General features: G+C 50.6%; 59 protein-coding genes and 2 riboswitches (2 of these 61 only partly in view). Of the genes, 41 read left to right on the plus strand and 18 right to left on the minus strand.

The genetic code is table 11. The features are described 5' to 3' along the window. The 18 genes from C508_RS0102005 to C508_RS0102090 form a co-directional block, all read left to right on the plus strand. Positions 1 to 268: the final stretch of a peptidylprolyl isomerase gene (locus C508_RS0102005; RefSeq protein ID WP_018701862.1), read on the plus strand. It extends 344 nt beyond the left edge of the window; only the last 268 of its 612 coding nucleotides appear in the window; the start codon falls outside the window, past its left edge; the stop codon is at positions 266 to 268. Between the two features lie 8 nt (positions 269 to 276). Next, positions 277 to 912 (plus strand): YigZ family protein, encoded by a 636-nt coding sequence (locus tag C508_RS0102010; RefSeq protein ID WP_018701863.1) that lies wholly within the window; start codon positions 277 to 279, stop codon positions 910 to 912. A 94-nt stretch (positions 913 to 1,006) separates the two neighbouring features. Then, entirely contained in the window at positions 1,007 to 1,309 is a 303-nt protein-coding gene (locus tag C508_RS0102015) for a DUF6506 family protein (protein WP_018701864.1), read from the plus strand. 127 nt (positions 1,310 to 1,436) lie between these two features. Beyond that, positions 1,437 to 2,240, plus strand: coding sequence for a helix-turn-helix domain-containing protein (locus C508_RS19285; RefSeq protein ID WP_018701865.1), 804 nt, complete (start codon positions 1,437 to 1,439; stop codon positions 2,238 to 2,240). Between the two features lie 39 nt (positions 2,241 to 2,279). Further along, positions 2,280 to 3,149 (plus strand): DMT family transporter, encoded by an 870-nt coding sequence (locus C508_RS0102025; protein ID WP_018701866.1) that lies wholly within the window; start codon positions 2,280 to 2,282, stop codon positions 3,147 to 3,149. A 112-nt stretch (positions 3,150 to 3,261) separates the two neighbouring features. Further along, positions 3,262 to 3,348, plus strand: a riboswitch (cyclic di-GMP riboswitch). Positions 3,349 to 3,441: 93 nt separating this feature from the next. Then, a complete protein-coding gene (locus C508_RS17600) occupies positions 3,442 to 3,624 on the plus strand; it encodes a hypothetical protein (protein WP_018701867.1) in 183 nt (60 codons plus the stop codon). 228 nt (positions 3,625 to 3,852) lie between these two features. After that, positions 3,853 to 5,061, plus strand: coding sequence for an SEC-C metal-binding domain-containing protein (locus tag C508_RS20780; RefSeq protein ID WP_018701868.1), 1,209 nt, complete (start codon positions 3,853 to 3,855; stop codon positions 5,059 to 5,061). A gap of 46 nt (positions 5,062 to 5,107) precedes the next feature. After that, entirely contained in the window at positions 5,108 to 5,836 is a 729-nt protein-coding gene (locus C508_RS0102040) for a 2-phosphosulfolactate phosphatase (protein ID WP_018701869.1), read from the plus strand. Positions 5,837 to 5,936: 100 nt separating this feature from the next. After that, on the plus strand, positions 5,937 to 6,509 hold the full coding sequence (locus C508_RS17605; protein ID WP_018701870.1) for an RNA polymerase sigma factor: 573 nt from the start codon (positions 5,937 to 5,939) through the stop codon (positions 6,507 to 6,509). Further along, entirely contained in the window at positions 6,506 to 7,435 is a 930-nt protein-coding gene (locus C508_RS0102050) for a hypothetical protein (RefSeq protein ID WP_018701871.1), read from the plus strand. The genes C508_RS17605 and C508_RS0102050 overlap by 4 nt, the downstream gene beginning before the upstream one ends. 120 nt (positions 7,436 to 7,555) lie before the next feature. After that, on the plus strand, positions 7,556 to 7,810 hold the full coding sequence (locus tag C508_RS0102055; protein ID WP_018701872.1) for a hypothetical protein: 255 nt from the start codon (positions 7,556 to 7,558) through the stop codon (positions 7,808 to 7,810). 21 nt (positions 7,811 to 7,831) lie between these two features. After that, entirely contained in the window at positions 7,832 to 8,308 is a 477-nt protein-coding gene (locus tag C508_RS0102060; protein ID WP_018701873.1) for an acyl-CoA thioesterase, read from the plus strand. After that, positions 8,305 to 9,657, plus strand: a complete 1,353-nt coding sequence (locus tag C508_RS0102065) for an MATE family efflux transporter (RefSeq protein WP_018701874.1) — start codon at positions 8,305 to 8,307, stop codon at positions 9,655 to 9,657. Before C508_RS0102060 ends, C508_RS0102065 begins: the two co-directional genes overlap by 4 nt. Positions 9,658 to 9,683: 26 nt before the next feature. Next, complete coding sequence (locus C508_RS0102070; protein WP_018701875.1) at positions 9,684 to 10,589, plus strand: PucR family transcriptional regulator; 906 nt, start codon at positions 9,684 to 9,686, stop codon at positions 10,587 to 10,589. A 63-nt stretch (positions 10,590 to 10,652) separates the two neighbouring features. Further along, the gene (locus tag C508_RS0102075; RefSeq protein ID WP_018701876.1) at positions 10,653 to 10,835 is read left to right on the plus strand and encodes a helix-turn-helix domain-containing protein; all 183 of its coding nucleotides are present in this window, start codon (positions 10,653 to 10,655) and stop codon (positions 10,833 to 10,835) included. A 189-nt stretch (positions 10,836 to 11,024) separates the two neighbouring features. Further along, a complete protein-coding gene (locus tag C508_RS0102080) occupies positions 11,025 to 12,146 on the plus strand; it encodes an iron-containing alcohol dehydrogenase family protein (protein ID WP_026319301.1) in 1,122 nt (373 codons plus the stop codon). Positions 12,147 to 12,159: 13 nt separating this feature from the next. Beyond that, the gene (locus C508_RS0102085) at positions 12,160 to 13,494 is read left to right on the plus strand and encodes an aminotransferase class III-fold pyridoxal phosphate-dependent enzyme (RefSeq protein ID WP_018701878.1); all 1,335 of its coding nucleotides are present in this window, start codon (positions 12,160 to 12,162) and stop codon (positions 13,492 to 13,494) included. A gap of 161 nt (positions 13,495 to 13,655) precedes the next feature. Next, a complete protein-coding gene (locus tag C508_RS0102090; protein WP_018701879.1) occupies positions 13,656 to 14,804 on the plus strand; it encodes an ABC transporter substrate-binding protein in 1,149 nt (382 codons plus the stop codon). A 101-nt stretch (positions 14,805 to 14,905) separates the two neighbouring features. Here C508_RS0102090 and nudC read toward each other — a convergent pair whose 3' ends face one another. Further along, positions 14,906 to 15,718: an NAD(+) diphosphatase gene (nudC, locus tag C508_RS0102095; RefSeq protein WP_018701880.1), complete on the minus strand. Its 813-nt coding sequence runs from the start codon at positions 15,716 to 15,718 to the stop codon at positions 14,906 to 14,908. A 243-nt stretch (positions 15,719 to 15,961) separates the two neighbouring features. On the opposite strand from nudC, the gene C508_RS0102100 reads away from it, so the two are divergent. From C508_RS0102100 to C508_RS19295, 6 genes are all read left to right on the plus strand, one after another. Continuing rightward, positions 15,962 to 16,168, plus strand: a complete 207-nt coding sequence (locus tag C508_RS0102100; RefSeq protein ID WP_018701881.1) for a hypothetical protein — start codon at positions 15,962 to 15,964, stop codon at positions 16,166 to 16,168. A 79-nt stretch (positions 16,169 to 16,247) separates the two neighbouring features. Then, positions 16,248 to 16,505 carry a hypothetical protein gene (locus C508_RS0102105; protein ID WP_018701882.1) on the plus strand — a complete coding sequence of 86 codons (258 nt, stop codon included), beginning with the start codon at positions 16,248 to 16,250 and terminating at the stop codon, positions 16,503 to 16,505. A 96-nt stretch (positions 16,506 to 16,601) separates the two neighbouring features. Beyond that, entirely contained in the window at positions 16,602 to 16,814 is a 213-nt protein-coding gene (locus tag C508_RS0102110) for a DUF1653 domain-containing protein (protein WP_018701883.1), read from the plus strand. Between the two features lie 61 nt (positions 16,815 to 16,875). Continuing rightward, on the plus strand, positions 16,876 to 17,745 hold the full coding sequence (locus tag C508_RS19290; RefSeq protein WP_018701884.1) for a prephenate dehydratase: 870 nt from the start codon (positions 16,876 to 16,878) through the stop codon (positions 17,743 to 17,745). A 157-nt stretch (positions 17,746 to 17,902) separates the two neighbouring features. After that, a riboswitch (glycine riboswitch) is annotated at positions 17,903 to 18,004 on the plus strand. A gap of 212 nt (positions 18,005 to 18,216) precedes the next feature. Continuing rightward, the gene (locus C508_RS0102120) at positions 18,217 to 19,356 is read left to right on the plus strand and encodes an ABC transporter substrate-binding protein (protein WP_210162515.1); all 1,140 of its coding nucleotides are present in this window, start codon (positions 18,217 to 18,219) and stop codon (positions 19,354 to 19,356) included. 366 nt (positions 19,357 to 19,722) lie between these two features. Beyond that, positions 19,723 to 22,830: a bifunctional diguanylate cyclase/phosphodiesterase gene (locus C508_RS19295; RefSeq protein WP_018701886.1), complete on the plus strand. Its 3,108-nt coding sequence runs from the start codon at positions 19,723 to 19,725 to the stop codon at positions 22,828 to 22,830. Positions 22,831 to 23,186: 356 nt separating this feature from the next. Here the strand turns inward: C508_RS19295 and C508_RS0102135 are convergent, their stop codons facing one another. Then, positions 23,187 to 23,939, minus strand: coding sequence for an exodeoxyribonuclease III (locus tag C508_RS0102135; RefSeq protein ID WP_018701888.1), 753 nt, complete (start codon positions 23,937 to 23,939; stop codon positions 23,187 to 23,189). Between the two features lie 10 nt (positions 23,940 to 23,949). Continuing rightward, the gene (locus C508_RS0102140) at positions 23,950 to 24,363 is read right to left on the minus strand and encodes an OsmC family protein (RefSeq protein ID WP_018701889.1); all 414 of its coding nucleotides are present in this window, start codon (positions 24,361 to 24,363) and stop codon (positions 23,950 to 23,952) included. 134 nt (positions 24,364 to 24,497) lie between these two features. Here C508_RS0102140 and C508_RS0102145 point away from each other — a divergent pair, with 134 nt between their 5' ends. Beyond that, positions 24,498 to 25,511 (plus strand): NADPH dehydrogenase NamA, encoded by a 1,014-nt coding sequence (locus C508_RS0102145; RefSeq protein WP_018701890.1) that lies wholly within the window; start codon positions 24,498 to 24,500, stop codon positions 25,509 to 25,511. Between the two features lie 30 nt (positions 25,512 to 25,541). Here the strand turns inward: C508_RS0102145 and C508_RS0102150 are convergent, their stop codons facing one another. From C508_RS0102150 to C508_RS0102180, 7 genes are all read right to left on the minus strand, one after another. After that, on the minus strand, positions 25,542 to 26,678 hold the full coding sequence (locus C508_RS0102150) for a M20 family metallopeptidase (RefSeq protein WP_018701891.1): 1,137 nt from the start codon (positions 26,676 to 26,678) through the stop codon (positions 25,542 to 25,544). After that, positions 26,668 to 27,630, minus strand: coding sequence for a S66 peptidase family protein (locus tag C508_RS0102155; protein WP_018701892.1), 963 nt, complete (start codon positions 27,628 to 27,630; stop codon positions 26,668 to 26,670). Before C508_RS0102155 ends, C508_RS0102150 begins: the two co-directional genes overlap by 11 nt. Before the next feature lie 260 nt (positions 27,631 to 27,890). After that, positions 27,891 to 29,483 carry a peptide ABC transporter substrate-binding protein gene (locus tag C508_RS0102160; RefSeq protein ID WP_018701893.1) on the minus strand — a complete coding sequence of 531 codons (1,593 nt, stop codon included), beginning with the start codon at positions 29,481 to 29,483 and terminating at the stop codon, positions 27,891 to 27,893. Then, positions 29,483 to 30,271 carry a serine hydrolase gene (locus C508_RS0102165; RefSeq protein ID WP_018701894.1) on the minus strand — a complete coding sequence of 263 codons (789 nt, stop codon included), beginning with the start codon at positions 30,269 to 30,271 and terminating at the stop codon, positions 29,483 to 29,485. Before C508_RS0102165 ends, C508_RS0102160 begins: the two co-directional genes overlap by 1 nt. 12 nt (positions 30,272 to 30,283) lie before the next feature. Further along, complete coding sequence (locus C508_RS0102170) at positions 30,284 to 31,153, minus strand: ABC transporter permease (protein WP_018701895.1); 870 nt, start codon at positions 31,151 to 31,153, stop codon at positions 30,284 to 30,286. After that, positions 31,153 to 32,085, minus strand: a complete 933-nt coding sequence (locus C508_RS0102175; protein ID WP_018701896.1) for an ABC transporter permease — start codon at positions 32,083 to 32,085, stop codon at positions 31,153 to 31,155. Before C508_RS0102175 ends, C508_RS0102170 begins: the two co-directional genes overlap by 1 nt. A 326-nt stretch (positions 32,086 to 32,411) precedes the next feature. Further along, positions 32,412 to 33,614, minus strand: a complete 1,203-nt coding sequence (locus C508_RS0102180; protein ID WP_018701897.1) for a pyridoxal phosphate-dependent aminotransferase — start codon at positions 33,612 to 33,614, stop codon at positions 32,412 to 32,414. A gap of 190 nt (positions 33,615 to 33,804) precedes the next feature. On the opposite strand from C508_RS0102180, the gene C508_RS0102185 reads away from it, so the two are divergent. From C508_RS0102185 to C508_RS0102210, 6 genes are all read left to right on the plus strand, one after another. Continuing rightward, entirely contained in the window at positions 33,805 to 34,404 is a 600-nt protein-coding gene (locus C508_RS0102185; protein WP_018701898.1) for a nitroreductase family protein, read from the plus strand. Positions 34,405 to 34,802: 398 nt separating this feature from the next. Beyond that, entirely contained in the window at positions 34,803 to 35,846 is a 1,044-nt protein-coding gene (locus tag C508_RS0102190) for a TIGR00266 family protein (RefSeq protein WP_018701899.1), read from the plus strand. A 199-nt stretch (positions 35,847 to 36,045) separates the two neighbouring features. Next, on the plus strand, positions 36,046 to 36,603 hold the full coding sequence (locus C508_RS0102195) for a GNAT family N-acetyltransferase (RefSeq protein WP_018701900.1): 558 nt from the start codon (positions 36,046 to 36,048) through the stop codon (positions 36,601 to 36,603). 283 nt (positions 36,604 to 36,886) lie between these two features. Beyond that, a complete protein-coding gene (locus tag C508_RS19300; protein ID WP_018701901.1) occupies positions 36,887 to 38,449 on the plus strand; it encodes a sensor domain-containing diguanylate cyclase in 1,563 nt (520 codons plus the stop codon). Positions 38,450 to 38,491: 42 nt separating this feature from the next. Beyond that, entirely contained in the window at positions 38,492 to 39,346 is an 855-nt protein-coding gene (locus tag C508_RS0102205; protein ID WP_018701902.1) for a carcinine hydrolase/isopenicillin-N N-acyltransferase family protein, read from the plus strand. 83 nt (positions 39,347 to 39,429) lie between these two features. Further along, entirely contained in the window at positions 39,430 to 39,942 is a 513-nt protein-coding gene (locus C508_RS0102210; RefSeq protein WP_018701903.1) for a hypothetical protein, read from the plus strand. A 254-nt stretch (positions 39,943 to 40,196) separates the two neighbouring features. Here C508_RS0102210 and C508_RS0102215 read toward each other — a convergent pair whose 3' ends face one another. Together C508_RS0102215 and C508_RS0102220 are read right to left on the minus strand one after the other, a co-directional pair. Further along, a complete protein-coding gene (locus C508_RS0102215; protein ID WP_018701904.1) occupies positions 40,197 to 41,564 on the minus strand; it encodes an N-acyl-D-amino-acid deacylase family protein in 1,368 nt (455 codons plus the stop codon). Between the two features lie 28 nt (positions 41,565 to 41,592). Then, entirely contained in the window at positions 41,593 to 42,240 is a 648-nt protein-coding gene (locus C508_RS0102220) for a YczE/YyaS/YitT family protein (protein WP_018701905.1), read from the minus strand. A 189-nt stretch (positions 42,241 to 42,429) separates the two neighbouring features. Here C508_RS0102220 and C508_RS17625 point away from each other — a divergent pair, with 189 nt between their 5' ends. After that, positions 42,430 to 43,626 (plus strand): DEAD/DEAH box helicase, encoded by a 1,197-nt coding sequence (locus C508_RS17625; RefSeq protein WP_018701906.1) that lies wholly within the window; start codon positions 42,430 to 42,432, stop codon positions 43,624 to 43,626. 137 nt (positions 43,627 to 43,763) lie between these two features. Here the strand turns inward: C508_RS17625 and C508_RS20230 are convergent, their stop codons facing one another. From C508_RS20230 to C508_RS0102245, 4 genes are all read right to left on the minus strand, one after another. Next, on the minus strand, positions 43,764 to 43,916 hold the full coding sequence (locus C508_RS20230; protein ID WP_018701907.1) for a hypothetical protein: 153 nt from the start codon (positions 43,914 to 43,916) through the stop codon (positions 43,764 to 43,766). 13 nt (positions 43,917 to 43,929) lie between these two features. Next, positions 43,930 to 44,859, minus strand: coding sequence for a LysR family transcriptional regulator (locus tag C508_RS0102235; protein WP_018701908.1), 930 nt, complete (start codon positions 44,857 to 44,859; stop codon positions 43,930 to 43,932). A gap of 287 nt (positions 44,860 to 45,146) precedes the next feature. Then, positions 45,147 to 46,463 carry an ammonium transporter gene (locus C508_RS0102240; protein WP_018701909.1) on the minus strand — a complete coding sequence of 439 codons (1,317 nt, stop codon included), beginning with the start codon at positions 46,461 to 46,463 and terminating at the stop codon, positions 45,147 to 45,149. 170 nt (positions 46,464 to 46,633) lie between these two features. After that, positions 46,634 to 46,999 carry a P-II family nitrogen regulator gene (locus C508_RS0102245; RefSeq protein WP_018701910.1) on the minus strand — a complete coding sequence of 122 codons (366 nt, stop codon included), beginning with the start codon at positions 46,997 to 46,999 and terminating at the stop codon, positions 46,634 to 46,636. Positions 47,000 to 47,235: 236 nt separating this feature from the next. On the opposite strand from C508_RS0102245, the gene C508_RS0102250 reads away from it, so the two are divergent. The 9 genes from C508_RS0102250 (at position 47,236) to C508_RS0102290 (ending at position 54,229) form a co-directional block, all read left to right on the plus strand. Beyond that, positions 47,236 to 47,889, plus strand: a complete 654-nt coding sequence (locus C508_RS0102250) for an amino acid ABC transporter permease (RefSeq protein ID WP_018701911.1) — start codon at positions 47,236 to 47,238, stop codon at positions 47,887 to 47,889. A gap of 13 nt (positions 47,890 to 47,902) precedes the next feature. Beyond that, positions 47,903 to 48,661 carry an amino acid ABC transporter ATP-binding protein gene (locus tag C508_RS0102255; RefSeq protein WP_018701912.1) on the plus strand — a complete coding sequence of 253 codons (759 nt, stop codon included), beginning with the start codon at positions 47,903 to 47,905 and terminating at the stop codon, positions 48,659 to 48,661. A gap of 23 nt (positions 48,662 to 48,684) precedes the next feature. Continuing rightward, complete coding sequence (locus C508_RS0102260) at positions 48,685 to 49,458, plus strand: IclR family transcriptional regulator (protein ID WP_018701913.1); 774 nt, start codon at positions 48,685 to 48,687, stop codon at positions 49,456 to 49,458. 193 nt (positions 49,459 to 49,651) lie between these two features. Beyond that, positions 49,652 to 50,716, plus strand: a complete 1,065-nt coding sequence (gene buk, locus C508_RS0102265) for a butyrate kinase (RefSeq protein ID WP_018701914.1) — start codon at positions 49,652 to 49,654, stop codon at positions 50,714 to 50,716. A 25-nt stretch (positions 50,717 to 50,741) separates the two neighbouring features. Next, positions 50,742 to 51,647 carry a phosphate acyltransferase gene (locus C508_RS0102270; RefSeq protein WP_018701915.1) on the plus strand — a complete coding sequence of 302 codons (906 nt, stop codon included), beginning with the start codon at positions 50,742 to 50,744 and terminating at the stop codon, positions 51,645 to 51,647. A 2-nt stretch (positions 51,648 to 51,649) separates the two neighbouring features. Then, entirely contained in the window at positions 51,650 to 51,853 is a 204-nt protein-coding gene (locus C508_RS0102275; protein ID WP_018701916.1) for a 4Fe-4S dicluster domain-containing protein, read from the plus strand. Between the two features lie 12 nt (positions 51,854 to 51,865). Then, a complete protein-coding gene (gene vorB, locus C508_RS17630) occupies positions 51,866 to 52,936 on the plus strand; it encodes a 3-methyl-2-oxobutanoate dehydrogenase subunit VorB (RefSeq protein ID WP_018701917.1) in 1,071 nt (356 codons plus the stop codon). A gap of 4 nt (positions 52,937 to 52,940) precedes the next feature. After that, positions 52,941 to 53,693 (plus strand): thiamine pyrophosphate-dependent enzyme, encoded by a 753-nt coding sequence (locus tag C508_RS0102285; RefSeq protein ID WP_018701918.1) that lies wholly within the window; start codon positions 52,941 to 52,943, stop codon positions 53,691 to 53,693. Next, complete coding sequence (locus C508_RS0102290; protein ID WP_018701919.1) at positions 53,690 to 54,229, plus strand: 2-oxoacid:ferredoxin oxidoreductase subunit gamma family protein; 540 nt, start codon at positions 53,690 to 53,692, stop codon at positions 54,227 to 54,229. Before C508_RS0102285 ends, C508_RS0102290 begins: the two co-directional genes overlap by 4 nt. Positions 54,230 to 54,519: 290 nt before the next feature. Here C508_RS0102290 and C508_RS0102300 read toward each other — a convergent pair whose 3' ends face one another. Together C508_RS0102300 and C508_RS0102305 are read right to left on the minus strand one after the other, a co-directional pair. Next, positions 54,520 to 54,822: a zinc-ribbon domain containing protein gene (locus C508_RS0102300; RefSeq protein WP_018701921.1), complete on the minus strand. Its 303-nt coding sequence runs from the start codon at positions 54,820 to 54,822 to the stop codon at positions 54,520 to 54,522. 228 nt (positions 54,823 to 55,050) lie between these two features. After that, positions 55,051 to 55,714: the 3' portion of an IclR family transcriptional regulator gene (locus C508_RS0102305; protein WP_018701922.1), read on the minus strand. 110 nt of this gene lie beyond the right edge of the window; the window shows 664 of its 774 coding nt (coding positions 111-774); its start codon lies off the right edge, out of view — the gene reads right to left on this strand; the stop codon is at positions 55,051 to 55,053.

Consider the following 55,714-nt stretch of genomic DNA (forward strand, 5'->3'; position numbering starts at 1 on the left):
CTATGTGATTCCCGATGAATTTCATAAAGACTTGAAACACACCGGCGCGGGCATTTTATCCATGGCGAATGCCGGTCCCAACACCGGCGGCTCTCAGTTCTTTATCACGCTGGACGCCACGCCTTGGCTGGATGGCAAGCATGCCATCTTTGGCAAGGTAGTAGAAGGCTTGGATGTGGTCAAAGCCATTGGCAAGGTGAAAACAGGCGCCCAAGATCGGCCGCAGACCGATGTGGTTATGAAAAAAGTCACTATTGTTGCTCCTTGAGGGACGCTATGAGTGCATTACAGTCGTATCGATGTGTTAAAGGATATGGCGAAGCGCAGTTTGAGATCAACCGTTCGTTGTTTATTGGTTACGCTTCTAGGGCGGAGACGGTGGAAGAAGCAGTTGCCTTTATTCGGCAAATTCGGAAAAAGCATCCCGATGCTACTCATAATTGCGCCGCGTACATCGTTGGCAAGCACAGCGAGCAGCAGAAAGCCGATGATGACGGCGAACCGACGGGGACGGCGGGTAAACCGATGCTGGAAGTGCTGAAAAAACAAAACCTGACTGATACGGCGCTCGTCGTGACGAGGTACTTTGGGGGCGTTAAATTGGGCGCAGGCGGGCTGATCCGCGCCTACGGAAAAGCCGCCTCCGAAGGCGTAGCGGCGGCTGGCGTTGTTTCTTGCGAGCCCTATGCGTGCAGCGCCGTTTCTTGCGACTACGGTTTAATGTCGGTTTTGGAGCATCATTTGGGCCGGGATGGCTATGCAATCAAAGAGAAGGTCTTTGCGGAGCAGGTGACGCTATATGTATTGCACCGCCCGGAGGATACAGCTTTTTTTTCTAGGATTGCCGACTGGTCCGGCGGAACGGCCTGTATCAAAGAAGCTGGCGAGGAATATTGCGAAACTGAGCTTTAATGGCGGATTTTTACAAGCCGTCTCTGTTGCTCCGAGGTACTATATAAGTGAAGTTGCTGGTCAGTAAAAGGCAACTACTTAGGAGGGAACGGGCATGGCATTAAAAGCGGCATTTATATTCGTGGAGCCGGAGGCGGAAGCGTCAAAACATCGGACACAGGTCAAAACACCGCAGGTGGAGCTGACGGTTGTGGGAGTGGCGGACTATGCTGCGGCCGTAGCGGCGGCTCAGGAGCTGAAAACGCAGGGGATTGGGGCTATTGAGCTTTGCGGCGGCTTTGGCAGCGAGGGCGTGGCTCTGGTGCAAAAAGCCGTAGGTCCCGAGATTGCCGTCGGCGTTGTGCGCTTCGACAAGCATCCAGGCTTAGGACATCGCAGCGGGGATGAACTGTTTTAAGAACTCTTGAAACGAGTACAAGATGAAGTTACCTCTTCGTGCAGCGAGGAGGTAACTTCTTTGTTATAATAAGAGAAACTGTGCTTGTTATCATGCTGGGGCGTGTAGCAACAGAAAGGATAAGACCATGCGTTGCAATGAAATTGCGCCTTGTTCGGCGCTGCAGCCGTTTATTGATCGCTATTGGTGCTGGACCGAAGAGCCTTCTGCGCCGCGGCGCTTGCCTGGTACCGGCCATGAGTTGATGCTTCATTTTGGAACCCCTTGGCGGGCGCGCACTTCGGAACAAGAATTTTCTCTGCCTCGAGCGTATGTTGTGACGCCGCGAAGTAAAAGCTGGAAAAATGCAGTGCGCGGTTCAACCGGCTTTTTGGCTGTGCGTTTTCGGGCAGGGGCTTTCCGGCATTTTTGTGGTGAGTCCGTAGAGCTATTTGCAGATCAAATTAGCGAAACGTCACAGATATGGAAAGTAGGACGGACGGCTTGGCTGCGGCAAGCGATAGAGGCGGCGGATATGCCGGAACGTGTGGCGGCAGTAGAAGGCGGACTTTTAGCATTGCTAGACCAGTATCGGAAACCGGATGACTGGTTGGATGAGGCGGTGCGACGAATTTACGCCGGAACTCCCTTGGATAGGCTGCCTTCCTTAGTGTTTAGCAGTGAAAGAACCTTGTTGCGTAAATTTAAAGAGGGGGTTGGCGTAACGCCAAAGGTATTTCAGAGACTGGCGCGGTTTGAGCGAACGCTGCGCTCCTTAATGCTGGGAAGGACGCACGCATATTTGCCGCTGGCTTTGGCTGGAGGATACTATGACCAGGCTCATTTCAGCAAAGAATTTAAAAGGCTTGTAGGCGAGACGCCGCAAGCGTATTTATCGCTCGAAAATTTTCAAGCCCATTTTTACTTTTCACGGCGCAAAGCAGGCGTATGAAAGATAACGAAAGGGCATAGCTTTTTAGGGGGCTTTCGTTTGTTGGATAAGGAAAAAGCGTATTGGTATTTAACGCTGACGGTATGCGCATGGGGCAGCTTGTATGTTGTTAGCAAAGTAGTGCTGGCGCAATTGCCGGTAGTGACGACCTTGTTTATGCGCTACCTCATAGCCGGGGTAGCGTTGTTTTTTGTTGTGCGCAAAGTTGGTTTTGAACGTATTGAGCGTGCCGATTATAAGTACATTTTCTTTATTGGCTTTGTGGGGTATTTCGTGTCGATTGCGGCGCAGCTATGGGGAATTCAATTAGCGAATGCGTCCTTGGCGGCTTTAGTGAACGCTCTGAATCCGGTTTGTATTTTAGTCTTGGCCCTTATCTTTTTGCAAGAAAAAATACGGGCGTATCAGCTGGTGGCGGTAGCTGCTGCGATGGCGGGCATTTACATCGTGGTAGGCGGCGCTGCCGGAGAAGGTCAATTGGCGGGGGCCATGGCGTCGATGGCCTCTGTTTTGTGCTGGTCCTTGATGAGCGTGTTGGTGCGCAAAATTACTAGGAAATACAATCCGGTTGTTGTGACGGCGTATGGAATTTGGATTGCCTTGGCGTGTGCGTTGCCTGCCAGCTTGTATGAGCTGTCTCAGACGGAAACGCACTGGGATTGGGCCCTTGCACCCGCCTTGCTCTATCTTGGTTTGATTTGTACGGCGCTGCCTCATGTGCTTTGGAATCAAAGTTTGTCCCTATTAGAAGCGGGACGCTGCGCCTTATTTTATCCCTTGCAGCCTATGACGGCAGCGCTCTTGGGCTGGATGTTCTTGAACGAATCACTCAGTTTTAGCTTTTTGCTGGGAGCGGTTTTGATTGTTGGCGGAGTGCTGATTAGTGTGTTAGGAGAACGTTTTGCATGAGAGGAATGGACTATAGTCATGTTTGAAATGTGTAAAAATAAGGGAAAAAAGTACTAAGATAACTTGTAATATATAAAAAAATTGTGTAAAATAGAATTGTAAATACAAAAAATTACAAATTGGGCAAACTTGCTGAAAAGCAAGGACGCAAAGCCGTGGGTCTAAGGGCTGAAAAGTCTAGGATTGCCAGGTTGCTGCTTTTTGTGAAGCGTACGTAAACTGCAACAACCTTGGTTGATGCAGTTTTTATTTTTAGCATTACGGCTGATTTTTGTGAGAAAGGAGAGGGAACATGAAAAAGATCACGGTGGCCGAAGTGGAAAGCGGTATGGTGCTGGCGAAAGAAGTTGTTTCTTCACAGGGGATGATCTTGCTGGATAAAGGCGTGTGTTTGTCGGATTCTCAAATAGCTACGCTTAGAAAATGGGGGATTGTACATTTGTATGTACAAGCTTCCGCTACGGCGTGTTGTTAAATGAACTACAGGGTGATACAGCAAGTCTTATGAAAAAGGCTTGCTGTATTTTTTTATAGATTCATCAGGATTTTTACAGGATGCTGTATAAGGAGATTTGCCGGAGAGAGCCTTCAAGAGTAGACAAGAATCGGGAAATCATCTATGCTTATAAAAAGAACAGGCCTTTGTAAGACAAGAAGGCTGTTATATATTTAATCCCAGAATTGAAAGGAAAGAAGGAGAATAATGAAAGAAACAGCAAAGGAAAGCGAAGCGCAGTTGGGCTTGCAAGAGGAAGAGGCTAAAAAGGCGGAGCAGGAAGAGGCCAAGCAAGAAGAAAAACGTTGGCGTCATACGTATAGCGAAAGACCGGGACTGGCCGAAGCACTGTCAGCCAACACCATGCCGGAGCTTACTTTGCTTCGTCAAAATATGGGCCTTTCAGGCGTTAGCTCGCTGAAAAAGCAGGAACTGGTGCCTGTTTTGGCGGAGGCTTTGCTGTTGCGGGCGCCCGCGCTGTTTCAACTGTTAGACTTGGTGCAATACCAATGGCTGAAGAAGACGATTGCTGCCGGCGGCTTGCATGTCGTTGGAGAGGAAGAGGAGCCTCTTTGGCGGGAGTTGGAAACGGTTGGCTGGGTATTTCGCGGGACGTTTCCTGCGGGGAAAGCGGTATTTTTGCCGCAGGAGTTTGCGGAGCTGTTTGCGCGTTTTGATCAGGAAGGCTTGGGGCAGGTTGCCGCCCGCAATGAGCAATGGACCCGTTTGACAACCGGTTTGCTTCATTACTACGGCGTATTATCAACAGAAGAAATAAAGACGTTTTTAGAGGCTCTTACAGGCAAGGAAGTAGTGGAAGAAGAAGTATTGGGAGTTTTATCCTGGTACCGTTTATATAGTGACGGCGATATTGCTTGCGGAGAAGGTTTATGGTGGGACTGGCGCGTTGATGACGTGGAATCGGTTCGACAAGAGCAGGAATTGCGTAGTTCTTTGCCTTTTGCGACTTTTTCGTATGAGCAATTGTATGCGGCGGGGAAAGCGGACTTTGTGGAAGACTATCCGGCGTTCCAAGAGCTGCTGGAAGTATTTCAGAGCAATTGGGAGTTGGATCGGCAAGTGGCCCGAGAATTGGCCGCATATAGTGTAGAAATGATTCGCAACGACAAAGATGTGTCCTTGTTACTGCAGGAACTGGGCGAAGCCTTGGAATTTCCTAACATGGAAGTCGTACAGGGGCTTACAAAAGCATTGATTTCCCTGCATAACGAAACGCCGTTGTGGGTGCTGAAAGGCCATGCTCCGCAGGAATTGCGTCTTCAAGGAGTTGAAGATCCTCACTTGGAGCTGATCAAGAAGAAGCAGCCTGTTGTGAATACCAATAAAATTGGAAGAAACGAATTATGCCCTTGCGGCAGCGGCAAGAAATATAAAAAGTGCTGCGGCGCAAACTAAGGAACAAGTGAAAACCTCAAAAGAGGAAACTGGCGGAGGAACTAGGATGAAACTGGATGTGTGTTTTCGGCCAGCAGAAGTACAGGGGATGGATTTGAAGGAGACGCTCTGTATTGTGCTGGATATTTTCAGGGCGACGACTTGTATGACTACAGGCATGAAAAATGGCTGTAAAGCGATTATTCCGGTTCTTTCCTTGGAAGACGCCCGGCAGGTGGCGAAAGAGCAGAAGGAACCGGTTCTTTTAGCCGGCGAGCGGCAGTCGCTGCGTTTGGAAGGCTGTGAGCTGGGGAATTCTCCTTTTGATTATGCAGCGGAAGTTGTAAACGGACGTGTTGTTGTAGCTACGACGAGTAATGGTACTGTGGCTATTAAATCGACGGATGGCGCGTACCGGACGCTGATCGGCTCTTTTCTAAATGCCTCGGCGGTTTGCGAGGAGGCTGCACAAGCCGGCAAGGATGTACTTGTGGTTTGCGCCGGGACGGATGGGTTGTTTTCTTTGGAAGATTCCTTATGCGCCGGCCTGCTGTTGCAGCGTTTAGCCCAACTGCAGCCGGAGGCGGAGCTGACTGATGCAGCTCGAGCGGCCATGATGTTATACGCAGGCGCGGCGGCTTGTCTTTTGGAAACAGCGGTTGTTAGCCGCAACGGTCAGCGGCTGCAGGATATTAACCGCATGGAGGATGTACGTCGTTGCTTTGAAATTGATGCAGTTCCGGTAGTGCCGGAATACCGTGACGGCGTGATACGCTGTATAGGGTCTGGAAACTAGTACAAGCTGATTTTTGGATTTGAACAATGAAATAGCAAAGGGCTGTCCGCATACAACTGCCTGGACAGCTTTTTTGCTATACATAGAAGGAGGTGAGCTAGTGCAGGAAGAAGCGATTTTGATTGATAAGGCACAGGCGGGAGACCGTGAGGCGGTGAACGCTTTAGTGGCGCTGCACTGGCAGCCTTTATATCGTTATTTGGCCTACAAGTTGGGCGATATGGAGGAAGCCAAAGAGTTGTCGCAGGAAACCTGGCTGCGTCTTGTCCGCGCTTTGCCTCAATATCGGCAGAATGGAGCTTCGTTCAAAACCTTTTTGTACCGGATCGCAGGTAACTTAGTGGTGGATCATTGGCGTAAGAATGGCCGCAAGCCGGTGGTGCTAGAGCTGGAAGAATGCGAGCGCCAGTTAGCGGTTGAAGAGGGGCCGGAAGCTTGGACTTTAAGGCAAGAGAGGCAAAGAGTTTTACAAGAAGTGATGGGGGAGCTGCCGCTGGAACAGCGACAGACCTTAGAGTGGAGGTTGCTGGCAGGAGTTTCGGTTAAGGACACGGCGGCGGCGCTGGGGAAGTCCGAAGGAGCCGTTAAGATGCTGCAGCTGCGAGCATTGGAGCAGGTGCGGAAGCGGTTGGCGGCGAGAGGATTTTTAAATTCTGAGGGGGTGAGGAAATGAACCGGCAGCTAGAACAAGATGCTGAGAAGAAACAAGAAGCATTATCTGCGGCGTTGGATCGTCTAAATGCCGGAGAAGAAAAGCTGCAGGAATCAGAGGATTTGGCGGGCTTTTTAGAGACGGCGTGCTGGGTGCGGCAAAGCGTTGAACCCCCTCCGCAGTTGTTGCAAGAAACGCTGGAACGTTTGGAAGCGCAAGCTTCGTTGCCGGAGGATTCTTTGCCAGAGAAGACCGGATTGTTGCCGCCAAGGAAGCGGAGTTGGTTGTATGCGGGCGCGCTGGGCTTGGCGGCATCGGTGCTGCTGGCGTTGCAATTGCTTCCTTCCTCGCCTTTGCCGGTGGCGGTTGCGCCGGAAGAGGCCCAGCAAGCAGCGACTCCTGTGGCGTTAGCGCCGTTGCGCGACAAAGATGTGATGGTAGAACGGAAAGCGGAGCCTGTGCAGGAATCTATCCCCAAAGCAAGAGAAGAAGCGGCTGTAATGTCGGCAGCGCCGATTCTCGCGGCTGCGGCAGAGGTTGCCGAACAGGCTGCTCCCGATAGCGGTGAAGTCTTGATGGCTCGGGCGGAACCATTAGTGTCGTCACGGCGCGCTAAACTTTATGAAATGCGGGCTGTACGGCTGTTTGAAGGGCTGGAGCCATTGGTGTTGCCTGGAGAAGCGGCAGATGTAGTTTGGCATGACGGGCGGAACACCATATGGCGTCATGTATACCGCCAAGACACGCCGCAAGAAGTAGCCGTGACACAGTGGCGGCCGGAACGGCTGCAAGAAAAGGAAGCGCTGCAGCGAGCGGCCTCTGTCTTGGGAGGGAATCGCCTGGTGTTATTTCGTGAAGAGCGCGTGTTGGTGTTGGAAGGACAGGGCGGTGAAGCGGAACTGCGCAAAATTGCTGCGGCCTTAGTAGGACCGGGAGCTGAGAAGTGAGCTTCGGGATCGTGTAAAGCTCACGTTAAATACAGATCGCCAGGGAAGGCATTTGCAGGCGTATGGCGAAATATATGACAAGCGTTCTTTACGGTTAATGCAAAAAAGGAGGCGGCGACTATGGACTACCGTTATCAAGAGACCGTTGACTGGGGTATTATCAAACGGGAGTGGGTTGGCGAGGAAGCGGGATATAGCGTCATTTTGGAGCGGCACGAAGAAGGGCGCTTTACCGTTGAAGTTAAGGAGCAAGGCGGTTGGGAGTATTATTCCTATTGGAAAGCCAGCGGTCAAGTGACCTATGCGACCTTGGAAGAAGCGCAGCAGGCGGCGGCAGAAATAATTAGGCAGCATCAGTCCGCAGGCGCAAAATAAAGGGATTAGAGGAGGCAGTTTATGAGCAGCAAGAAAACATCCAGTGAATCGCAGTTGGTGATCAGTGAAGTAATGATGCCTAGTCAGGCTAATGTAGCCGGTAATATTCACGGCGGCGAGATTATGAAATTGATGGACTCCACGGCGTATGCCGCCGCCAGGCGTTATGCCCGTTCTAATGTGGTGACGGCCCGTGTGGATGAGCTCGAGTTTCACCTGCCGATTTTCATTGGCGATTTGGTGATTTGTACGGCGCAAGTTGTTTTTGCCGGCAAATCTTCGATGGAAGTTGCGGTCAATGTGGAAGTCGAAGACTTGGAGTGCGAGGGCCGCAAGAAGGCGCTCTCCGCTTACTTTACAATGGTTTCCTTGGACAAGAAGGCTCGGCCTAATATGGTGCCGGAGCTGATTTTGGAGACGCCCGAAGAAGAGGCGGCTTTTGGCGAAGGAAAACGCCGCTATGAAGAGTATAAGGCGAGGAAAAAGAAAAAAGGATGAAACAAACCTTTACCTGGAAGCAAAAGCTGCGGCAATTGCTGTCAGTCATGCTGCCGGTGCTAATTACCCAGATTTCTTTGAGTGCGATGAATTTTTTTGATACAACGATGTCGGGTCACGCCAGTCGGCAAGACTTGGCTGGCGTGGCTATTGGCAGCAACTTATGGCTTCCTGTTTATACAGGGCTTACAGGTGTGCTGATGGCAGTTATGCCCATGGTGGCGCAACTGCACGGCGCTAGACGGCCCCAGGACATGCCGGCGGTTATTATCCAGGGGTTGTATGTAGCAGTGATGTTGGCTGCTTTGACGCTGCTGGCAGGGGGGCTGATTCTACCGGCGGTATTGCAGTCGATGGGGCTGGAAGCGGCAGTAGAACGGATTGCCTTTGATTTTTTAGCTGCGATTTCGCTGGGGATGGCGCCGTTGTTTATGGGGACGGTGTTACGCTCGTTTATTGATGCGCTAGGGTATACGAGAATTACGATGTTGGTGACCCTGGGAGCATTGCCATTTAATATTGCTTTAAATTATGCTTTGATTTTTGGGAATTTTGGCTTCCCGAAATTGGGCGGCGTTGGAGCTGGTTATGCTTCGGCGGCTACGTATTGGCTTATTTTTTTAGTGGCTGTCTGGGTAGTGCGTCGGCTGCCGCCGTTTTCTCTATACGGAATTTTTGCCCAATGGCAGGCGCCGTCGCTAAAGATGTGGAAGGAACAGCTGCGTTTGGGGATTCCCCTGGGAACGGCTATCTTTTTTGAAACTAGTATTTTCGGCGTTGTCGCCGTGCTTATGGCGTCGTTTGGCACGCTAACCATTGCCGCGCATCAAGCGGCTATTAATTTTGCCGGTTTGGTGTACATGCTGCCTTTGAGTATGAGTATGGCTCTGACGATCGTTGTCGGTTTTGAGGCGGGGGCGAAACGCTGGATTGACGCTAAGCAGTATGGCCTGATGGGTATCGCGGTGGCGTTGGCGGCCGCGTTGCTTTGCGCGCTAGGGCTTTGGCTTGGCAATGAACAAGTGGCCGCTTTGTACACGCAGGACGAGAGCGTGCTGCAATTAACGCGCGAATTTTTGCTGTACGCGGCGTTTTTTCAGCTTTCCGATGCGGTAGCGGCGCCGATTCAGGGGATTTTGCGCGGGTACAAAGATATGGCAGCTCCTTTTGTAGTGGCGTTGATTTCCTACTGGGGGATTGCGTTGCCAGTAGGAATTTGGTTATCGAAGATGTCTTGGGGGCCATTTGGCTACTGGGTTGGCTTTATTCTAGGTTTGGCGGCCGGAGCGGTGGCGTTGGCCTTGCGGCTGCGGCAACTGCAAAAAAAGAAGGCAGTTTTGGGGGAATAGTCAAGCTGATGCAAGGGGGAGTGAGCATGGCAATTCGGTTAGAGCGGCTTTTTAAGCAAACTCGTAAGTTGTATCAGATGGAATTAGTAGCCGGGGCTGGAAATCTAGATAACTTAGTAAATTGGGTTCATATGATTGAAGATGTGGAAGTAGCAGATTTTTTGCATGGCAGTGAGCTTGTTTTTACTACCGGTATTGCCCAACGGCGTGAGGGCTGGCTTAATGAATTTGTGCAAGGCCTTGTAGAGCGTCATGCCAGCGGCTTAGTAGTGAACGTGGGGCCGTACATAGAAAAAGTGCCGCCGGAAACGAGCGCTTATTGTGACAAGGTAGGGTTGCCGCTTTTTACAGTGCCCTGGAATGTGCGCTTAGTGGATGTGACAAGAGATATTTGTCGGCGCATTTTCCAAAGCGAGCAAACGGAAATAACTGTTTCCGCTGCGTTGAAACAGGCCATCTTTTTTCCGGAAGACAGCGAGAAGTATCTGGCGCAATTAGAACGCCAGGGGTTTTCAGGGAAAGCGGATTATTGCGCCGTTGTTTTGGCGGAGGAAGAAGCAGGCGGAGAAGAGAGCCTTTCTTTTTGGCGCTTTACAGTAGAGAATACAATCAGTCGTTTGGCGGAAACCTACAGCATTTTTAAACATGGCGGACAGTTGGTGCTTGTTTTATCCGCTTTATCGGAGCAGGAGCAAGAGATTTGTGCGCAAAGCCTGGCGGCTTTGGGAACAAAACCAAGCTATGGACGATTGCATGTAGGAGTGGGACGCAATCAACATGGAATTGTGAATTTGGCGCGCAGCTATCAGCAAGCGCTGGCGGCTGTGAAAATGGCTAAACAACGTCATTGGTCCAAAGCGTTTTATCGAGAATTGGGGATTTATAAGCTGCTCTTGGCGGGTGAGCAAAGAATCGTGCTGCAGGAGATGTAGGAGGAGACCCTGGGACGGCTGGCTGCTTATGATGCGGCGCATGGTACGGATTATCTTGAAATATTGCGTTGCTATTTGGAGCAAGACGGCAGCGTGCAAGCAGTGGCCAAGCTAACCTATGTGCATCGCAATACTATCAATTATAAGTTAAAAAAGATCCGCGAACTTACAGGGTGTGATCTCGCCAGAAGCGAAGAGCGGCTGCAGCTCATGCTGGCGCTTAAAATAGGAGAAGTCTTGTTTTGATTTTGGGATGCAAGCGGAATGTGCTGGAGCACAAATAACCTTGTGTCAAGGATGATTGAAGGAGCTTGTTTGCAATGGTATACTCCAACTAAAGAAGCGTTCGAAAAGGAATGCAACGTAAGCGCTGAGGCTTTGCTCGTAGGAGTGAAGCTTTTTCTTTTTTGCGCTTCAGGTTGGGAGGGATGCCGGATGGATACGTCTTTGTTTTTATGTACCCCGAAAGTGCTCTACGGAGAGGGTTCATTGCATAATTTGGCGCCACAATTGGCGCTTTTGGGGAAAAAGCCGTTGGTTTTAATCGGCGGCGGTTCATTTCGGCGCAGCGGGGCTTTGGAGGTACTGCTTGCTTCGCTGCCAGGAGATTATGGGTTGTTTGAGGGGATACCGTCGGATCCGGACGTGGCGACTGTGGAATTAGGAGCGCAAGAGTATCGGCGTTCCAGTTGCGATTATTTGATCGCTGCGGGCGGCGGGAGTGTTCTGGACGCAGCGAAAGCCATAGGGCTTCTGGCGGCCAATGGAGGCAGAATAGAAGATTACGAGGCGAAGATGCCCGAAAAAGCCATTCCGCCGTTGGTGGCCATTCCCACGACAGCGGGAACTGGCAGTGAAGTAACAAAATGGACGATTATTACAGACCCAAAACGAAAAAAGAAAATGGCTATTGGCCATGAATATTTGATGCCGGCATTGGCGGTATTAGACGCATCTTTAACGAGTTCCATGCCTCCGACAGTTACTGCGGCTACAGGCATGGATGCGCTGACTCATGCGATGGAAGCGTACCTGTCGGATAAGGCGACGCTGTTGAGCGATATTTGGAGTCTAAAGGCGATCGGCTTGCTGGCTGGAAACTTGCTTATTGCCGCAGCAGAACCGCAAAACAGCAAAGCGAGGGAAGCAATGCTGTTGGGACAGTTCTATGCAGGACTGGCGTTTAACAATGCCTCAGTGGCCTTAGTACATGCCATGTCGCGTCCGCTAGGAGCGTACTACGGAGTGCCTCATGGCGAGGCAAACGCCATGCTGCTGCCGACCGTGCTGGAGTATAACAGCTGTGTGAAAAAAGACCGCTATGCCGATATGGCAAAGGAAATCAGGCTCGGAAGCGAGGAACCGTCCGCTCTTGTAGCGTATGTGTCCGAATTATTAGCGAAGCTGCCCTTGAAAAAAAGCTTGCGTGAGTATGGCGTTCAAGAAGATGGCCTAGCGCAAATGGCAAAGGATGCGTATGAGAACGGCAGCGCGAAGGTGAATCCGCGAAAACCTTTGGAAGCGGAAGTGCTGGCATTGTATAAAAGCATATATTAAGGAGTGAGTAGATATGATGACGGGGACGATGATCAAAGAACAGGATTTGAAGTATAATTTGCACTCCTGGTCCAAGCAAGGAGCGTTAAATCCGATTCCGATTGCTAAAAGTGAAGGGATTTATTTTTGGGATTATGATGGCAAGCGCTACACTGACATGTCGTCGCAGTTAGTCAATATGAATCTAGGCCACGGAAATGCGGCGATTGTCGCCGCGATCCAAAGGCAAGCGGAACAGTTGGCCTTTATTGCGCCTAGCTATGCGGTGGAATCTCGCTCGATTTTAGCCAAAATGATTATCGATTTGATGCCGGATACTATGGGGAAAGTGTTTTTTACCAACGGCGGCGCGGATGCGAATGAGAACGCTGTTAAGATGGCGCGAATGTTTACGGGACGAAATAAAGTGTTTAGTCGTTATCGCAGCTACCACGGATCTACTTACGGCGCAGGCAATTTGACAGGAGAGCCTAGACGTTATCCCTTAGAGCCAGGCATTCCCGGATTTGTGAAATTTTTTGATCCGTATATATATCGTGAGGGAATTTCCTTTGCCAGTGAAAAACAAGGCGCTGCCTACTATGTATCCAAGCTGCGCGAGCAAGTAGAATACGAAGGCCCTCAGAATGTAGCAGCTATTGTTTTGGAGACGGTAACAGGATCTAATGGCGTCATTATTCCTCCAGACGGGTATCTTAAAGGTGTACGGGAGATTTGTGATGATTACGGTATTATGCTGATTTGTGATGAAGTAATGGCTGGCTTTGGTCGAACTGGGAAAATGTTTGCCTTTGAACATTGGGATGTCAAACCGGATTTGGTTTCTTTTGCGAAAGGAGTTACTTGCGGGTACGTTCCGCTGGGCGGCGTAGTGGCGAGCAAGGAAATAGCCTCCTATTTTGATGAAAACACGCTTTTGTGCGGCTTGACCTATAGCGGGCATCCGCTGGCATGTGCGGCCGGCGTAGCGACGTTGCAGCAATATCAAGAATTGGACATTTTGGGAAAAGTAGAAAAAACGGGCGCGGTTCTCGGAGTGTTATTGGAAGAACTGTTGGAGAAACACGCCTGTGTAGGAGATGTTCGTTATATAGGCTTATTTTCCGCTATCGAACTTGTGAAAAGCAAGGAAACAAAAGAGCCCTTAGTTGCATACGGAAAAGATCCCCAAGGCTTCATGGGACGCATTGTAAAAATGTTGGCAGCGAAAGGCTTTATGACGTATTCTCATGAAAACATGATTTTAGTAGCGCCGCCTCTGATTATTACGGAAGAGCAGCTGCGAGAAAACATGGCTATTATGGATGAGGTGCTGACAACGGTAGATGCTGAATTTATAAGTAAGTAAAAACATTAAAAATCGGAATCGGCTGGCAATGACGCCCCAAGACCCTTTGCGGTCTTGGGGCGTCATTTTGCATAAGCGAAGAAGTTTCTAGTAATGGTGGTGGTGAAGCGGTATTGCAGGCGGAGGCGCAAAAACGGTATAGAGACGAGGAGGGGTTAGACATGTTGAAAAAATGGCTTGGTATTTCATTATTGAGTATGGCTATTTTAGCCGCTGGCTGCGGCGGACCGGGAAACTCGAAAGAAATCAAAATCGGCGGGAACCTGGAAATGACAGGTAATACGGCGAGTTATGGGCAGTCAATGGCCAACGGTATTAAATTGGCGCTGAAAGAAGTTAATGCCGCAGGGGGCGTGTTGGGAAAACAAGTAACATTTGTGGTTGCCGACAATAAATCGGAGCCATCCGAGTCTGCTAATGCCGTGACCAAATTGTTGACGCAAGATAAGGTATCCCTGGTGTTGGGCGCTGGCGCTAGTTCGAATACGATTGCCGGAGCGCAGATTGCTGTCAGCAATAAAACGCCTTTCATTACTCCGTTTTCTACGAATCCGAAAGTAACGGTTGATAATGGCAAAGTGAATGATTTCGCTTTTCGGGCCTGTTTTATCGATCCGTTCCAAGGTACGGTGATGGCGACCTTTGCTACCCAAACGTTAAAAGCTAAAAAAGCGGCTATTTATATTGACAACAGCGCGGATTATTCGAAAGGTCTGGCGCAGTTTTTTGAAGAAAGTTTTGTAAAGGCCGGCGGTCAAATTATTGCGAAAGAGGCTTACTTGCAGAAAGACCAAGACTTTAAAGCAACGTTGACGAAATTGAAAGCGTCTAATCCGGATGTGCTCTTTGTACCTGGCTATTATGAAGATGTAGGAAAAATTATCAAACAAGCCAGAGAAATGGGGATTATGGTTCCAATTATTGGCGGTGATGGCTGGGATTCGTCCAAACTGGTAGACATTGCAGGTGCGGAAGCGTTAAATAACACCTTTTTTTCCAATCATTACGCTACCGATGACAAAAGCCCGCAGATTGTAAAATTTATTGAAGCGTACACCAAAGAATACGGCCAAGCCCCAGACGCTCCCGCTGTTTTGGGTTATGATGCGGCATATATGGCGATTGACGCCATCAAACGCGCTAATAGCGCTGAACCTATGAAAATCCGCGATGCGTTGGCGCAAACAAAAGATCTGCAGTTAGTAACCGGAAAAATTACGCTGGATGCACAGCATAATCCAGTGAAAAGCGCTGTGGTTATCGAATTTAAGAACGGCAAACAAACTTATAACACGACGATAAACCCATAAAATACGATCTCTCAACTTATTCTATATAGAAAAAGAACAGCCGTCCGCTTTGGCGAAGGGCTGTTCTTTTTCGTATGAGCATAAATGACGTAAAATATATTTTAGCTAAACTTGGCCAAATAAGCGTCAATCAATCTTCTGGCGATACTTTCTTGGCCGGGGAGATTCGGAGGCAGGTTGTGCGGGGAGTACCAGCCTGCGTCTAAAATTTCGTTATTATCAATGGTGATTTCGCTGGATACAGCGGTGGCGGTAAACGCAACCATTAAAGAATCGGGGAAAGGCCAAGGTTGATTGCCAAAGTAGCGGATGTCTGTGACTTCAATACCTACTTCTTCAGCCAACTCGCGGCGCACGCATTCCTCTAAGGTTTCGCCTGGTTCTACAAAACCGGCAATGACGCTGTAACGTCCGGGGGGAAGGCGGTTGGAATGGGCCAGTAAAATTTCATCTCCTTTGGTAACAGCTACAATAATGGCCGGAGAAATTCTCGGATACGCAATATGACCGCATTGCGGGCAGCGAACCGCCAGTTCTTCCGTCATCGGCTGCGTGGCTTGTCCGCAAGCGCCGCAAAAACGATTGTTTTTGAGCCAAGTGCGGACATGGTACGAACGGAAGGCCAAACGAAAAGCGTCGTCATCGACAAGACCATACACGCCGCGTAATTTTTGCAATGCAAAGCCAGGAGGTACGTCTTCGCTGGAGATGGTAGCGGCAAAGCAAGCGTTGGAATCAAGCGAGCCTATATATTGGGCATGCTTGGCTGACAGATAGGGGAGGTCGCTCAAGTCTTCCTGCGAAGGCAGAATAAGACCATCGGCGGTTTCTTTCATAAGGAGCTCGTCTCTGTGGAAAAGAAACCAGTAAGCATGTTCGGAGATTGTTTTTAGCTTTTCATTCATTTGATCCATAACAGCGCACACCTTTTATTCTTGATTTTTTCCTATTTTATTATCATAACACAAAAAAAAGAAAGCGACGAAAAAAGTGAGGCGATGGAGAGTCTTTGACAAAATGCAGGCTATAAGTCGTGCTTTTGAGGGGACCAAAGAAGTTAAGTTGATTTTTTTGTAGATTCAAGAAAATAAAATTACGATATATATCTATATGTGTATTTTCCAGAGATGTATAAAATAAAAAGACGGAGGAATGAAATGACAGGAGAAGAGCTATCGTTGCGAATTCGGATGCTGCTTTTGCGCGAAGGCGGTATGACCGAAGCGCAGGCTGCGGAATTGCTAGGCGTGAGAACGCAAGATTTTCATGCCAAAATGAAGACGGGCAGTTTTTCTTATTTGGAGGTAGCAAAGCTTTTATCTGGTTTAGAGTATAAAATACGTTGGGAAAAAGAGACTACATAGAATTTTGGTATCAGTTCCATGATTTTTCCATGGAACTGTAACACTCCTTCGCTATACTGAGGCAAAGGAGTTGATGAATATGAAAAAAATCACCATGTTTTTAGTAGCGGTATTTATGGTTGTCTTGACAGGAACAGCGGCAGTTCAGGCTAACCCGGCAGCCGCTCCGGCCTGGGAGGCATTGGAAGCAGGAGATCCGCCGCCACCGCCAGATTCGGACCCGCATAAACATAGAAAACATAAAGAGGAGCCGCCTAAACCGCCGCAAGAACCTCCGCATGCAGATGCTCCTAAGGATCAACCGGATCCAGGGCGGTCGGAACAACCGCGTCCATAATGATCGTATATAAAGAAACATCCTGTCGTTGAGGCAGGATGTTTTTATTATGGCAAAGAAAATAGTTAAAACAAAATACGCGCAAGGAGAAGGAAAATGCAAAAAGGAATTTATCGGCACTTCAAAGGCGGTAAATATGAAGTGTTAGGGGTGGCAAAACATAGTGAATCCGGTGAAGAATTAGTAGTTTACAGGGCGTTATACGGTGAAGGAGGCCTGTGGGTGCGCCCCTTGCCCATGTTTCTTGAAGAGGTGGAATGGGAGGGGAAACGGCAGCCGCGGTTTGCGCTGGAAACAAGCACAGAGTAAGAGAAGCGTATATCTAGTGCGATTAGAACGGAGATACTGCAGACAAAGAAAGGGTGGAATTATGAAACGTACTTATTGGAGCTTGCTTTTAGTTTTATGTATATGCTTGCTTGCCCAGACTGCTTGGGCCAGTGTGAGTTATCTAGGACCTGCCGGAACCTATACGGAAGAAGCTACCATTCAATTTTTTGGCGCGCAGGAAGAAATGACACCGGTGAAAACAGTGGCGGAATCCCTGGCCTTGCTAAAAGCTGGTACATGCGCTTACGCAGTAGTGCCGGTGGAAAATACCATCGGAGGTCCAGTGTATCCGTATGTAGACGCGGTATTAACGGATGCTGATTTCGCTATAGTGGGCGAGGTAAATTTGCCGATTCGGCAGACGCTGCTGGGGCTGCCAGGAACCTCTCTGCAGCAAGTGAAGACGGTTCTGTCTCATCCGCAGGGGATTGCCCAGAGTAAGGCTTGGTTGAAGGCCAACTTGCCGGAGGCTAAGGTGGCGGAAGTAAGCAGCACCGCCGAAGGGGCTAAAAAAGTAGCCGAAGCGCAAGATCCTTCTGTGGCGGCGATTGCCGCTTCGCGCACTGCTGATGTGTATCATCTGGATATTCTAGCGCGTGATTTGCAATACACGGATACAAATGTGACCCGTTTTTGGGTTGTGGCGCTTAAAGGGAAAGCACTGCCTGCAGGAAAAAAAGGAGCCTTGGAGCTGCGCGGTTCTGCTGCTGATCTAGGAAAACTTTTGGTACGGTTAGAGAATGCGGGTTACCAAGCTGAGTTTGTACATGACAGGCCCTTGAAAACCAAGTTGGGAGAATATTTATTTGTGCTGGAGGTGAAAGCGGTTCAGACGAAGACGACCTTAGCGCAGGCTGTGCGGGGAACTGGCGGACAAGTACGAATTTTAGGCACATATGACGAAAAATAGAAATGAGAGTACTAAACAACAAAATTTATGACAAAGACTTGACAAAAAATAGACAGGTTAGTATAATCTAGACAATGTATTGAAAATTTAATACTCGTGTCCGTGTGAAGTTTGCGGGAGAAAGCAGTTTTGTTAGAAAATTCGCCAAACCGTAAATGGATGGAACTCTGGAGAGCCCCTGCAGCAGCAGGGCGCCGAAGGGGCAAGTCGGCCGATTGCGACCGATGAAACTCTCAGGCAAAAGGACAGAGCCATAAGTGCATTTTTTTGGGGAACTAAAAATCTGCAACTTTGTGTGCTTTTCAGAGTCAAACGAGATGTTTGGCTCTTTTTCTTTTGGGAGAGCCGGAGAAGTCTGTTTTGCAGTGTCGCAAAAACGCTGATGAAATAGGAATAAGCATAGGAACGGCTGAAGAAATCAGTGGTTTCGAGAGGGAGAGATGGTTTGTGAAGAACAAGGGAATCAAATGGATGGCCATAGTGATGGCGGTACTCATGGTAGGTTTGGTCGCCGGCTGTGGCGATTCTAATTCCAAAGACGTTAAAATCGGTTTGTTAAATGAGATGACAGGCGGCAATGCCACGTTGGGAACTTCCATTACCAACGGCGCTAAATTGGCCATCAAAGAAGCGAATGCTAAAGGCGGCGTTTTAGGCAAACAGATTCAAGGGATTGTTGCAGATAATAAAAGTGAAGCCTCTGAGTCGGCTAATGCGATGACGAAATTGGCTTCGCAGGATAAAGTGGTCGCTGTGACCGGTACCTTCTCCAGCTCAAGCGCTATTGCGGCTTCGAGCGTGGCGGAAGCTTCTAAAGTACCGTATCTGGCAGTCGGCGCTACGAACCCCAAAGTAACGGTAGATGAAAAAAGCGGCAAAGTGAAGCAATATACCTACCGCATGTGTTTTATCGACCCCTTCCAGGGAACTGTGGGCGCTAATTTTGCGTTGAACACGTTGAAAGTAAAAAGCGCCATTATGCTGATCGACAACAGCAGCGATTACAGCAAAGGTCTGGCTGCTTTCTTTAAAGACGCCTTTACCAAAGGCGGCGGCAACATTCTGGCGGAAGAGTCCTATTTGCAGAAAGACCAGGATTTCAAAACCATTTTGACCAAGATTAAATCCTTGAATGCGGAAGTTATCTATGTGCCTGGTTACTATGAAGAAGTGGGTAAAATTGTTAAACAGGCTCGGGAACTTGGCATTACGGCTCCGATCCTTGGCGGCGACGGCTGGGATTCGCCTAAATTGGTAGAATTGGGTACTGCCGAAGCGCTGAATAACACATATTTCACCAATCATTATTCTGTGGAAGATACTTCTCCGGCTTGCAAAACCTTTGTAGAAGCCTATAAAAAGGAATATGGCCAGATGCCGGATGCAATGGCTGTTCTCGGTTATGACGCAGCTAACGCTCTGATTGATGCGATTAAACGCGCCAATAGCTTAGAGCCGGATAAAATCCGCGCTGCCTTGGCTGAAACGAAAGACTTCCCGGCTATTACCGGCTCTACTACCTTGAATGCTACGCATGACGCGGTGAAGAGCGCAGTTATTATTGAAATGAAAGACGGCAAGCAAGTATTTAAAGCCAGCGTGAAGCCTTAAAAAATAAAGAACTGGCTGGTTTTAGAAGAGCTGTCTGCCAAGGTTAAAACCTTTGGCGGACAGCTCTTCTTGTATGTTTATACAAGGAATACAATGTGCCTTTGGAAAAAGCAAGGCGGCAAGACTAGAATCCTAGGAAATGAAAGAAAAAGTAGTCCTTTATTCCTGAATTGTTAGTGCGAATCTAAAAAATAACATACAAAAAATATGCAAGTAGGAATTTTGCAAAAAAGAGAGAATTCCACTATGTGGAATAAAATAAATAAATAAAAAACAAAGAAATAGATAAAATAAGGGCGAAGCAAAGACGCTTGTGCTAAGGCGTTGCAGATATACTAAAGAGACTTTGCAAAGAGGAGGAGCCGCATGACAATATTTGGCACAATTCGCAGCCAACTCGTTTTGTTTACCTCAGTTATTGTCGTATTGACGCTGGCTTCCACTTTGTATTTGAGCTACTATTTTATGGCCGAAGAGTATGAGAGCACTATGCAGCAGACCAATTATCAAATGGCTCATAGCTTGGCCGATAATATTGGGTTGTTTATGCAAAATGCCTATAATGTTAACTCTTTATTGGCAAAATCTCCAACGGTGCTTGACGGGAATAGGGAAAAGCAGAAGCAGCTGCTCCAAGAAACGACAAGACAGTATCCGTTTTTCCAGCTTTTGGCGGTGACAAGTCTGGAAGGAGAGCAACTGGCTCGTTCGAGCGGACCGTCGGCGAATCGAGCGGAACGGCCATGGTTTAAAAAATTTATGGCGCAAAAACAGCCCTATGTGTCGGACACGTATTACTCGTTAACGACCGAGGCGCCCATTACCACTATTGTGCACGGCATTTCTCAGGACGGGCAATTGCGAGCGATTTTAATGGCGGACATAGAAGTGTCTAAACTGCAAGATTTAGTGGAGTCCTTCAATTCCGGCGCGGGCAGCTACGCCTATCTTTTGGACGGAAACGGCGGAGTAATTGCTCACCCGGATCGGCGGCAGGTGAATGAACTCTACAATTATCGGACGCAGCGCAAATCAGAGCTGGTACGAGATGGTACCGGGAGACTGATTACAGACGCAAAAAATAATGAGGTTGTGAGTGAAGAATCCTTTGTACTGCCTGCGGGCTTAGAAAGCATTGTGAACACAGTATTGCAAGGGGAAAGCGGCGTAGCTTCTTATGAGGAAAAAGATGGAGACGAATATCTCTGTGCGTATCGCAGCATTCCCATGCCTGGCTTATCAGCTCCGTGGAGTTTGATTGTAGTTCAGAAGAAAAGCGCCGCCATGGCGTTTATCAAAGATGTATCTCTCAGAAACTTGCTCCTCGGAAGCTGGGTGTTGCTTCTTTCTTTGTGGCTTACCTGGTGGCTTGCAAGAAAGTTTAGCCGTCCGATTAAAAAGTTGGTTGAGGCGACAAGGCAAGTTAGCGGCGGGGACTTATCGGTGCGTCTGCCGGTACATAAAGGAAACGAATTGGGAGAAATGGCGGGGAATTTTAACCGCATGATTGATTCGTTGGCGCAGTATCAGGGGCAGCTGGAAGTGTTGGTAGAACGGCGTACTCAGGACTTAGGGGCGGCCAACCAAGAACTTTTGGCCATGAACGAAGAGGCTCTTGAACATAATGAGCGTCTGGCGCTGTTAAATGACAGCTTAGCAGAGGAAGTGGCGGTGCGTAAAAAGGCGGAAGAAGAGGTGCTGCGGCGGGAGCGGCAATACCGAGCGGTGACGGCCCTTTTAACTCGGCCTTTAACAGACGTGCAAGAACTGTTTGAAGTTATATTGGATAACGCTATGTACTTGGTAGATTCGCCGGACGGTTATATTTCTCTTTATGAAGAAAAAACGCCGGGCTTTCGCATGTGTCATAGCCGAGGTGCATACTTGCCATTTCTCCATGAGGTTCAGCCCTTAGCAACCGGCATGGAAGGCTTGGTGCATGATCAGAAAGAATTGCTGTATGTTCCGGATTATGCCTCATTTACCGGTCGAGTGGACGACCCGCGACTGATGGATTTGAAAAGCGTGATCATGCTGCCGCTGATTCAAGACGGAGAAGTACGAGGGGTTTTGACAATCAGTTGGCGGCAGGAGCATATTGTACATAAGGAAGATGTGGCAACGCTGCAGCAATTTGCAGATTTGGCATTGGTAGCGTTAGAACGCTTAAAGGTGCAGGAGAAAATGCATCGGTTGGCTTATTTTGACGGGCTGACAGGTCTGCCGAATCGAGAAAATCTCAAAGAAAAGCTGACCCAGTGCCTCTTGGAAGAACCTCAAATGGGAGCGCTCTTTTTCATCGATATGGATGAACTGAAAGATATTAATGATCATTTTGGACATTCTATTGGTGATGAAGTGATCTGCGCTGCCAGCCGCCAAGTATATGAGGCATTGAAGAGAGATTGCTACATAGCGCGTATTGGCGGCGATGAATTTGTGGCGGTCGTTCCTGGGGCCAATATGAATGCCGCGGTTAAGATGGCGGAAGACCTTGTGAGCAATCTATACCGTGATTATGAAGTGAGTACGGGTAAATTGCGTCTTTCCGCCAGTGTAGGGGTTGTTTTATATCCTGAAGACGGAGAAAATATGGAAGAACTGCTGCGTAAAGGGGATTTGGCCATGTATGCGGCCAAACGCGCTGGGCGCAACTGCTGGTGTTTTTATGAAAGAATGCTGTTGGAACAAACCGATCAGAAAATTTGGCTGGCAGCCGGGCTGCGACAGGCGTTGGAAGCGGGCGAATTGCGGTTGTTTTATCAGCAACAGGTTCGGGTTAGTGATGGTGAAATAATCGGATTTGAGGCCTTGCTGCGCTGGATTCATCCTGAAAAGGGAGTGATTGCGCCGGACGTATTTATTCCCTTTGCAGAGCAAAGCGGGTGGATTGTGCCTATTGGCCGCTGGGTGCTGAAGGAAGCTTGCGCGTTTGCCGCTCGTTTAGCGGCGAGCGGGCGAGGGAATGTGCGGGTGGCCGTCAATATTTCGGCGCGTCAATTGATGGAATACGGCTTTGTAGAATTCGTGGACGAATGCATTGCTGAGGCTGGTATCAGTGTCAAACAATTGGAATTGGAAATCACGGAAAGCGTTTTAATTGAAGAAATGGCCGAAAATATCGAAAAGCTGTGGCGCTTGCGGGCGCATGGCCTGCTGTTGTCTCTGGATGACTTCGGTACTGGATATTCTTCGTTGACCTATTTGAACAATCTGCCGGTTCATACGCTGAAAATTGACAAGACCTTTATTAAAACCTTGGGCGAAGACGGCGAGCGGACGCAGCTTGTTAATTCTATCATTCACTTGGCGCATTCCATGGGCTTATTGGTAGTGGCGGAAGGCGTGGAGTTGGCTGAACAGCGTCAGTGCTTGCTGGAAATGGGCTGCGATTACCTGCAGGGCTATCTCTTCAGTAAGCCTGTGCCGGAAGCAGAGGCCCTGGCTTTGCTGCCAGGAAGCACGGAAGGTTGAACAGGAATACGACACCGCTGGACGCGGTTAGGGTCGGTTGCGCCATGGACGGCATGGCAACCGACGTCTGCTGTTTAAAGGGAGGGCCCGATGGTTTTTTGAACAAGAGAACCGGAGAATCGGAGGGGCCGCAAGAGGGTAGAAAACGGTATTTAGTGTAACGTAAAATAAGCCGGTGAAATCCTTTGGTATCAGGATTTCACCGGCTTTTAGTATTTTATGTGTTGAGGTTCAATTTCATATTTCCCAGCCTCAACGTACCCTCACTCTACTCCATCTACTCCTGTTCAAAATCGTTGCCCCAGTACTCCTCTTGTGTACCCTCACGTGACTCCGATTCTCTTGTTCAATCCTCGTTACTTCAGTTCTAGCCCTACCGGGCAGTGATCGCTGCCTAGGATTTCGGAGTAAATCATCGCTTCTTTGATTTGAGCCTGCAAGCGGTTGGAGACGAGAAAATAGTCAATACGCCAACCGACGTTGCGGTCGCGAGCTTTCATCATATAGGACCACCAAGTATAAGCGTTTTCACGGGCCGGATAGAGGTAGCGGAAGGTATCTGTGAATCCTTCCATTAGCAGTTCGCTCATTTTGCCGCGCTCTTCATCGGTGAAGCCGGCATTACGTCGATTGCTTTTAGGATTCTTAATGTCGATTTCTTGGTGGGCGACGTTGATGTCGCCGCATAAAATGACTGCTTTTTCGGCATCCAGCGAAGCTAGGTAGCGCCGGAAATCGTCTTCCCATTGCATGCGGTAATCTAACCGCGCCAATTCGCGCTGTGAGTTGGGCGTGTAGACATTGACCAGGAAAAAATCCGGGTATTCCAAGGTGAGTAGGCGGCCTTCCTGATCATGCTCTTCCTTATTCATCCCTAAGCGCACGGAAAGCGGCGTATGACGAGTAAAGACGGCCGTGCCGGAATAGCCTTTTTTGACGGCGCTGTTCCAATATTGCTCGTACCCAGGGAAATCCAGTTCCGCTTGATGGGGCTGCATTTTTGTTTCTTGCACGCAGAAGAAGTCGGCGTCGCTTTGCTGAAAAAATTCGCTAAAGCCTTTGCCGAGGCAGGCGCGCAGACCGTTTACATTCCAAGAGATGAATTTCATAACAGGCTCCTTAGGCTTCGGTATAAACGAAGGTAATAGATTTTTTCAATTCTGGATGAAGGCTGTTGAAAACGGGGCATTCTTTTGCGGTTAATTCCAGAATTTTACGCTCTTTCGGGCTGTATTGATTGTGGGGCAGCGTGATGGTTGTGATCAATTCCACTACGCGGCGGGGATTGACGCCCATCACCTTTGTGGTTTCGATTTGCGCGCCTTCCACGGTAAAACCATGTGTCTGCGCGGCGATGCCCATAATGGTTAAAACGCAGCAACCGTAGGCGGTGGCTAAGAGATCGGTTGGCGAGAAAGCTTCCCCTTTGCCATGGTTGTCTACGGGGGCGTCCGTGAGAATTTTGGCGCCGGATTGAAGATGCGTTGATTCGGTACGCAGACCGCCGAGATAGGTGGTTTTTACAGTTGCCATAGGTAACAAAGCCTCCTCAAAATAAAAATGACTCTGAAAAGAGGTATTCTATCTGCAATGGAGAATACCTGCAAGAAAGAGAAGAATAAGTATTCTTTGATTATTAATATTGGAACGCTCAAGGAGGGGATTTTATGTTATTTACACCGTATGCTCTTGCTAATTTAGAGCTGAAAAATCGTATCGTCATGCCGCCTATGTGCATGTATAAAGCCGCTGCGGACGGCAAAGTAACCGACTGGCACCTTATACATTACGCCAGCCGGGCCGTTGGTCAAGTGGGCTTGATTATCGTAGAAGCTACGGCAGTAGAAGGGCGGGGGCGCATTTCTGCGCAAGATTTGGGCCTTTGGGAGGACGGACAGATTGAGGGGATGAAGAAGCTGACTGCTGCCGTCCATGCTCAGGGAGGAAAAATCGGCGTGCAGCTGGCTCATGCAGGCCGTAAAAGCACAGTGCCCAACAGTGTGCCTGTGGCTCCGTCAACGCTGCGTTTTGATGAAAGCTGCCAATGCCCGCAGGCGTTAACAGCTGAAGAAATTGGCGAGGTCGTCACCGCTTTTGGAGCGGCTGCGCGGCGCGCCATAGAAGCTGGTTTTGATTTGATTGAAGTGCACGGAGCTCATGGGTATTTGATCAATGAATTCCTGTCGCCTTTGACCAATTTGCGGACCGACGCCTATGGAGGGAGCGTGCTGAAACGGGCCAAACTTCTCCAAGACGTATTGGCGGAAGTCCGACGGGCGGCACCGGCCGGGTATCCGGTAGCAGTGCGGGTTTCTGCCGAGGAATACCATCCGTTGGGAAATACGCCGTCGGTAGTGGCGGACATGCTTAATTTGGTAAAAGACATAGGGATTGATTTGGTCAATGTCAGTTCCGGAGGCGTGATTCCTGTCCAGCCTAGAGCGTATGCGTCGTACCAAATTCCCCTAGCGTTGACTATTAAAGAGCAGACTTCTTTGCCTTTATTAGCTGGGGGGCTGGTGACACAGGCTGTGCAGGCCCAGCAAATTTTAAAGGCTGGCGCGGATTTGGTGTATCTGGGACGAGCGCTGCTGCGGCAGCCCTATTGGGCGCTTCAGGCGGCGCATGAGTTGCAGCAAGAAATTGAATGGCCGGAACCGTATGTGAGAGGGAAATTTTAGAAAAGCGAATTATAAAAACGACCATGCTGCTTAGCATGGTCGTTTTTGGTTACTTAGAACATCCCAGGCGCTCATAGCCATGGCTTTGGCGCCTACAAGGGCTCGTTTTTGGGCTGTAGCGGAACCGGCGGCTGCGGCGAAAGCGGTCGTGTGGGCGGTTAAGCCGTCCCCGATAGATAGTTCCGGGTGCAGTGTCGGCGCTACATGGCTGACGTTGCCTACATCGGTAGAGCCGCCAGCGTCGTTGGCCGGCAGATGCCGGACAGGCTCGCCTAGAAGACGCAGATTTTCCGCAAAATAAGCCGCAAGGTTAGCATCCTGGATAAGCTCCTTAAACAGCGGTTCATAGTGCTCTAGTGTTACGGTTGCGCCGGTGCCTGCGGCTATGCCGGATGCCAGGGCGCGAACGGCAGGGAGCACTTCTTCTTCTAGGTAGTTGCTGGTAAGAGAACGGACCGTGCATTTCATCTCCGCTAGAGCGGGTACGATGTTAGGCGCGGCGCCGCCAGCGGTAATGATGCCGGCAATGAGAGCCTGCTCGCCAAAGCGCAGCCGCAGTCCCTGCAGGCCCTGATAAAAAAGTACCAGCGTATCTAGGGCGTTGATGCCGCGTTCGATGCGGCTGGCTACATGCGCTTCGCGGCCATGAAAGCGTACGCATAAGGGATGCGAAGCCAGCGACGTGCCGCCTAAGGTGGTTTCGTCGCTGGGATGAACAATGAAAACGGCGTCAAAGTCGTTGAATACGCCAGCGTCAGTCAAAGCGATCTTGCCGCCTTGGGTTTCTTCCGCCGGGCAGCCGATAAAATAGGTTTGCGCGTGGTCTGTCGTTAACGCGGCGAAGGCAGTGGCTGCGCCAAAGCTCATGGAAGCGATTAAATTGTGCCCGCAGGCGTGGCCAAGACCAGGCAGTGCGTCGTATTCGGCTAAAAAAGCGATTTTGGGACCGCGGTCGCCTCGTTTGGCAATAAACGCCGTGGAGAGACCGGCGACGCCTTGGGTTACGTGAAAGCCTTGTTTCTGGCTGGCGGCGGTCAAAAGACGCGCCGCTTCGTACTCTTCATTTCCCAGTTCCGGCCGTGCGTGCAAAGCCAGGCTGAGTCGGGTCATTTCCGCTTCCAGAGCGTCGACTTTTTGGCAAAGACGTTTTTTTTCTTCAGTAACCATTAGCAGGGGCCTCCTCTAAAGCGGCTTCCGTTAGGACCAGGCCGGCTTGCGGCGACATCGTAGCTTGGACGCCCAAAGGCAGCGTAAGTTTGTCCGGCGTATGTCCAAAGGAAACGTCGCACAGTACCGGCTTGCTTAAAGAGCCAAGGCGTTCGCGCAGCACATCGGCGGTGCGCTGACCAGGAGGGTCGTCTTCGCTGTCGCAGTTGCTGCAGACGCCCATGACAATGGCTGCCGCCGCCTGCAGCTTGCCTGCCAGGTGCAACTGCGTCAGTAGCCGGTCCAGACGGTATGGCGCTTCGCCTACTTCTTCCAAACAAAGAATACGTCCGGCAGTATCCAGCTCATACGGCGTGCCCAAGGTGGCGGCGATCAGGCTTAAATTGCCCCCGCATAGAGGGCCGGACGCTTCGCCGGGAACCAGAAAAAAAGGAGCTGCTCCGGCAGTTGGCTCAGGCAGCTGGCCGAGCGGTCTCGTGCTGCTGAGAGCCTGGAGGGCGTGTTTGCAAGTGAATGGAGACCGTGGCTCTCGGCCAAAATCTGAAGCCGCCATAGGGCCGTGAAAGGTCACCAGGCCGCAACGCTGTTGCAGCACTGTGTGCAGCGCGGTAATGTCGCTGTAGCCCATGAATACCTTGGAATGGCGGCTGATCAGTTCGTAATCTAGCTGCGGCAAAAGGCGCATACTGCCATAGCCGCCGCGTACGCAGAGAATGCCTGCAATGCTAGGATCGGCAAAAAACGCATGCAAATCGGCAACGCGTACAACATCATCACCGGCGCAGATGCCCTCGGTATAGGCTGCGCTTTTTCCCAGGCGGACCGCAAAGCCCTGCGACTGCAGCCAGCGTACGCCCTGCTCCAATTCCTCTGCGTTTCCGGGACTGGCCGGCGCCAAAAGCCCGATCGTATCGCCCGGGCGCAATGGTTTGGGTTTGATTAGTGATTTCATCGTTTTAAACCTTTCTATAGGTAAATGGTTATGGAAAATATGGTGACGATCACGCGGAGTAACGGAGAACGACCAGAGAAAAATATTACTTCTATTCTAATTTGTGCCCCAAGAAAGCCGAAAATTTAATGAGTGCTCTGCTCAAATGAGGATTATTTTCGGCAGGCGAGGAAGAAAACACAGGCATAGCGGCGCTCTGCCGAGGATTTCTGACGATGTATGACGGAAAAAAGACCATTTTAGCGTGAGATACGAATAAACTAGCGGTTTTCTAAGTAAGCATTTTTAAAGTCCGCTAGGCCCAGCACTGACCAGGAGACGCCTTGCAGGCGGGGGCTGGCTACATAGGGCTGGGTGGTGTAGTAAATAGGCAGGATGACAGCATCATCAAGGAGAATCTGCTCCGCTTCGTGCATGGCCGCCATGCGGCGCGCCGGATCAAGGGCGCTTTGCGCTTCTTCAATCAATGCATTGTAGCGGGGATTTTGGTATTTGGCGTCATTCGTGGCGTCCTTAAAAACGTCCAAAAAGGTCATGGGGTCGGCGTAGTCGCCAATCCAGGAAGCTCGGGCGATTTGGAACTCGCCGCGCGTGCGGGACGCCAGAAAGACTTTGGATTCCTGATTGGTCAGGGTGACAGTGACGTCCAAGCTTTGCTTCCACATTTCTTGAGCGGCTTCGGCAATGGCTTTATGCATTTCGCCGGTGTTGAAAAGGAGCGTGACTGGCGGCATCGCATTTCCATAGCCTGCTTTTTGCAGCGCTGTTTTGGCGGCGGCTGCGTCTTCGCGGATTAGGTCGCCGCCTTCTTGGCGAAAATCAAGGCCGGTAGCCGGATTGGTCAGGCCCGGAGGAACCCAGGCGTAGGCCGGGAGTTTGCCTCCTTTGACTACTTGGGTAATGAGAGCTTGCCGCTGGAAGGAAAGCGCAAAGGCGCGGCGCACTTCCACACGATCAAAAGGCGGGGCCTGGGTATTGAACACATAATAATACAGGCCCAGATAAGGGGCGATGCGCAAGAGGCCTTCTTTTTGCAGGCGATCATGCTCTACAACCGGCGGTTCGACCATCATGTCCGCTTGGCCGGTTTCCACCAGCGTCAGGCGGGTGGCCTGGGCGTCCACGATGGGCCAGTACATGCCGTCCAGACGAATGGAGACGGCATCGCGATAGTAGGGGTTTTTGGCGAAGGACAAGCTGCCGTGATGCACCCAGCCGGTCAGGCGGAAGGGGCCGTTACCGATAAGCGTTTCCGCTTGGGAAGACCAGCTTTCCGGCGCCTTTTCGATGCTGGCGCGGTGGACGGGATAAAAAGCATGGAACGAAGCCAAGCTGAGAAAGTAAGCCGTAGGTTTTTCCAAGGTGACTTCCAGCGTGTGCTCATCCAAAGCGCGGACTCCGACTTCTTCCGGGGCCGCTTCTTTCTCATTGAAGGCTTGCCCGTTCTTCAGCGCGTACAGCATGTAGGCGTTTTCTGAAGCCGTCTCCGGGTCCAAAGCGCGTCGCCAGGCATAGACGAAATCGTGAGCACTTAGCGCTTCTCCATTGGACCAGCGGGCATCCGGGCGCAGATGAAAGGTGTACCGCAGGCCGTCAGCGGAAATTTCCCATTGCGTTGCCACGCCGGGAAGAGGCCGGTCTTTGGCGTCGAGACGGGTCAAACCTTCAAAAAGCTGCAGCTCGGCCAAGGATTCCGGGATGGCCGTAGATTTAGCCGGATCTAAAGTGGCCGGCTCGGCTTCTAATACATAGCGCAGGGTATTTTCTGATTGCTGCGGTTGGCGGCTGCAGCCGGTTGCGGTTAAAGCGAACAGCAGCAGAAGTACAGCAAGAAGGCGCAAGGAGATAGGCATTAGCATTCCTCCTGCAGCAGGGCGTCGTAGATAGCGCGGCCCATCTGGGCGATAAGCTGCAGCCCGTGGGCGTTGCTTTGCAGGCCGTCAGCGAAAATGCAGACAATATAGGGACCTGCAGGCAGGTACAAAACACCGCCGTCATGCTCGACGCCATCCAAGGTACCGGTTTTGTGGGCTAAAGATACGCTTTCCGGCAGATAGAAGGGGATTTTGTCGCGAACCTGCTGGGTTTTGAGAATGTTTAAAGCCAGCGCGGCGTAAGCAGGGGGTAGCCCTTGCGCATTAAGCAGAAGCTGATACAGCTTGGCCACGTCGGCTGCGGTCGTTTCATTTTGCAGACCTGCTTCGGCAGCGGCAAAATCCATCATGCGTCGCTGCAGGCGGGTATGGGAGAGGCCCAAGTCGCTCATCGTTTGGTTTACCGCCGCCATGCCTACTCGTTCAATGAGTGTGTTTGTAGCGGTATTGTCGCTGAGGGAGATCATCAATACGCACAAATCGCGGATGTTCAGGGGCAGAGACGGGTTCAACTCTTTTAAAATGCCGGCGCCGCCAACGCGGCAGGATGCGGAAGGAGCCAGCGGATCTTGCAGGCATAAGGTCCCTGCAGCCGCTTGGCGCAGAATTTCAAATAGGATGGGTACTTTGATCATGCTGGCCGAAGGATAGATGAGATCCGGACGAAGTGAATAGACATTGCGTCCGTCGCCGTCGGTAACGACAACGCTCCAGCGGCAAGGACAGCTTGCGGCAAGTTGTTCTAGCTTTGTATGTAAGTGCTTCATGAAGAAAGCCTCCTAACGTTTGCTGTGAGGATCCAAGGCGTCGCGCAACCCGTCGCCGAGGAAGTTGAAGGCCAGCATGGTAAGGCTGATGGCCAAAGACGGAAAAAGAAGCTGGTAAGGATAGGAGCGGACGCTTGTCAGCCCTTCGGACGCCAGAACGCCCCAGCTAGCCATGGGAGCGGCGACGCCCAAGCCAATAAAGCTCAAAAAGGCCTCGGCAAAAATGGCTTCCGGAATGGCCAGCGTCATTGTTACCAGGATGGGGCCGCTGCAGTTGGGCAGCAGATGGCGGAAAAGAATGCGCCAGGGGCTTAGTCCCAAGGAACGAGCCGCCAGAACGAATTCCCGCTCTTTTAAAGTCAGAATCTGGCTGCGGACAATGCGCGCCATGCCCAGCCAGTAAGCAATGCCCAATGCCAGAAACAGATTGGTCAATCCCGGCTTGAGCAGCACCATCAGCAAAATGACATAGAGCAGCATGGGAATGCCGTAAAGAATGTCCACTAAGTGCATCATGATGCGGTCGGTGCGTCCGCCGAAGAAACCGGCGATGCCGCCGTACGTAACGCCGATCAACAGGTTAATGACGCTGGCGGCGACGCCGATGGCTAAAGAAATGCGAGCGCCGTAAAGAACGCGGATAAAGAGATCCCTTCCCAGCGAGTCGGTGCCGAACCAATGCGCGGCGCTAGGACCGGCGTTGGCCTCCCAAAGGTTTTGATCCGCATAGGAAAGAGAAGACATCATAGGGAAAAACAAGCAAATCAAAAATAGAGCGCCAAGAAAATACAAGCCTGCCATAGCCGCCTTATGGCGCTGGAGGCGCTGCCAAGGCGAAGCCGGAGGCGGTAAAAGATTTTGGGCGCATTCAGGCTGGTTCATCAGTTACCACCTTTCTCAAAGCGCTTAATGCGAGGGTCTAATAGCGGATATAAAAGATCAACTACTAAATTAAACACAATCACAAGAACGCTATAAAATACGGTTACCCCGAGAATGACCGTATAATCGCGGTTATAAATGCTGGTGATGAAATGGCGGCCTAAACCGGGCAGGGCGAAAATGGTTTCCACAACAAAGCTGCCTGTAAGGATGGAAGCCGCCATGGGGCCGAGGTAGGTTACTACCGGCAAGAGGGCGTTTTTTAAAGCATGCCGGTACACGGTGGCCCAAAGGCTCAGACCTTTGGCGCGGGCTGTGCGGATGTAGTCCTGAGACAGCACCTCCAGCATGGAACTTCGCGTTAAGCGGGCGATAAAGGCCAACGGGTAGGCGGCCAAGGAAAGCGCCGGCAAGATGAGGGAGGCGGGGCTTTCCCAGAGCGCCGCAGGCAGCCAGCCCAATTGTACCGCGAAAACCTGCACAAGCAAGGTGGCCAGTACAAAGGAGGGGACAGACATGCCGATAATCGCGACGGCCATCGCCCCGTGATCCTGCCAGCGGTTTTTGCGCAAAGCACCCAAGCAGCCCAAAGGAATGCCTGCGCCCAAAGCCAGCACCAGCGCGCTAGCGCCGAGCTGCAGAGACACCGGAAAGCTTTCGGCAATAATCTGGTTAACGCTGCGGCCTTCATATTTAAAGGAAGGCCCTAAATCCAGCTGTGCTAAATTCAGCAGGTAATCCGCATACTGTTTCCACAAAGGGTCTTGCAGATGGTAATGCGCCTCCAGATGGGCTAAAACCACCGGAGGAAGATTCTTTTCCCCTGTGAACGGCCCGCCTGGAATGGCGTGCATTAGAAAAAATGTAAAAGTAACAATAGCCAGCAGCACCAGGCAGGACCCTGCGCAGCGCTGCAAAACATCACGTAGCAATAGGTAAACCTCCTTTTTTAGGAGCTAGATTTTTTAGAAAAACACATCTCCTTTTGAATCCCTCCGCCGCTGTGGCGGCACCTCCCTTTGACAAGGGCGGCAGGAACTGGAGCGGAGACCAAGAAGTCCCCCTTACTAAAGGGGGATGGCCCGCAGGGACAGGGGGATTGGCCGGAGCGCGCCTAAAAGCACTGGCTCCTTGGAACGGCAAGAATTATATCTAAAGAAATGCTTTCTTATATCCCTCGTTCGTGTCCTCCGATTCTCCGATTCTCTTGTTCAAGCCACGTATTTCGTAGCCCTCCCTTTACTCACTCTACTCCTGTTTAAAATTCTGCCTGCCGTCTTTCTAATGCCTTGCGGATACGCGCCAGCCCTTCGCGGATGGTCTCCGGTGAAGTCGCATAGGAAAAGCGCAGATATTCCTCCGTCTCAAAAGAGTGGCGTTGGCCGAAGGAGGTCCGAGGCAAGACCGCCACATGGCCTTCATACAGCAAATACTGCTGCAGCTCCTTGGCGTCATGGAAGCCGTAGAGACGGCAAGCTTCGGTCACGTTAGGAAACGCGTAAAACGCGCCGCCCGGAGCGCGGCAGCGAAAGCCGGGGATGGCGTTGAGGCCTTCGACAATCAAAGCGCGGCGCTCGCGCAGCTCCTGCACCATAGAATCCACCGCTTCTTGAGGACCCGTTAAAGCCGCAACAGCGGCGTCTTGAATGAACGTGTTCGTGCAGGATTCGCAGTTGGTAACAAGACGGCTTACGAGTTCCGCCAAGTCCTTGTTCATAACGCCGTAGCCCAGACGCCAGCCTGTCATAGCATAGGTTTTGGAAAAGCCGTCTAGAATGATGGTTCGCTCCTGCATGCCGGGGAGAGAGGCGATGCTGGCAAACTCTCCTTCGTAGATGAGGCGGCTGTAGACTTCGTCGGAAAGAACCCAAAGGTCGTGGCGAATGGCTAACTCGGCGATGCGTTTTAAATCGTCAAGGGGGATGAGGCCGCCGGTGGGATTTTGGGGGCTGTTGAGGATGATCAATTTGGTCTTCGGTGTAATCAGCGTTTCCAGATGCGACACATCCAGAGAAAAGCCTTTTTCTTCTAAAAGCGGCGCCGGTACCGGCACGCCGCCGACAAAGCGAATCACCGACTCGTAAATGGGGAAACCGGGGTTGGGGTAAATGACCTCGTCCCCGGGATCGACCAAGGCATGAATGCTGTAATAAATAATCGGCTTGCCCCCAGGTGTGACTACCACGTTTTCCGGCGCGACTGAAAGCTGCCGCGTGCGGCCGATATAGTCGGCAATGGCCTGGCGTAGGGGCAAAATGCCTGCGGAAGGGCTGTAGTGGGTGCGATTATGGCGGAGCGCCTGAACGCAGGCTTCCTTAATATGCTCCGGCGTGTCAAAATCAGGTTCGCCGATGGCAAAGCTGATGATTTGTTTTCCTTGGGATTCCAGCTTTTGAACTTCTTTTAAAACCTCAAAGGCATTCTCAATGCCCAGACGATTAACCCGCTCTGCTGTTTTCATGCGCATCCTCCTGGCAATGTAAAATCTGTAAAGTCGCTATGCCCTGTATTCCACGATGCGGCGGCGGATTCCTGCCCGCGAAGCGAGTTGTATAGCTTCTGAAAAAGTAATGGAAAATAATTATTGATTAAGGCAATCCCTAGTGCTATAGTATGGTTAAAGACAAACATCGTTCAAGGAGGGATTTAGTATGATCCGAGATTTTTGGCAAGCCGTAAAAGGAAGAAGAACTTACTATAGTCTGGCAAAAGAAAGTCCGATTAGTGAGGAACGGCTGCGCAGTATTATCGAGAATGCCGTGCTCCATACGCCAACGGCTTTTAATTCCCAAAGCGGGCGTGTTTTGGTTGTGACTGGAGAGCAACAAAATGCGCTTTGGGATATTGTTGAAGCGGCGCTGCGCAAGATTGTGCCGGCTGATTCTTTTGGTCCGACGGAAGAGAAAATCGCCGCTTTCCGTAAAGCTTACGGTTCGGTTCTCTTCTTTGAGGACCAAACAGTTGTAAAAGGGTTGCAAGAAAGATTCCCGCTGTATCAGGAAAACTTTCCAATTTGGTCGCAGCATGCGTCGGGCATGCTGCAGTTCGTGGTCTGGACGGCGTTGGAGGAAGCGGGCTTTGGCGCATCGCTGCAGCATTACGGTTCGTTGATTGAAGACGAAGTGCGTCAGCGTTGGAGCCTTCCCGAAAGTTGGAGTCTTATCGCACAGATGCCATTTGGCAAACCGTCGGCTCAGCCCAACGAAAAAGAATTCCAGCCACTGGATGGACGGGTGCGGTTTTCTAGCTAGAGTATAGAGAACTGCTGACTTACTCACATCTCATGCTAAAATGGTCTTTTTCCCGTTAGACTTTGTCAGAAAGCCTCGGCAGAGCGCCGCTATGCCTGCGTTTTCTTTCGCGTCTTACGAAAAAAACTCTCATTTTTGCAGAGCGTTCGTTAAATAAGCAGCTCTCTTGAAAAAATTGACTTATTGGCGTTTTGCGTTAAAATGTTAAACCTTTTCAGAATAGCTAGATAGCAATTAACTCATTGTAGAATGGCCCTTTCCGTGGAACGTCGCACGGAAAGGGCCATGTTGGCGTTAGCAGGAAAAATACCGCTCTAAGGCGAAATAATCCATGGTTTCCAATTTATAACTTTGCTAATTAGGGACTGATTATAATCAACGGTAAGGAGTGTGGACAGATGAATTGGTATTTAAGCCATGAAGGTCAGACATTTGGCCCTTTTGACGAGGAGCAGGCGAAGCAGGAAGCGAGAAAATATCCCCAGGGTATGGCCTGGAAGGAAGGCTTTACAGGCTGGGTGCCGATTGGCAGTTTAGCGGAACTGAATCAAGGAATAGGAGTTCCGCCGACTCCAGGTCAAGTAGCGCCTCCGCCTCCGCCGTCGCGGGCGCGGATGGCGGATGAAATCGATTACCAGGTCATGGGTGCAGAAATGCAGTTTGTTGAAATCGAACTGGATCCGGGAGAAAGCGTTATTGCTGAAGCCGGCGCGATGATGTACAAAGACCCTTCGATTGAAATGAACACTATTTTTGGCGATGGCTCCTCCTCATCCGGCGGCGGTTTTTTTGACAAGTTGATTGGCGCAGGCAAACGCGTGCTGACCGGTGAAAGCTTGTTTATGACCGTATTTACCCATCAAGGCGGCGGTAAGGCGCGCGCTGCCTTTGCCTCACCCTACCCCGGCAATATTATTCCCGTGAACTTGGCGGACATGGGCGGTACAATTATTTGCCAAAAAGACAGCTTTTTGTGCGCTGCCAAAGGCGTTGCGGTGGGGATTTATTTTCAGCGCAAAATTCTGACAGGCCTTTTTGGCGGCGAAGGATTCATCATGCAGAAGCTGGACGGTGACGGCATGGCGTTTCTTCACGCTGGCGGCACCATCGTTGAACGGCGTTTGGCTCCGGGAGAAACTCTGCATGTGGATACCGGCTGCGTCGTAGCCTTTGAGCCCAGCGTGAATTTTGATATCCAGCAGGCTGGCGGTATCAAGACGGCTCTCTTCGGCGGCGAAGGTCTCTTCTTTGCCACCCTCCAGGGTCCAGGCCGCATCTGGCTCCAGTCCTTGCCCTTCTCGCGCCTGGCGGGCCGTATGCTTGCCGCCGCGCCGTCGCAGGGAGGCAGTCGTGAAGAAGGCAGCGTCCTCGGCAAAACCGTTCTCGGCGCTGGCGTCTTAGGCGGTCTCGGCGGCCTCTTCGGCGGAGATGACGACGACTAAAATAGGTGAATAAGAACGAAAGCCCCTGTCGGCGCGAAAGCGCTGACGGGGGCTTTATTCTGCCATAGCTCTCTGTAAAATGTGTTTGGAATTTGCAGGAGTGTTGGGCTTTTATGGTAAATTAAATAGTAATAGTTTGTTCGAAATAGTATAGATCGAAAAAAAGAAAACCGTCTTGGTGCGTTTTGGAGGAAGCCGCATGCAGAACATTATTGAATCTGTTGCAACACAACGAGTTATACTTAGAGCGCCTAGCTTAGCGTATAGGGAAATGCTGCATAGCGCGGTGGAAGAGTCTATCGAAGATCTTAAATTATGGTTGAAATGGGCGCAGAAAGTTCCTTCGCTGGATGAATGTGCAGAAACCATAAATCAATCCATAGATGCATTTACTAGCAAAAAAGAATTGCAATTTTATATTTTTACCAAAGAAAGAAACTTTTTTATAGGATGTGCAGGGTTGCAGCGAATTGATTGGTCTGTTCCTAAAGCTGAAATCGGCTACTGGATTAGGACATCCTGTCAAGGACAAGGGTATGCAACAGAAGTATCCAAAGCGGTAGCAGAAGTGGCTTTTACTAAACTAGAAATGAATAGGGTTGAAATAAGGTGTGACTATCATAATTTAAGAAGTAAGTCCGTAGCGAAAAAGGCGGGGTTTGTATTAAAAGGAGTTCTTCGAAATGACTCTCTTACCCCAAATGGAATACTAAGAGATACTGCCGTGTTTTCAAGAATTAAAAATGAATATATATAATGGTGCGGAAGTGGTGGTGGCTCCGTTTTCATTAGGACGGCAAAAGAATGAAAGGCTAAGCCCCTCGTTAAGGCAAATGCGCTGGCGAGGGCTTTTTCTATTTTCAGTGGAGATTTTCTCGCTAACTCTTTCAGAAGATCCGTTTGAAAATTGCATATTCTGGCAGGAGTTGGTTATGTTTAAATAGAATTTAATTTTAATAAATTGAAAATAAAGCTGCTTTTTCGTTGGAAACAGAGCAGCGTAGGGGAACGAAGGTTTTTCCAAAAGAAGTGGAGCGTGCATGAAAAACACTACCAGTATTCCCAAAAGAGTTGCGATTCGATATTTGCAATTGATCTTACCGGTGTTATTGATCGTATTTGTAGGCTTGGCGAGTGCGATTTTTTATTTAGACAGTCATAACCAGATGCGAATTAACCGCGATGTTAGCCATAAAATTCTCGATCAGGCGAATAAAACGCTCCAGACTTGGCTTGACGATCAGTTGGTGGTTTTAGCGATGCTTGCCGAGGATGCAAGGGTTATTGAAGCTTGCGCTCAGCCTGCGGATGTCGCAGCGGTGGCGCGCGCTAATGACTTCTTGCATTCTTTTCATGAAAAGAATGGTTTCTATGAAAATATTGCCTTGTCGGCTAATTTGCGCCCGGATTTTAGTTTTGAATTGACGGCTGTGAACGGTAGGCAACATGTCATTAAACGCGGGGTGTTCTTTGCAGATTCGACCAGAGGCGATTCGATTGGAAAATCAAATGTAGAGCATCCTATGGCGAAGTCAATCTATGATGAAGGCAAGCCCAATGTGATTACTCATGTATATCGCAGCTTGATTTATGGAAACCCTGCTTTTATTATTTCCTTGCCGGTTCGGAAGGATGGAGTCTTTGTAGGCGCCATACACGTGGCAATGCCTATGCGGCATTTTACGGATAAATTTGTCAATGGCGTCAAAATGGGGCAAACCGGCTATATGTTTATGGTAGATGAGAAAGGTTTGCCTATTTCTCACCCTGAAAAGTCCTTTATTCTTAGTGAAGAAATAACCAAGAAATATGAGCTGGTACGATCTCGCATTGTAAATGGCGAGGAGCATTTTGAGCTGTTTGTGGATGATGTCGATAAAACCTATCATGTGATGAAGTTTGATTTTCATGGCCTTAATCATGTGAGTGATTGGTATTTGATTTTGGTCCAGGATACAGACGAGATTCTCGCTTCGTCCTTTCGGTTTGTTTGGCTGACTAGCGTATTTTTAGTTATGGCCTTTTTGTTAGTCATCGCGGTTGTTTACGTATCCACAGTAAAACTATTGCAGATTGGTTTTCGTGATGCTCTGACAGGTTTATATAATCGCAATTACTTGGAGCATGAACTTTTACGTCTGGCCACAGGACGTTTCAATCCCATCGGATTTATTTCCATTGACGTGGATGGGCTCAAATTGGTCAATGATACTTGCGGACATGATGCGGGGGATGTCTTACTGGCGGCTGTAGGTAGAGAGATCAAAGAGTGTTTCAATCGCAATGATCTGGTTATACGTCTAGGGGGCGACGAATTTGCCGTTGTCATGCATATGGCAGAGGAGGTTGCTGTTCAAGAAGCCTGCCAGCGGGTTCGTGACAGGATTGCAGCGCACAATCGAGAGCATGGCGCTGTTCCTGTGAGCGTTTCCATTGGTTGGTCGATCGGCCAGGCTACTGATGTTACTAGTACTAACGCAATCATCAAAGAAGCCGACACGTTGATGTATAAGGAAAAGGAAGAGAATCGCTTGAAATATGCAGAGCTTTTTGCAAAACGCTTAAGCCAATATGGGCAAAAGCTTTTTCAAGTGAATAAATGAAGGGTGTATTAGAAGGAACTGAAACCCCGGGAGGCCAGGCGCATGAGAACGATTAAGACTTTTTTCATAAGTATCTGTGTCGCTTTTAGTGCGTTAGGGGCGGCTCAGGCCTGTACCTTGTATGGCGCTAGCGGCGGTTGGGTAGAGGATGGAGGCTTTTTAGTTGCTAAAAATCGTGATTGGACGCCGCAGTACCAGGAACTACGTTTGGTTCAACCGGAAGACGGCTATGCATATTATGGCTGGTTTAAAGGGGCTAGCGAAGCAAATTCGCTAGCTGGAGGGCTGAACAAGCAAGGGGGCGCTGTATTTAGCGCTACGGCGGGGACGATTAAAAGGGCGGATCGCCTCGCCATGCCGCATTACAAAGGCGGCATATTGAAACCATTATTGACAAAATGCAGCAGCGTTGACGAGGCGTTGGCCCTGAGGGACTTGTTTGTGGGGCCTCAGTATTTGATTTTGGCGGATAAACGCAAGGTGGCGTATGTAGAGATTGTCCCCGAAGGAAACATTGCCGTTAGGCAGACTTCGGATGGTGCTTTATTTCATACTAATCACTATGTAGAAGAAGCAATGCAAGGGGCTAATTACCTGCAGCCAGGAGCTTCGAGCATGGCGCGGTATGAACGGATTTCTCAGCTGTTAGACGGAACTGGCAAGCCGTATTCTATGCAGAATTTTATCGATTTCAGTAATGACCAAACCAACGGTCCTGATAAAAGCATCTGGCGTAGCGGCAGCACGGACACAATAACGCAAACGTTGGGGGCTATGATAATTCATTTTTCGCAGCAAGGACAGGTGGCGCTTTACGTTAAAATACGAGAAACACCTTGGGGACGAGGTAATGAACAAACGATGCGGCTTTCGGAAAAGGATATATTTAAAGAATAAGGATGGAGAAGAGGGGTGCAGTTGCTTCTTTGGCAGGAAAACGGTCTCTTGCGCCGAATGTACTCTTCTTGGGAGGGATGAATATGAAATCATTATTTCGTGGCGTGCTGCTGGGCTGCCTAGTTTGTTTGCTGGCGCTTCCAGCGCAGGCTGCGCCTAAAGACGATAAAACGGTGAAAGCGGTCAAGGATCTTACGGTAGCGTTTTCCGTGCTTCCAGCGGAGGAGCTTCAGGATAATACGCTGCTGGCGGCGGATTTAAACAAAGCGATTTTAGCCGAGTTTGGATTGCAGAAAAATGACGCCAATGCGGCTACTGTAGTTGAAGTGAAAAAGGTGACCGGCGAAGTAGTGCAAATGCCCGGCTTTTTAGCGGGGAAAGATGCAGTTCAGTATCATCTTAGTGCGACTGTACTGATTCGGGATGCAAAAACAGGCGTGCTGCAGCAGAAAAAGCTGCTTGACTGTCGGGCTACGGTGCAGACTGAGGCGGAAGCGTATAAGCTGGCTCTTTCTAAAGCGGCCAAGCAGATTCGGTTGTATGTGCGCGGCGATGAAACGAAAACCGCGACAACGACGAAAACAGCGGCCGAATAAAGTTCATAAACGATGCTCATTAAAAAAGTCCGTACCACATTTAACTGTGATACGGACTTGCTTTTTGATACGGAAGTATAATTTTGTGCTTTTCGCGATTTTCGCGGTTGGATAATAAATCCGAGAGATGTTGCTAACGAACCGCGAAATACACGAAAGACGCGAAAAGGTTTTCTTATTTCGGTGAGCTTTTGTGACTTTCCGTAGCCCTCCTGCAAACCCTCCGATTCTCCTGTTCGGTTCCCTGTCTCTCGTTAAATCTGGTAATCGTAAGCAGGGCATTGGCAGCGGATGCTGCGGCCGGCTTTGTTGTCTCGGATGATGCCATGCTCCAGTGCTAAGCGGCCGTTGACAATGACATAGTCAATGCCGGTAGGAGCTGCGTCGGGAGTGAAGAAGGTGGCCTTGTCGCTGAGTGAGCGGATGTCGAATACGACGATATCCGCGTCCATGCCTTCTTCGAGACGCCCTTTTTGTAATAGTCCTAGGGTATCCGCCGGAAGCAGGGTAGCTTTGCGGATGGCTTCCATGAGGCTGAGATCGTAACGGTCTGCAACCATCTTTTTGAAGTATCGGGGAAAGCTGCCGGCAATCTGCGGATGTCCCTCGCCGGGATCGTAAGCTCCGGTATCGGTAGAGGGCATAGCCGAAGGATGCAGCAGCGCCTGGTAGATTTCTTCTTCAATGCCTGTCAGTACGACGACGGACGTAGTAGGGGCTTCGGCGCGCAGGTGGGCGTAAAGCTCTCGCGTCAGACGCTGGCCGTGATGCGGTCCGGTGATGACAATGATGTCTTCCAGCTTCCACTCTTCGCGGGCTAGGGCTTCTTCATTAAAGAGAACGGTGCCGATATGGGTGGCCCATTCCGTGTACATGCCGCTGTCAAAGCGGATGTCCAGGCCGTCCTGGATGGCTTTGGAGATGACGGTCAGCGCTTCTTTGACCATGCCGGTGCCGTATTGATAGACAAGGTGAGAAATTTGCATGCGCGCGCCGGTCTGGCGGGCAATGGTGATGGCTTCTACTAGAGAGTAAAGGTCGTTGTTACTGAGAAGCCGGGTGTCGATGGAAATAAGGCGGCCAAAGCGAGCGGCTAGGCGGCTGAGACGCAGCACTTCTTCCGTAGAGCTGCCGGGAACATAGGCAAGGCCTAAAGAAAGTCCGCAAGCGCCAGCTTCCAGCGCTTGGGATGATAGACGCTCCATGGCGAGAATCTGTTCATTGGTGGCGGGCTGCAGCGGATCTTCGACGCCGACAGTGCGGCGTAGTGTTGAATGGCCGATGAATTCCGCCTGGTGCAGGGGGAAACCGGTTTCGTCTTGTTGCCGGAAGAATTCTTCCAGGTCTAAGGGGCTGGCGCCGCAGTTGCCTCCGACAGTAGTTGTGATGCCCTGGCGCAGCGAAAGTTCTGCGCAGTAGGGGGCGGCGTCGATATGGCCGTGCATATCGATAAAACCGGGGCAGACAATATGACCGGCGGCATCCAGCTGCTGTTTTCCTGCAAAAGGTTCCTCGCTGCGGATGGCGGCAATGCGACCTTCTTTTATGGCTACATGCCCTTGCAGGCGCAATTGACGCGCTGGGTCGAAGAGAATTCCATTGTTAATGACAAGATCATACATAATGCGATTGACTCCTGTTTGGCTTCATTTATTCATTGCTGGCTTTGGCCAGCGGTTTGACAGCGGTTTTGAAAAAACTGCGATGTTGAATGTCTTCGGGGCGTTCGTTACGAATTCGGAAGGCCCACTGAATGGAGGGGCCCAAGGTCAAGGCGATAATAATGGTGCCAAGTCCAATAGGACCGCCTAAAAAATACCCCCCAATTGCGACGCTGCTTTCCAGCAGGGTGCGGATGAGCCATACCGGTTGGCCGGTTTTCGCCACGGCGCCGACCATAAAACTGTCCCGCGGACCGGCTCCGAAGGCGGCGGTTAGGTAAAAGTAGCTAGCCCAACCAATGATCCAGATGCCCAATAGGAGCATGAAGAGCTGGTAGGGAAGCGCTGTCGGCGAAGGCAGGAAAGGCAGCCACATGAAAAAATCAATGTAAAAGCCGATGAAAATCATATTCGCTAGGCTGCCCCAGCCAGGCTTGATGCCTAGAAGCCAGCTCAAGGCGATTACCAGAGCGCCGCAGCCTTGCGAAACTTGTCCTAGCGTCAGCGGCAGATAGTTGGTGAGGCCCAGGTGCAGTACGTCCCAAGGGGCGGTACCGAGATTGCTTTTTACAGTCAGTACAATCCCGAACCCGAACAGGCAGAGACCCCACATTAAAAAGACGATACGCTTACCCATAGAATCTCCTCCCTGTATTTTGTGTTTCCTTCTATCATAACACAAGAATAAGGTTACATCACTTCTTTGTTGCGGCGAATGTTAGCCGGAAAAGTGTACTAAATAAGCGGAGAGATTGGTTTTTTGAGGTGCTTATGGTAGGATAGAGAAACAGTAGTTTCCTAAGTGTGCGAAATAAGGAGAAATGACATGAGTAAATCCTTTGAAGAATTAGGGGTGCAGCCGGTTCTGGTCCAGGCTTTGGCCGCTCAGCAGCTGCAGGTTCCGACGCAGATACAAGAAGAGATGATACCCCGGGTGTTGGCCGGAGAAAACGTGGCGGCCCGTTCCGCCACGGGGACGGGGAAAACACTGGCGTATTTGCTGCCGCTGTTGCAGCGCATTGACCCAGCGAAGAAAGAAGTGCAAGCGGTGATTTTGGCGCCGACCTATGAGCTGGCCATGCAAATTTACCGCGTTCTGGGCGCGTTAGCGCAAGAAGCGGCTTTGGATGTGAAGGCGGCGTCTCTGATTGGCGGCGCGGCGCTAACGCGGCAGATTGACGCGCTCAAGAAAAAACCGCAAATTGTGGTTGGTTCGGCGGGGCGCATACTGGAGCTGCTGCGTAAACGCAAGCTGGCTTTGAATAGTGTGCATACCCTTGTGTTGGATGAAGTGGATCGGCTGCTGGACGAACAAAATGCGCCGACCGTGGAAATTGTGGTCAAAGAGATTCCGGCGCAGCGGCAATTGCTGATGGTGTCGGCGACGCTGCCGGCGCGGACGCAAAAAGTGATTGAACGCTTGGAAAAGAAGGTCAATTGGGTTGAAGCGGCGGCGGACGTGAAGCTGCCGGAGCAGTTGGTTCATTGCTATGTGAAAGTAGAACATCGGGAAAAACTGGACGAGCTGCGCAAAGTGCTGCATGCGTTAGACGTCAAACGGGCATTGCTTTTTGTAGAGCAGCAGGGACGGCTGGAAATGGTGCTGGAGAAATTGCAGCATCACGGCGTAAAGGTAGGGGGTCTGCGCAAGGATGCAGGCAAGCAGGAACGTAAGGAAGCGCTGGAGTCAATTAGTAAAGGGAAAATTTCCTTGCTGGTAGCGACGGATTTAGCGGCTCGAGGCCTTGATATTCCGGGCGTTACCCATGTGATCAATTTGGATTTCCCTGATGAGCCGCAGACCTATCTGCATCGCGCCGGGCGAACAGGCCGGGCCGGACAGGAAGGCATGGTAATTTCCTTGGTGACATCGGGAGAAATGGCCAGGCTGGAGCGCTGTCGGCGCAGCTTGCAAGCGGATATGCACGAGTATTTCCTCAATAAAGGTCGTTTCTTGCAGCGCCAGGCGCGTAAGCAAGAGCCTGTGAAGCGGAGCAAGCCAATCAAACCTGTAAAAAAATAAGTGATAACCAAAAGACACCTGTGAGCGACTCACAGGTGTCTTTTGGCTTGTTGGGTTCCGCCGGTCTGCGGGTGGAAGCGTTCAGCCGGCAGATTTCGGTTAGTAGGCAAAGCTGCTTTGCTCTTACTCGGTGGGTGTTAGAGCGATTGGTACAACAAGGTGGAAACGACAGCGAGCGCCAGAAAGAGTACGGTACTGAATACGCCCATGCTTAAGGCGACGAAGTTGCTGTCAGGCATACTTTCAAAAGGTATAGCTTTCGAAGAAATCGTTCCTGCACGTTGAGTCATAGCAAATCCCTCCTTATGAATTATCATGATGTTCCGCCATGTTGAAAACCTGGTGCTGGATGCCGAAAATTTGAAAAGCGTATTCAAGCCAGGCTCGCGTAGCCTGATGAAGATTTGTGTTTTTCCAGGCGAAAGCCAAATGCCAAGGCTTGACTTCGCTAATCAAGGGCAGCGTTTGAATATTATCATTGTGGATTTTTAGGCAAACGCTGCGTGGTAAAAAAGCAATTCCTAGTTTGGAAGCGACGATATCGACCATGAAGTCCCATTGGGCGGTTTCGCAGACAATTTTGGGCGTAAAGCCGTGAGTACGGCAGGTATCCATGATGTGATCGCGCAGAGCAAAGTCATCCCGGTAGAGGACAAAGGATTCTTCGCGCAGGTTGCCTATGTCGGCGGCCGGTCGTTGCGCTAGGGGATGCTCTTTGTGCACGATAAGCTGCAGCGGTTCTTGCAGAAAGGAGACTAATTCCAGTTCCGCTTCCGCCTTGGTCGGGAGAACAACGATGCCGACATCCAATTCGCCGTTGTCGATCTTGCGTTCTACCATGCGGGAGCCGACTTCAATCAGGCTTAGCTGAATCAGCGGGTGCAGCATTTTAAATTCCGCGACAATGCGGGGCAGGTTGTCCAGCGTTTGTACCAGCGGCGGAATGCCGATGCGCAAGCGGCCCCGGGGCGTACTGGTAAAGACGGACAGGTCGTCATGGATGCCGTGAAACGTATCCAAAATGACTTTGGCCTTTTCAAAGAGGCGGACGCCTCCTTCTGTCAAACAGACGCCGCGCGGCGTACGGTCAAACAGGGGCAGGCCCAATTCGCTTTCCAGGTTTTTAATGAGTTTGCTGATGCTGGATTGGGAAACGAAAAGAGTTTCCGAAGCTTTGGTAAAGCTTTCTTGCTTCGCCACTTCTACAAAATAGGTCAAATGCAAAATGTCCAAGGGGTTCACGCCTTTCGAAAAGTAGGATTTTTCTTCCCACTTGCATTGTACTGCACTTGGCGGCGGAAAGAAAATTCTTCTTGGGAATGAGCGGTATGCCGCAAAGAGATGGAGAGAGGAAAACCCGGAGTACTTTGTATAATTCAAAACCCCTTTCGCGTATTTCGTGTATTTCGCGGTTCGTTTTATAAACTCTGGTATAGAAAAATAAACGACCTGCGCGCTATGCACAGGCCGTTTCGTATGTTTAATCCTCATTTTCTCTTGTTTGTTCCATTTTTCCAATATTAGACGGAACGGATTTCTTCTTCTTTAGCAGCGAGGGGAGTCGGGCGCAGGATGGGGTGGTGCAGCGGCTTTAAAGCGCCATATTCCAGTTCGCTGTAGGCAGTGATGCCATGCTCGCTGAGATCTAGGCCTTCGTGTTCGTCTTCGACGGAAACGCGAATGCCGCAGATGGCCTTAAGAGCGCTGAAAGCGGCGTAAGTAGAGCCGAAGCCCCAAAGAGAAACAGCCGTTACGCCGAGGAGCTGGATGAGAAGCAGATCCGTACTGCCGCCATAGAGAAGGCCGCCATTTTCGGCAAAAATACCAACGGCAACGGTGCCGAAGGTGCCGCAGACGCCGTGTACGGCGATAGCGCCCACCGGATCGTCCGCGCGCAGAGAGTCAAAGAAGGGAACCGCGGCGACAATGAGTACGCCTGCAATGGCGCCGATAACCATGGAGCTGATAGGCTCTACATATGCACAGCCAGCAGTGATAGCCACAAGACCGCCCAGGGCCCCATTGATAGCCATACTGGGATCGGCTTTGCCGTAACGGAAAAGCGTTAAAAGCGTAGCGGCCATGCCGCCTGCGGCAGCTGCCAGGTTGGTGTTGACGGCGATGCGGGCAATGTTGGTATCAAGACCGGAAAGGGTGCTGCCCGGATTGAAGCCGAACCAGCCAAACCAGAGAATGAAAGCGCCCAGCGCGGCCAAAGGCAGATTGTGACCGGGCATGACATTGGCGCTGCCGTCTTTGTTAAAACGACCGCTGCGAGGGCCAAGCACCCAAACCGCAGCCAGAGCGGACCAGCCTCCTAAAGCATGGATAGCCGCAGAACCGGCAAAATCGAGCATGCCCAGTTGGTTCAGCCAGCCTTCGCTGCTCCAGACCCAGTGGCCAGCCAGGGGGTAGATGAAAACAGTAGCCACAAAAGAGAAGACAATGTACGGGGCAAACTTCATGCGTTCCGCCACAGCGCCGGAAACAATGGTCGCCATGGCGATGGCAAAAGCAGCCTGGAAGAGCCAGAAGGCGTAGACCGGAATCCTCAGATTCAAATGGGATAGGTCGCCGCTGACCCAGAAGCCGTTTGTGCCAATGAGGCCTGCGGCATCAGCGCCATACATGAGGGCGAAGCCGGCGGCAAAATATCCAAGCATGCCGGCAGCGCAGTCTACCAGCACTTTCATAATAATGTTAAGGGAATTACGGCTTTGAATAAAGCCCGCTTCCAGCATGGCGAAGCCTGCTTCCATTAGAAAAACAAGGGCGGCGCAAAGAAGCACCCATACAGTGTCTAAACCTACTGCCAGAGAATGTACTGAGATTTCCATGTTTTGTCCTCCTTGATTAATGTATACAATAAAAACAAAAAAACCAGTAACAAACACGAAGCTTCCGCAAGGGAATTTCTTCGTGTTTATTACTGGCTACGTCGCCACTATGTCGGCATGTAACAACTATATCATGAATAACTAGTTTTGCCTAGATGATTTGTAAAAAATTAAGAAGGAGTAGGGTCTTTGATGGCGTCTGGTCCTTCTTCGCCTGTGCGGATGCGGACCGCATTGATTAGGGGGTGAATGAAAATTTTTCCATCGCCGATTTCGCCGGTGCGAAGAACGCGTTTCGCTGTTTCAACTACGCGCTCGACAGGAACTTCACAAACAACGGTTTCCACTTTGATTTTAGGCAGCAGATTAATGGCGTATTCATGACCGCGATATACTTCAGTATGGCCTTTTGTGGAGCCATAGCCAAAAACTTGACTGACGGTCATGCCGGTAACGCCAATGGCGTTAAGCGCTTCTTTTAATTCATCAAGCTTATGAGGGCGGGTAATGATTTCTATTTTGGTGATGGATTCCATATAAGTCCCTCCATTATTTTATATTGCATCTAGCGTATTCTGTTTGAAAAAAAAGCTAAGAGCGTCGATGAAGCATGTACCTTCTTAGTGTAAACGATTTTGGAGGCGGAAGCAATTAGGAAACGTGCGTTAAAAGCAGGAAAGACTGGCATGAAAGCCGTTCTTCATGTACAATGAGAAAGGCATCGGTTCTTTAGCGCGGTGCTGGAAGAAAACAATCAATGGGAGACGGTAGAATGGAATATATTTTGAATATCGTTGGACCGATGCTGGAAGGCACGGTTGTTACGCTGGAAATGTTTTTTGTCACGATTGTGCTTTCCCTGCCTTTAGGGTTGGGGCTGGCTTTGGGGCGCATTTCCCGCTACAGTTGGCTGCAGCGGTTTATCGGCATGTATATCTGGCTTTTCCGCGGCACGCCTTTAATGCTGCAGCTCTTGTTTGTCTATTTTGCGCTGCCGCTGATTCCCTATGTGGGCGTGAAGCTGTCTGATTTTTCGGCTGCCATGCTGGCCTTTGTGCTGAATTATGCAGCGTATTTTGCGGAGATTTTCCGCGCGGGCATTCAGTCTATTGAGAAGGGCCAGTATGAAGGCGCTAAAGTGCTGGGTATGAACTATGTGCAAACGATGCGCCGCATTGTTTTGCCGCAGGTTATACGCCGCGTGCTGCCTCCGATTAGTAATGAAACGATCACCTTGGTTAAGGATACTTCTTTGATTTATGTGTTGGCTATGGATGATTTGCTGCGTACGGCGCGGGCCTTGGTGCAGCGAGATTTCAGTACGACGCCGTTTCTGGTGGCGGCTGTGTTTTATCTGGTCATGACCTTGGTGCTTACCTGGGGCTTCCAATGGCTGGAAAAACGCTATAACACCTACGAAGAATAGGCGGTGACAAGGAATGAAAATGATTCGAGCGATTGATATACATAAGCAATTTTCCGGCGTAGAAGTGCTTAAAGGCATTTCGCTGGAGGTGGAAAAAGGCGAGGTTGTCGCGATCATCGGACCGTCCGGTTCGGGGAAAAGTACGTTTTTGCGTTGCCTCAACCGGTTGGAACACATTGACAGCGGCTTGATTGAGATCGAAGGGGAGCAGTTAGCAGGCCCGGGTTCTAACGGCGCTTGCCAATACGCGGATGAAGGACGGGCCAGACAGATATGCAGCAAAATGGGCATGGTGTTCCAGCATTTTAATTTATTTCCGCATTTGACGGTGCTGCAGAACCTGCTCGAAGCGCCGATGACAGTAAAGGGCATGAAGAGAGAAGAGATTTTGCCGTTGGCGGAAGAGCTGTTGAACAAAGTGGGCTTGCTGGTGAAAAAAGATAGCTATCCTTCCAGCTTGTCCGGCGGTCAAAAACAGCGTGTAGCCATTGCACGGGCGTTGGCGATGCAGCCGGATATTATGCTGTTTGACGAACCGACGTCGGCGCTGGATCCGGAACTGACCGGGGAAGTACTGAAAGCCATGCGCCAGCTGGCGGAAGAGCACATGACCATGGTGGTTGTTACCCATGAAATGGGTTTTGCGCGGGAAGTAGCCAATCGGGTTATTTTTATGGATCAAGGGGAAATCGTGGAAGAAGGCTTGCCAGAGCAGATTTTCCGTGCGCCGCAGCAAGAGCGGACACGCGAATTTTTGGATAAGATACTGTAGTTTTGTCAGCAAGGAGGTGCGCCATGGCCGGTGAAAAAGAGGGAATTTATTCAGTGGATCGGGCGTTGGAATTGCTGCTTCTGCTGCAAAATCAAGGACAGGAAATGGGCGTCACGCAAATTGCGGCAGCCATGGGATTGCATAAAAGCACGGTGCATCGTACGTTGGCCACGTTGGAACAAAAAGGCTTTGTACAACAAAACATGCAAACCGGAAGATATTGGCTGGGGTTGAAATTGTATTCTATCGCCATGACGATGAAGGAAAAATTGCCTATTAATCGTATCGCCAGACCCTATGCGCAAGAACTTGCAGACGCCTTTAACGAGGGCGTACATTTAGCGGTTTTAGACCGCAGCAGTGAAGAATATCCGCGGCAAATTGTCATTGATAAAATAGAGAGTCAAAAAATTCTCAGCCTGACGCCGCCTGTGGGTTCGACAACGCCGGCGCATTGTTCGGCCTTAGGGAAATGTTTGCTGGCGTATGCGGGGGAAGAGTTTTTGAGTCGGTTTGTAGAGCAGCCGCTGCCAGCTTTTACTGAAAAGACCATTACGTCTTGGTCTGTGCTGCAGGAGGAATTAGCGGAGATTCGCCGTGAAGGCTATGGTACGGATAAAGACGAGCTGGAATGGGGGCTTACTTGTATTGCCGCTCCCATTTTAGGGGCTTCCGGGGAAATTGTAGCGGCCATTAGTCTTTCAGGGCCGTCTGCTCGCATCCAGGGCGAGCAGAAAGCCCAAGTAATTGCTGGCGTTCGCCGGACAGCGGCAGCTATCTCCCAAGCGATGCGCTAAGACTAGGCTTGCTGGTTTGTTTATCTCTTCCACAAAAAGTATTTTGGGGATTGAGATTCTCTGACGGCTCTGCTACAATATAGACAAGTTAATTCTGACAATAAGAAAAGCGTTCTTAGATTGCATTCTAAAAGCGCTTTCTTTTTACAAGAAAAAAGGAACAGTGTTCCGATGAGTGGAACGAGGAGGGCGTATGGAGCATATTTTAGCAATCAATCCAGGAGCGACATCTACTAAATTTGCCTTGTTTCAAGGGGAAACGCTTTGTTTCAAAGAGACCGTAGAGCACAAGGCGGAAGACTTGGCGCATTTTGCGACCGTGTTTTCGCAGCATGGGTATCGGTTGAAGCTGATCGTGGATATGTTAGAACAAAATGGCTTTTCCTTGGAACAACTGCAGGCGGTGGTGGCTCGCGGCGGGTTGCTCAAGCCTCTTTTGGGCGGAACTTATGCGGTCAACGAAGCGATGCTGGCGGATTTGCAGCAGGCGCAGCGAGGAGAGCACGCTTCTAATCTTGGCGCGGCTATGGCGCAGGATCTAGCGGAGAAACTTGGCATACCGGCGTATATTGTTGATCCGGTATCTGTGGACGAGTTAGAGCCGGTGGCGCGTATATCCGGTTTGGCGGAGCTGCCGAGGGTGAGCCTGTCGCATGCACTGAACAGCAAGGCTGTAGGGCGGAAGGTGGCGTCTCTTCTCGGAAGGGAATACGGGGAAGTTCGTTTGATTGTGGCCCATTTGGGGACGGGCGTTTCCGTATCGGCCCAGCGCTATGGGCGGACGATTGATGTGAACAATGCAATGGACGAGGGGCCGTTTTCGCCGGATCGCTGCGGTACGCTGCCTGCGAATCAATTGGTGCGTCTGTGCTATAGCGGTCGCTATAGCGAGGCGGAAATGCGGGCTAAGGTGACCAACCAAGGCGGTATGTATTCGTACTTGGGGACGAAGGATGTGCGGGAAGCGAAAAAAATGGCGGAAGCAGGGGACGAGCAAGCTGCGCTGGTTCTGGAGGCTCTTCCCTATCAGATCGCAAAAGATATTGGCGCTATGGCAGCCGTGCTGGAGGGCCAGGTGGACGCCATTGCCCTTACCGGCGGTATTGCTTATTCAGAAGCCATTGTGGCGGACATCCGTCGGCGGGTGGAGTTCATTGCGCCGGTATATGTAGTACCCGGCGAAGAAGAACTAGAGTCGCTGGCGTTGGGCGCTTTGCGAGTGTTGCGCGGGGAAGAGGAAGCGCGCTGTTACGAATAAAAGCGGCGGTTAAGGAGGAAAAACCATGCTTGAAAACTTTGCTCACGCCTTGGCGGAAGCTAAAAAGTCAGGGGCGCAAACGGTAGCGGTGGCGGTGGCGCAGGATAAAGACGTGTTGCAAGCGCTGAAGCTGGCTCAGGATACAGGTATTGCGAAAGCCGTCTTAGTGGGAGATGCTGCGGAAATCAGACCGTTGTTGCAGGAAGTGGGCTTGCCTGCGGATACGACGCTTATTGATGAGAAAGATCCGGCGCAAGCGGCGTTAAAAGCGGTGTCTTTAGTACGGCAAGGTCAGGCGCAAGTCGTGATGAAAGGCATGCTTAATACCAGTGATTTTCTCAAGGCGGTGCTGCATCCGGAGCAGGGACTGCGCAGCGGCAGCTTGCTTAGCCATTTAGCGGTGTTCGAAGTGCCTGGAGAGAATCGGCTTTTATACCATACCGATGGAGGCATGAACATTGCGCCGGATCTGGAGACGAAAAAGGGAATTTTGAAAAACGCCTTGGCGGCGCTGCGGGCGCTGGGGTTGGCGAAACCTAAAGTAGCGGTTCTGACAGCTAATGAGCAAGTGCATCCGAAGATGCAAGCTACCGTAGACGCGCAAGCTTTAGTGGCGGCGGCTGCGGCGGGAGAATTTTCACCGTGCGTCATAGAAGGGCCGATCGCTCTGGATGTGGCTCTCAATCCGGAAGCGGCTCATCATAAAGGCATTACCAGTCATATATCCGGACAAGTGGACTTATTCCTGATGCCTAATATCGAAACCGGCAATGTGCTGGGAAAATCGCTTTTATATTATGCAGGCGCGCAGATGGCGGGACTGGTGCTGGGAGCGACGCATCCTATTGTACTGACATCCCGTGCGGAAACGCCGGAAGGAAAGCTGCATTCCATTTGTTTGGCCTGTTTGGCTGCGAGAAGGGGGAATTGAGTATGGCAAAAATTGTGGTGCTTCCGGAATACTGTAAAAGTTGCGGTTTATGTATTGAGGCGTGTCCCAAGCAAGTTTTGGCGCAAGGGGAGAAGACCAATGCCAAAGGGTATTTTCCTGTGACGCCAGTAAAGCCGGAGGCCTGTGTCGGCTGCGGCCTATGCGCCACGATGTGTCCGGATATTGCAATTGAAATCTATCGGTAGGAGGCGGCGAACATGGAGAAGAGACTCATTAAAGGCAATGAAGCTATAGCGGAAGCAGCCATTCGAGCGGGATGCAAGCTGTTTTTTGGATACCCCATTACGCCTTCCACGGAAATTGTGGAATATTTGTCGAAGCATTTGCCGGAGGCAGGCGGTCTGGTGTTGCAGGGCGAAGACGAGGTGGCCTCCATCAATATGTGTTATGGCGCTGCGGCTACGGGAACGCGGGTTATGACGGCTTCTTCCAGCCCCGGTTTCAGCTTGAAGCAGGAAGGACTTTCGTATTTGGCGGCGACGGAGCTGCCGGTTGTTGTAGTTAATATTAATCGCGCCGGCCCAGGCTTGGGCGGATTGGGCCCTTCGCAGGCTGACTATTTCCAGTGCACTAAAGGGGGCGGCCATGGCGATTATCGCCTGATCGTGCTGGCGCCGTCCAAAGGGCAGGAAATGTATGATTTGACCATGGAGGCCTTTGATTTGGCCGATAAATACCGTACGCCGGTGTTGGTGATGGGTGACGGATTTTTAGGGCAGATGATGGAGCCTGTGGCTTGTCATCCGTATCAGACTAAGGAGCTGCCTCCGAAGGATTGGGCGGTCGGCGGTTGCCGAGGGCGGGAAAAACGGAAGCTTGTCAGCTACAGCTTGACGAATGAAGCGGGAGAAGCGAACTGCTTGCGCTGGCAGGAAAAGTTTACCGCCATTGCGGAGAAGGAGCAGCGCTGGGAAGCTTTTTGCACGGACGATGCAGACTATTTGATTGTCGGGTATGGCACTTGCGGACGTATTGCGAAAAGCGTGGTGCTGGCGGCGCGGCAGCAGGGCGTAAAGCTGGGTCTGATCCGGCCGATTACGCTTTGGCCGTTTCCTCAAAAAGCGTTCGACGGTTTAGCCGGTAAGATAAAAGGGATTATGACGCTGGAACTTAATGCCGGACAAATGATCGAGGACGTAAAGCTGGCGGTGTCTTGCGCTATGCCTGTTGAACTGTATAGCCGCCAAGGCGGCATGCTGCCGTCGGAAAACGAAGTGCTGCAGCATTTTATGCGCACCTTCATGCCGGAACTTCGGAAGGAGGCCTAACGATATGGAAAGAGTATTTGGCAGACCCCAGGGCTTGACGGAATTGCCCTTTCATTACTGCCCTGGATGTACGCATGGCATTATTCATCGTCTGATCGGCGAAGTACTGGAAGAACTGGATATTGTCGGCGATACCATCGGTGTAGCGCCAGTGGGCTGTGCGGGCTTCTCTCTGGACTTTTTCAGCTGCGATTTTGTCGGCGCCGCTCACGGGCGGGCGCAGGCGGTAGCTACCGGGATTAAACGTTCCAAGCCGGAACAGATGGTCTTTACGTACCAAGGGGACGGAGATATCGCGGCTATTGGCACAAGCCACGCCATTCATGTTGCGGCGCGGGGGGAAAAGATTACTTCCATTATGGTGAACAACGCCGTGTTCGGCATGACTGGCGGCCAGATGGCCCCGACGACGCTGGACGGGCAAATTACGACTACGAGCCCCAAAGGGAGAGACGCTTCGGTTGTGGGCGAACCGATTGATTTGCCAAAAGTGATGGCGGCCCTTTCGGGCGCTGCCTATGTAGCGGCGGTATCGGTGGATTCGCCGCAAAATATTCGCAAGGCGAAAGAAGTGATTCGTCGGGCCTTTAAGGTACAACAGGCCGGTTTGGGCTTCTCCTTTGTCAGTATTCTATCTACTTGCCCGACCAATTGGGGATTGTCTCCGAAAGACAGCCTGGAATGGCTGCGGCAGAACATGCTGCCTGTCTATGAAATGGGCGAATTGAAAATGGCCGAGGGGGTGGCGGAGCTATGATGGATAAAATCTTACTGGCCGGTTTTGGCGGCCAAGGCGTTATGTTTGTCGGTAAGATTTTGGCGTATGCAGGTATGCTGGATGAGCAAGAGATCTGTTGGATTCCTTCGTACGGTCCGGAAATGCGCGGCGGCACGGCCAATTGTTCGGTCATTGTTTCCTCGGCTGAAATTCATTCGCCAGTGATTGAACAGGCTGACGCGGGGATTGTGCTTAATCAGCCTTCCTATGAAGCGTTTTTGGGACGTATTCGTCCTGGCGGGGCCTTGGTGGTCAATTCATCCATTATCGATACCTCTGCTAAACGGCGCGAGGATATCGAATTGGTTGAGGTGCCTGCGACCGATTTGGCTTACGATCTGGGACGACCGGCGTTGGCCAACATGGTGTGCTTGGGAGCGCTGCTGTCCAAGCTGCAACTGGTGGACGAAGCATCGGTGTCCAAAGCGGTTCAGGCGGTGGTCGGCAAGAAAAAACCGGAGATGTTCGACCTCAACATGAAGGCGGTCCAGCAAGGGTTAGCGGGGCGGAGCTAGGAACGAGGGTTGAACAGGAGAATCGGAGAACCAGAGGGTTCGAATGAGGACGCGGGTAACGGAATAGTAAGAGAAGATAAGGAGGCAATGATTTAATGAATGCTCCGGCAGGGCGAGATGGTTTTTCGCCAGGCGAGGAAGAAAATGCAGGAATAGCAGCGCTCTGCCGAGTCTTTCTGACAAAGTCTGGTGGAAAAAAATCCGTTCTGCCGGAGTGATGAATAAATCATTGGTTCCTAAAAAAGGAATAAAAAAAAGCTCCTGCATAAGCAGGAGCTTTTTGATTGCTCTTAGTAGCGGGGATTGTTTTTCTGGAAGCAGTCGCGGCAATAAACCGGACGGTCATTGCTCGGACGGAAAGGAACTTGGGTTTCTACGCCACAAGACGCGCAAGTTACGTCGAACATTTCGCGCTGTTGACGAGCACCGCCGCCGAAACCACCACGGTTGTTCTGCTGTTTGCGAGCAGCGCGGCATTCGGGGCAACGGCCTGGCTCATTGGTGAAGCCTTTTTGAGCATAAAATTCTTGCTCGGATGCGGTGAATACGAACTCTACGCCGCAATCGCGGCAAGTCAGGTTTTTGTCTTCCATTTGTGAAGACCTCCTCAAATCAATTACCCTAATAGTTAGCAAATCAATCATTAAGCTTCTCGATTTGAAAGAGGCCATGACGTTTTAACGATCTATTAGTGGGCTACTTAAATATACTATGGAGGGAGAAAAATGTAAAGAATATTTTTGAAAGAAATGAGGAGATTTTTGCTTCTTTACAAAGTGAGTTGAATTTAAAGCTCTTTAAGCCAGTATTTTCAAGGTTTTTCAGGTATGACCCAGGATTTTGGATAAGAGAGCCGTGCGCTCCAGTAAGGGGGCGACAATGTTATTTTCAATATGTTCTCGCGAAAAACGGGTGGATAAGCCGGAAATACTGATGGCGGCCACGGCATGACCATTTTGGTCGAAAATCGGCGCGCCGATGCAGCGCCCGTCTAGTTCGCTTTCCCGATCGTCCAGAGCGTAGCCGCAGCGACGTACTTGAGCCATTTCTTGCAAATAGGACTCCGGCGTTGTTAAAGTGTAAGCCGTGCGTCGTTCCATACCGTGCTTTTCTAAAATCTCTTTGATTTTTACATCCGGATAATGAATGAGCAGCGCTTTGCCTAGCGCCGTGCAGTGAACAGAATTGGTAGAGCCTAGTTTGGCTACCAGACGCAAAGCATGAGGACTTTCTACTGTGTCGATATACAGCACCCGTTGTTGATCTAAAATAGCAAGATGTACGGTTTCCTTGCTTAACTCGTTCAGATATTCCAAATGCTTACGGGCGAGCTGTTTGATTTCAAAGTCGCGCTCCGCCCAGCGACTGAGTGTGAGGAATTGCGTTCCTAGGCGGTAATGGCCGTTGCTGTCGCAGGAGACGTATTTGCGGTCCTCCAGATTACGCAGCAATCGATAGACAGTGGGCTTGGGGAGTTCGGTTTTC

The organism is Anaeromusa acidaminophila DSM 3853, from assembly GCF_000374545.1.
Lineage (GTDB): Bacteria > Bacillota > Negativicutes > Anaeromusales > Anaeromusaceae > Anaeromusa > Anaeromusa acidaminophila.

Excerpts from the sequence above, each read along its gene's own strand:
- C508_RS0102010 (WP_018701863.1), top strand. The coding sequence starts at position 277 with ATGAGTGCATTACAGTCGTATCGATGTGTTAAAGGATATGGCGAAGCG.
- C508_RS0102015 (WP_018701864.1), top strand. The coding sequence starts at position 1,007 with ATGGCATTAAAAGCGGCATTTATATTCGTGGAGCCGGAGGCGGAAGCG.
- C508_RS19285 (WP_018701865.1), top strand. The coding sequence starts at position 1,437 with ATGCGTTGCAATGAAATTGCGCCTTGTTCGGCGCTGCAGCCGTTTATT.
- C508_RS17600 (WP_018701867.1), top strand. The coding sequence starts at position 3,442 with ATGAAAAAGATCACGGTGGCCGAAGTGGAAAGCGGTATGGTGCTGGCG.
- C508_RS20780 (WP_018701868.1), top strand. The coding sequence starts at position 3,853 with ATGAAAGAAACAGCAAAGGAAAGCGAAGCGCAGTTGGGCTTGCAAGAG.
- C508_RS0102040 (WP_018701869.1), top strand. The coding sequence starts at position 5,108 with ATGAAACTGGATGTGTGTTTTCGGCCAGCAGAAGTACAGGGGATGGAT.
- C508_RS0102050 (WP_018701871.1), top strand. The coding sequence starts at position 6,506 with ATGAACCGGCAGCTAGAACAAGATGCTGAGAAGAAACAAGAAGCATTA.
- C508_RS0102055 (WP_018701872.1), top strand. The coding sequence starts at position 7,556 with ATGGACTACCGTTATCAAGAGACCGTTGACTGGGGTATTATCAAACGG.
- C508_RS0102060 (WP_018701873.1), top strand. The coding sequence starts at position 7,832 with ATGAGCAGCAAGAAAACATCCAGTGAATCGCAGTTGGTGATCAGTGAA.
- C508_RS0102065 (WP_018701874.1), top strand. The coding sequence starts at position 8,305 with ATGAAACAAACCTTTACCTGGAAGCAAAAGCTGCGGCAATTGCTGTCA.
- C508_RS0102070 (WP_018701875.1), top strand. The coding sequence starts at position 9,684 with ATGGCAATTCGGTTAGAGCGGCTTTTTAAGCAAACTCGTAAGTTGTAT.
- C508_RS0102080 (WP_026319301.1), top strand. The coding sequence starts at position 11,025 with ATGGATACGTCTTTGTTTTTATGTACCCCGAAAGTGCTCTACGGAGAG.
- C508_RS0102085 (WP_018701878.1), top strand. The coding sequence starts at position 12,160 with ATGATGACGGGGACGATGATCAAAGAACAGGATTTGAAGTATAATTTG.
- C508_RS0102090 (WP_018701879.1), top strand. The coding sequence starts at position 13,656 with ATGTTGAAAAAATGGCTTGGTATTTCATTATTGAGTATGGCTATTTTA.
- nudC (WP_018701880.1), bottom strand. The coding sequence starts at position 15,718 with ATGGATCAAATGAATGAAAAGCTAAAAACAATCTCCGAACATGCTTAC.
- C508_RS0102100 (WP_018701881.1), top strand. The coding sequence starts at position 15,962 with ATGACAGGAGAAGAGCTATCGTTGCGAATTCGGATGCTGCTTTTGCGC.
- C508_RS0102105 (WP_018701882.1), top strand. The coding sequence starts at position 16,248 with ATGAAAAAAATCACCATGTTTTTAGTAGCGGTATTTATGGTTGTCTTG.
- C508_RS0102110 (WP_018701883.1), top strand. The coding sequence starts at position 16,602 with ATGCAAAAAGGAATTTATCGGCACTTCAAAGGCGGTAAATATGAAGTG.
- C508_RS19290 (WP_018701884.1), top strand. The coding sequence starts at position 16,876 with ATGAAACGTACTTATTGGAGCTTGCTTTTAGTTTTATGTATATGCTTG.
- C508_RS0102120 (WP_210162515.1), top strand. The coding sequence starts at position 18,217 with ATGGCCATAGTGATGGCGGTACTCATGGTAGGTTTGGTCGCCGGCTGT.
- C508_RS19295 (WP_018701886.1), top strand. The coding sequence starts at position 19,723 with ATGACAATATTTGGCACAATTCGCAGCCAACTCGTTTTGTTTACCTCA.
- C508_RS0102135 (WP_018701888.1), bottom strand. The coding sequence starts at position 23,939 with ATGAAATTCATCTCTTGGAATGTAAACGGTCTGCGCGCCTGCCTCGGC.
- C508_RS0102140 (WP_018701889.1), bottom strand. The coding sequence starts at position 24,363 with ATGGCAACTGTAAAAACCACCTATCTCGGCGGTCTGCGTACCGAATCA.
- C508_RS0102145 (WP_018701890.1), top strand. The coding sequence starts at position 24,498 with ATGTTATTTACACCGTATGCTCTTGCTAATTTAGAGCTGAAAAATCGT.
- C508_RS0102150 (WP_018701891.1), bottom strand. The coding sequence starts at position 26,678 with ATGGTTACTGAAGAAAAAAAACGTCTTTGCCAAAAAGTCGACGCTCTG.
- C508_RS0102155 (WP_018701892.1), bottom strand. The coding sequence starts at position 27,630 with ATGAAATCACTAATCAAACCCAAACCATTGCGCCCGGGCGATACGATC.
- C508_RS0102160 (WP_018701893.1), bottom strand. The coding sequence starts at position 29,483 with ATGCCTATCTCCTTGCGCCTTCTTGCTGTACTTCTGCTGCTGTTCGCT.
- C508_RS0102165 (WP_018701894.1), bottom strand. The coding sequence starts at position 30,271 with ATGAAGCACTTACATACAAAGCTAGAACAACTTGCCGCAAGCTGTCCT.
- C508_RS0102170 (WP_018701895.1), bottom strand. The coding sequence starts at position 31,153 with ATGAACCAGCCTGAATGCGCCCAAAATCTTTTACCGCCTCCGGCTTCG.
- C508_RS0102180 (WP_018701897.1), bottom strand. The coding sequence starts at position 33,614 with ATGAAAACAGCAGAGCGGGTTAATCGTCTGGGCATTGAGAATGCCTTT.
- C508_RS0102185 (WP_018701898.1), top strand. The coding sequence starts at position 33,805 with ATGATCCGAGATTTTTGGCAAGCCGTAAAAGGAAGAAGAACTTACTAT.
- C508_RS0102190 (WP_018701899.1), top strand. The coding sequence starts at position 34,803 with ATGAATTGGTATTTAAGCCATGAAGGTCAGACATTTGGCCCTTTTGAC.
- C508_RS0102195 (WP_018701900.1), top strand. The coding sequence starts at position 36,046 with ATGCAGAACATTATTGAATCTGTTGCAACACAACGAGTTATACTTAGA.
- C508_RS19300 (WP_018701901.1), top strand. The coding sequence starts at position 36,887 with ATGAAAAACACTACCAGTATTCCCAAAAGAGTTGCGATTCGATATTTG.
- C508_RS0102205 (WP_018701902.1), top strand. The coding sequence starts at position 38,492 with ATGAGAACGATTAAGACTTTTTTCATAAGTATCTGTGTCGCTTTTAGT.
- C508_RS0102210 (WP_018701903.1), top strand. The coding sequence starts at position 39,430 with ATGAAATCATTATTTCGTGGCGTGCTGCTGGGCTGCCTAGTTTGTTTG.
- C508_RS0102215 (WP_018701904.1), bottom strand. The coding sequence starts at position 41,564 with ATGTATGATCTTGTCATTAACAATGGAATTCTCTTCGACCCAGCGCGT.
- C508_RS0102220 (WP_018701905.1), bottom strand. The coding sequence starts at position 42,240 with ATGGGTAAGCGTATCGTCTTTTTAATGTGGGGTCTCTGCCTGTTCGGG.
- C508_RS17625 (WP_018701906.1), top strand. The coding sequence starts at position 42,430 with ATGAGTAAATCCTTTGAAGAATTAGGGGTGCAGCCGGTTCTGGTCCAG.
- C508_RS20230 (WP_018701907.1), bottom strand. The coding sequence starts at position 43,916 with ATGACTCAACGTGCAGGAACGATTTCTTCGAAAGCTATACCTTTTGAA.
- C508_RS0102240 (WP_018701909.1), bottom strand. The coding sequence starts at position 46,463 with ATGGAAATCTCAGTACATTCTCTGGCAGTAGGTTTAGACACTGTATGG.
- C508_RS0102245 (WP_018701910.1), bottom strand. The coding sequence starts at position 46,999 with ATGGAATCCATCACCAAAATAGAAATCATTACCCGCCCTCATAAGCTT.
- C508_RS0102250 (WP_018701911.1), top strand. The coding sequence starts at position 47,236 with ATGGAATATATTTTGAATATCGTTGGACCGATGCTGGAAGGCACGGTT.
- C508_RS0102255 (WP_018701912.1), top strand. The coding sequence starts at position 47,903 with ATGAAAATGATTCGAGCGATTGATATACATAAGCAATTTTCCGGCGTA.
- C508_RS0102260 (WP_018701913.1), top strand. The coding sequence starts at position 48,685 with ATGGCCGGTGAAAAAGAGGGAATTTATTCAGTGGATCGGGCGTTGGAA.
- buk (WP_018701914.1), top strand. The coding sequence starts at position 49,652 with ATGGAGCATATTTTAGCAATCAATCCAGGAGCGACATCTACTAAATTT.
- C508_RS0102270 (WP_018701915.1), top strand. The coding sequence starts at position 50,742 with ATGCTTGAAAACTTTGCTCACGCCTTGGCGGAAGCTAAAAAGTCAGGG.
- C508_RS0102275 (WP_018701916.1), top strand. The coding sequence starts at position 51,650 with ATGGCAAAAATTGTGGTGCTTCCGGAATACTGTAAAAGTTGCGGTTTA.
- vorB (WP_018701917.1), top strand. The coding sequence starts at position 51,866 with ATGGAGAAGAGACTCATTAAAGGCAATGAAGCTATAGCGGAAGCAGCC.
- C508_RS0102285 (WP_018701918.1), top strand. The coding sequence starts at position 52,941 with ATGGAAAGAGTATTTGGCAGACCCCAGGGCTTGACGGAATTGCCCTTT.
- C508_RS0102290 (WP_018701919.1), top strand. The coding sequence starts at position 53,690 with ATGATGGATAAAATCTTACTGGCCGGTTTTGGCGGCCAAGGCGTTATG.
- C508_RS0102300 (WP_018701921.1), bottom strand. The coding sequence starts at position 54,822 with ATGGAAGACAAAAACCTGACTTGCCGCGATTGCGGCGTAGAGTTCGTA.